Origin of the sequence: uncultured Sulfitobacter sp., assembly GCF_947502895.1 — a bacterium.
Lineage (GTDB): Bacteria > Pseudomonadota > Alphaproteobacteria > Rhodobacterales > Rhodobacteraceae > Sulfitobacter.
Genome location: NZ_CANNBM010000005.1, coordinates 115,344 through 173,014, shown reverse-complemented (window position 1 = coordinate 173,014; position 57,671 = coordinate 115,344). Strand labels below are relative to the sequence as shown.

36 protein-coding genes (2 of these 36 cut by a window edge) are annotated in these 57,671 nt (G+C 53.9%); 18 read left to right on the top strand and 18 right to left on the bottom strand.

The features are described 5' to 3' along the window. The 4 genes from Q0903_RS17320 to Q0903_RS17305 all read left to right on the top strand — a co-directional run. A protein-coding gene (locus tag Q0903_RS17320; protein WP_299417407.1) for a DUF4261 domain-containing protein crosses the window boundary here: on the top strand, positions 1 to 13 show its end. It extends 764 nt beyond the left edge of the window; only the last 13 of its 777 coding nucleotides appear in the window; its start codon lies beyond the left edge, outside the window; the stop codon is at positions 11 to 13. Between the two features lie 120 nt (positions 14 to 133). After that, positions 134 to 26,650 (top strand): tandem-95 repeat protein, encoded by a 26,517-nt coding sequence (locus Q0903_RS17315; protein ID WP_299417405.1) that lies wholly within the window; start codon positions 134 to 136, stop codon positions 26,648 to 26,650. A 28-nt stretch (positions 26,651 to 26,678) separates the two neighbouring features. Further along, entirely contained in the window at positions 26,679 to 28,406 is a 1,728-nt protein-coding gene (locus tag Q0903_RS17310; RefSeq protein ID WP_299417403.1) for a type I secretion system permease/ATPase, read from the top strand. Continuing rightward, complete coding sequence (locus Q0903_RS17305) at positions 28,403 to 29,704, top strand: HlyD family type I secretion periplasmic adaptor subunit (protein ID WP_299417401.1); 1,302 nt, start codon at positions 28,403 to 28,405, stop codon at positions 29,702 to 29,704. The genes Q0903_RS17310 and Q0903_RS17305 overlap by 4 nt, the downstream gene beginning before the upstream one ends. Positions 29,705 to 29,707: 3 nt before the next feature. Here Q0903_RS17305 and Q0903_RS17300 read toward each other — a convergent pair whose 3' ends face one another. Further along, positions 29,708 to 30,988 (bottom strand): flavin-dependent oxidoreductase, encoded by a 1,281-nt coding sequence (locus tag Q0903_RS17300; protein WP_299417399.1) that lies wholly within the window; start codon positions 30,986 to 30,988, stop codon positions 29,708 to 29,710. Between the two features lie 3 nt (positions 30,989 to 30,991). Continuing rightward, the gene (locus Q0903_RS17295; protein WP_299417397.1) at positions 30,992 to 31,765 is read right to left on the bottom strand and encodes an SDR family NAD(P)-dependent oxidoreductase; all 774 of its coding nucleotides are present in this window, start codon (positions 31,763 to 31,765) and stop codon (positions 30,992 to 30,994) included. Positions 31,766 to 32,145: 380 nt separating this feature from the next. On the opposite strand from Q0903_RS17295, the gene Q0903_RS17290 reads away from it, so the two are divergent. Together Q0903_RS17290 and Q0903_RS17285 are read left to right on the top strand one after the other, a co-directional pair. Beyond that, a complete protein-coding gene (locus Q0903_RS17290) occupies positions 32,146 to 32,403 on the top strand; it encodes a DUF6522 family protein (RefSeq protein WP_299417395.1) in 258 nt (85 codons plus the stop codon). Positions 32,404 to 32,608: 205 nt separating this feature from the next. Then, positions 32,609 to 33,022 carry a cytochrome c gene (locus Q0903_RS17285; RefSeq protein WP_366141514.1) on the top strand — a complete coding sequence of 138 codons (414 nt, stop codon included), beginning with the start codon at positions 32,609 to 32,611 and terminating at the stop codon, positions 33,020 to 33,022. A 65-nt stretch (positions 33,023 to 33,087) separates the two neighbouring features. On the opposite strand, the gene Q0903_RS19785 is transcribed toward Q0903_RS17285, so the two are convergent. Further along, on the bottom strand, positions 33,088 to 33,339 hold the full coding sequence (locus Q0903_RS19785; protein ID WP_366141513.1) for a DUF6691 family protein: 252 nt from the start codon (positions 33,337 to 33,339) through the stop codon (positions 33,088 to 33,090). A 182-nt stretch (positions 33,340 to 33,521) separates the two neighbouring features. Beyond that, a complete protein-coding gene (locus tag Q0903_RS17275) occupies positions 33,522 to 33,857 on the bottom strand; it encodes a hypothetical protein (protein WP_366141512.1) in 336 nt (111 codons plus the stop codon). 916 nt (positions 33,858 to 34,773) lie between these two features. Between Q0903_RS17275 and Q0903_RS17270 the strand changes: the two genes are divergently transcribed. From Q0903_RS17270 to Q0903_RS17215, 12 genes are all read left to right on the top strand, one after another. Further along, positions 34,774 to 35,043 carry a hypothetical protein gene (locus Q0903_RS17270; RefSeq protein ID WP_299417393.1) on the top strand — a complete coding sequence of 90 codons (270 nt, stop codon included), beginning with the start codon at positions 34,774 to 34,776 and terminating at the stop codon, positions 35,041 to 35,043. Then, positions 35,040 to 35,360: a type II toxin-antitoxin system RelE/ParE family toxin gene (locus tag Q0903_RS17265; protein WP_299417391.1), complete on the top strand. Its 321-nt coding sequence runs from the start codon at positions 35,040 to 35,042 to the stop codon at positions 35,358 to 35,360. Before Q0903_RS17270 ends, Q0903_RS17265 begins: the two co-directional genes overlap by 4 nt. Before the next feature lie 281 nt (positions 35,361 to 35,641). Next, a complete protein-coding gene (locus Q0903_RS17260) occupies positions 35,642 to 36,379 on the top strand; it encodes a BtpA/SgcQ family protein (protein WP_299417389.1) in 738 nt (245 codons plus the stop codon). A 13-nt stretch (positions 36,380 to 36,392) separates the two neighbouring features. Further along, on the top strand, positions 36,393 to 37,013 hold the full coding sequence (locus Q0903_RS17255; RefSeq protein WP_299030951.1) for a phosphoribosyltransferase family protein: 621 nt from the start codon (positions 36,393 to 36,395) through the stop codon (positions 37,011 to 37,013). 53 nt (positions 37,014 to 37,066) lie between these two features. Then, a complete protein-coding gene (locus tag Q0903_RS17250; RefSeq protein ID WP_299417387.1) occupies positions 37,067 to 37,999 on the top strand; it encodes a ribose-phosphate pyrophosphokinase in 933 nt (310 codons plus the stop codon). Between the two features lie 74 nt (positions 38,000 to 38,073). Then, entirely contained in the window at positions 38,074 to 38,940 is an 867-nt protein-coding gene (locus Q0903_RS17245) for a LysR family transcriptional regulator (protein ID WP_299031019.1), read from the top strand. 165 nt (positions 38,941 to 39,105) lie between these two features. Then, entirely contained in the window at positions 39,106 to 40,245 is a 1,140-nt protein-coding gene (locus tag Q0903_RS17240) for an extracellular solute-binding protein (protein WP_299417385.1), read from the top strand. A 72-nt stretch (positions 40,246 to 40,317) separates the two neighbouring features. Beyond that, positions 40,318 to 41,181 carry an ABC transporter permease gene (locus tag Q0903_RS17235; RefSeq protein WP_299030956.1) on the top strand — a complete coding sequence of 288 codons (864 nt, stop codon included), beginning with the start codon at positions 40,318 to 40,320 and terminating at the stop codon, positions 41,179 to 41,181. Further along, complete coding sequence (locus tag Q0903_RS17230) at positions 41,178 to 41,978, top strand: ABC transporter permease (RefSeq protein WP_299417383.1); 801 nt, start codon at positions 41,178 to 41,180, stop codon at positions 41,976 to 41,978. The genes Q0903_RS17235 and Q0903_RS17230 overlap by 4 nt, the downstream gene beginning before the upstream one ends. Further along, the gene (locus Q0903_RS17225) at positions 41,975 to 43,060 is read left to right on the top strand and encodes an ABC transporter ATP-binding protein (RefSeq protein WP_299417381.1); all 1,086 of its coding nucleotides are present in this window, start codon (positions 41,975 to 41,977) and stop codon (positions 43,058 to 43,060) included. The genes Q0903_RS17230 and Q0903_RS17225 overlap by 4 nt, the downstream gene beginning before the upstream one ends. Positions 43,061 to 43,063: 3 nt before the next feature. Continuing rightward, positions 43,064 to 43,951 carry a polysaccharide deacetylase gene (locus Q0903_RS17220; RefSeq protein WP_299417379.1) on the top strand — a complete coding sequence of 296 codons (888 nt, stop codon included), beginning with the start codon at positions 43,064 to 43,066 and terminating at the stop codon, positions 43,949 to 43,951. 5 nt (positions 43,952 to 43,956) lie between these two features. After that, positions 43,957 to 44,400, top strand: a complete 444-nt coding sequence (locus Q0903_RS17215) for a nucleoside deaminase (RefSeq protein ID WP_299030964.1) — start codon at positions 43,957 to 43,959, stop codon at positions 44,398 to 44,400. Positions 44,401 to 44,415: 15 nt separating this feature from the next. Here the strand turns inward: Q0903_RS17215 and Q0903_RS17210 are convergent, their stop codons facing one another. The 14 genes from Q0903_RS17210 to Q0903_RS17145 all read right to left on the bottom strand — a co-directional run. After that, positions 44,416 to 45,570 carry an SRPBCC family protein gene (locus tag Q0903_RS17210; protein WP_299417377.1) on the bottom strand — a complete coding sequence of 385 codons (1,155 nt, stop codon included), beginning with the start codon at positions 45,568 to 45,570 and terminating at the stop codon, positions 44,416 to 44,418. A gap of 4 nt (positions 45,571 to 45,574) precedes the next feature. Continuing rightward, a complete protein-coding gene (locus Q0903_RS17205) occupies positions 45,575 to 46,552 on the bottom strand; it encodes a nitronate monooxygenase (RefSeq protein ID WP_299417375.1) in 978 nt (325 codons plus the stop codon). A 22-nt stretch (positions 46,553 to 46,574) separates the two neighbouring features. Next, positions 46,575 to 48,077: an AMP-binding protein gene (locus Q0903_RS17200; RefSeq protein ID WP_299417373.1), complete on the bottom strand. Its 1,503-nt coding sequence runs from the start codon at positions 48,075 to 48,077 to the stop codon at positions 46,575 to 46,577. Between the two features lie 36 nt (positions 48,078 to 48,113). Then, a complete protein-coding gene (locus Q0903_RS17195; protein ID WP_299417371.1) occupies positions 48,114 to 48,767 on the bottom strand; it encodes a flavin reductase family protein in 654 nt (217 codons plus the stop codon). Positions 48,768 to 48,787: 20 nt separating this feature from the next. Continuing rightward, complete coding sequence (locus Q0903_RS17190) at positions 48,788 to 49,603, bottom strand: alpha/beta hydrolase (protein ID WP_299417369.1); 816 nt, start codon at positions 49,601 to 49,603, stop codon at positions 48,788 to 48,790. Between the two features lie 8 nt (positions 49,604 to 49,611). Continuing rightward, complete coding sequence (locus Q0903_RS17185; protein ID WP_299030977.1) at positions 49,612 to 50,913, bottom strand: TRAP transporter large permease; 1,302 nt, start codon at positions 50,911 to 50,913, stop codon at positions 49,612 to 49,614. A 3-nt stretch (positions 50,914 to 50,916) separates the two neighbouring features. Then, positions 50,917 to 51,435, bottom strand: a complete 519-nt coding sequence (locus Q0903_RS17180; RefSeq protein ID WP_299417367.1) for a TRAP transporter small permease — start codon at positions 51,433 to 51,435, stop codon at positions 50,917 to 50,919. Between the two features lie 19 nt (positions 51,436 to 51,454). Then, on the bottom strand, positions 51,455 to 52,084 hold the full coding sequence (locus tag Q0903_RS17175; protein ID WP_299417365.1) for a hypothetical protein: 630 nt from the start codon (positions 52,082 to 52,084) through the stop codon (positions 51,455 to 51,457). Positions 52,085 to 52,120: 36 nt separating this feature from the next. Continuing rightward, a complete protein-coding gene (locus tag Q0903_RS17170; protein ID WP_299417364.1) occupies positions 52,121 to 52,498 on the bottom strand; it encodes a hypothetical protein in 378 nt (125 codons plus the stop codon). Positions 52,499 to 52,530: 32 nt separating this feature from the next. Next, the gene (locus Q0903_RS17165) at positions 52,531 to 52,995 is read right to left on the bottom strand and encodes a cupin domain-containing protein (protein WP_299030982.1); all 465 of its coding nucleotides are present in this window, start codon (positions 52,993 to 52,995) and stop codon (positions 52,531 to 52,533) included. Then, entirely contained in the window at positions 52,992 to 54,704 is a 1,713-nt protein-coding gene (locus Q0903_RS17160; protein WP_299417361.1) for a sulfatase-like hydrolase/transferase, read from the bottom strand. Before Q0903_RS17160 ends, Q0903_RS17165 begins: the two co-directional genes overlap by 4 nt. Before the next feature lie 3 nt (positions 54,705 to 54,707). Continuing rightward, positions 54,708 to 56,315 carry an alkaline phosphatase family protein gene (locus Q0903_RS17155; RefSeq protein WP_299417359.1) on the bottom strand — a complete coding sequence of 536 codons (1,608 nt, stop codon included), beginning with the start codon at positions 56,313 to 56,315 and terminating at the stop codon, positions 54,708 to 54,710. 64 nt (positions 56,316 to 56,379) lie between these two features. Then, positions 56,380 to 57,309: a LysR family transcriptional regulator gene (locus Q0903_RS17150; RefSeq protein WP_299417357.1), complete on the bottom strand. Its 930-nt coding sequence runs from the start codon at positions 57,307 to 57,309 to the stop codon at positions 56,380 to 56,382. A 70-nt stretch (positions 57,310 to 57,379) separates the two neighbouring features. Continuing rightward, positions 57,380 to 57,671 carry the end of a LysR family transcriptional regulator gene (locus Q0903_RS17145; RefSeq protein ID WP_299417355.1) on the bottom strand. Its footprint extends 659 nt past the window's final position, so only the last 292 of its 951 coding nucleotides appear in the window; its start codon lies off the right edge, out of view; the stop codon is at positions 57,380 to 57,382.

Below are 57,671 nucleotides of genomic sequence, written 5' to 3'. Positions count from 1 at the left end.
GGAGGTGGTTTGATGCTGCTGCTGCGTGAGAACATCCGTTGTGCTGCTGGTCCGCAGACGGTGTTGAATACTGCCGGCCCGATAGCCGGATGTGATTTTGAGAAGACCGCCAGAACGGCGGGGGGGATCTGTGATGTCGTTTAATTTTGACCGGAATAGTGGCGCGTTGACGTCACAGTTGGGCGGACCACAAACCGGGTTTCAGGCACATCACAAAATCCCGGTGGAGGCTGTAGGCGTTGCAAGTATTCGTTCGGCGATAACCGAAGGATATGGCGCAAACGACAAGAGCTTTGATGTTGATGATTCAACAAATGGTATTTTCCTGTCCTCCGACCAATTGACCGCGGCCAATCTGGGCATGGCGATGCACCGTGGTTATGATGGCGTGCACGCCGAATATAACAGGTTCTTCGTCGATTTGATGACGCGGATCGGTGATGAATATGCAGCGTTTGATGCGCTCTGGCGTACCGGTGCAGGGAACGGCGGGCGCATTGCCCAAAGCGAAATGGAAAACATCAGTGCGCTGGAAGAAAAACTCCAGAAAAGTGCCGGCGATGCCCTGTACACATTGATCGAGTCGAAGGTCAAAAAGACAACTGAAGCATTTCTGACGACAGACCTGTCTCGTGACGGGCATCTGTTTCTGAACGCAAATGATATGGCGCTGCGTGAAGCGTTTGTTTACGACAACGTGCCGGTTGACAGTGAAGATTTTGACCGCGATGCGCTGCTTGACCCGCTACATAATGTAACAGATGCCGAGCGTGCTGCGATCCGTGCCTATTATGCGCAGTCAGTTGAGCCCAGTGAAGATGATATCGCCGGTAATGTGAACATGAAGGGCAACTACTTTACGCCTGAACATGTTGAAATGACCAATATTTCGGGCGGTACGGGTGACGGAAAGCTGGTGCTAGCCTCGTTCTCGCTGCGCCAGTTGCGCGAAGCGGCGAAAGATTTCTCCGAGCAGGTTCAGGGCCAGAATGGGCCAACATATCTTGCGGCTTCGGGGCTTGCGTTTGTGTCTGCGCTGCAGGTTGCAATGGATGTTGTGGGCTCTGAAGCAGGCTTGTCTGAAGGCGCTGTTCGCGCTTTGCTGGATGCTTCTATTCAGGATCAGGCTGGTAATCTCTCTCTCAGCGATTTGGAAGCGGCAGCGACGGACGCAATTACAGATGCGGGTGGCCTAGCAGATGTTCTGATCAAACTGGTTAACCCAAGCGAAACCTATGCTGCGACGATGTTCGAGATCGTCGGTAGTATCGATTTCGTACGCTCCGCCGTTGAGTTGGCTTGGTACGCCTATGACGGCTCCGCCAGTGGATCGCCGGTGGTTGCGGAAGTTGACGATCTGCTGGTCCGTGCTGGTAAATGGGCCAAGTGGTTTGGCGACGAAATGCTGGAGGTCGAGACCCAGTCAGAAGATGACACTGACAATGATACGCTATCGGTGCGCAACTTTTTCGACCTCGCAGAAGGTCTAGAGCCTGTCGTTGACAAAATCAAAGAACTGTCTGAATCCGTAGGCCAGACGCCAGAACAAATCCTGAAGTCTGACACCACTTTTGATGGTGTAATGTTTGTTCCAGCGGATTTGGATACCAGTGACGGTGTCAGCCTGCGGGTTCTGGAATACCTCAAAGGTGTTCAGGAAGTCCGCGAAGAGTTTACGGGCAACGAACAAGACGGCTTTGCTCCATTAGGTGGTGACTTTGCTGTGTTTGGCACGGCGAACGAAGATGTATTGCAGGGCGGTTACGATGATGACGCGCTGGTTGGTAACGCAGGCAATGACCTGATGTTTGTCAGCCCGGGTGCTGATTTTATGATCGGTGGCGCGCATGATAGCTCGGATGCGGGTGATGTTGTCTCTTATCTGCTTAGCGACATTCAATACATTGACGAAGACGGCAATGAGCAGGGCACAGAGCTTGAGCGGCTCACGCTGACGCTTGGTTCTGCCACTCAGCACATTCGGGCTGAAAAGGCGATAGGTGCCGGTAATGTTTCAACCGACCGGATGTCGGGGATTGAGACTATCATCCTTTCGGACAACGAAAACGAGATTAAGCTAAAGGATGAATCCAAGCAGTTTTTGACGACTCTTTGGGCGCTTGACGGGCGCGAAATGTCGGATGCGCCGCATTTGCCGGGTGACGCCGCCGCCACATCGGGTGGCAATCAGGACCGCAAACCTGTCGAGATCAAGGTGGAAGGCTCTGATGGTGTTCGCGCGATCAGCACTGATGGCACCAACGGATATCTGACGGAAACGCTTTTTGATGATGCGCCGAAACGGTCTGACTTCAACGGGATTTATGCGGCGGAAACCCTCGCACTGGCCTACCGCTTTGCCAGCGAATTGCCGAAACCAAGCGGCGCCGAGGAAGAGATTTCATCTGCCGAAGGCAAACCGTTTGTTCATCTCAAAAATATCGAAGCCAGCATCACAGGCTCGGATGCGGATGAGGTGTTTTGGTCAGTAGGTGAAAGCGCGCGTAAACTGCTGGGTAAAGACGGCGACGATGTTTTGATGTTGGGTGACACGCGGACCCAAGGTCAGATTTCCCAAGATGGAGGCGAAGGATCAACTGCGCAGGGCGGTGATGGCGACGATGTGATCGTTGTTTACGGTCACGAGGTCGAAGCCTTTGGCGGCGATGGCGATGATGTTGTTGTTGGCCTGTCCTTCGGGAACAGCGCAAAGGAGCGTGTCCTTAACGGTGGGGACGGTGATGATACCGTGCAGGCATGGTACGGTGAAGAAGCGATCACTGTGGGCGGCAAGGGCCGTGACTGGATCTACAACAACAGCATTGACGGCAAAATCTACGGTGACACCTATAACGGCAGCGGCAACAGTGCGGGCCTTGCGGGTCGCGAAAACGCAGATAACATCTGGTTCTCGCCTAATGTCACGGTGTTCGATCCGGGTGATAACGACATCCTCAATTACTGGGGTCTGCCGTTGGTCGGCGGCGCGCAGGACATGCCGTTTGGTCCTTTGCATTTCTTGTTGGATGCTGTTGTGCCGGTCTCTGGTTTGGCAACATTTACGTCACCTGTGTACCATGACTACTTCCTGCCGTTTATTGATTACCAACGGATGGGCGACGAATTCTATGTGACCAACCAGTTTGTCACTTTTTATGGCCGCGACAACGGTGCGTCATGGGGCGATCAGGCCCCTTCGACCATCGGCTCGATGCGGTTTCTCAACTTTGATTTTGACACCGTAAGGTGGAGTGCGGGTTTCCGTAAAGACGGTAAAACCGCGATTAAAAACGCGACCAATGCGATCAAGCTGGTGCTTGGCGTGCTGGAAGATTTCGTGCCCGATACCGATGGTGACATGGGGATGAAGTTCAAATCATCCAACCCGCTGTTGGATATCTACGCCTGGATTCCGGGATTTCCCGGAGGGCGGAACCGTATTCTGCCGCTCAAGGAAAAAATCAACACGCTGTTGGGTGCGACCGTTATCTATATCAAGCGTCTGGGCTGGGACGAAGGGCTTGACCCGCTTGTGCTGGACCTTGACGGTGATGGTCTTGAAACCCTGCTGATGGGTGAGGTGAACGTCTCGTTCGATTTTGACGGCGACTACTTCGCCGAGCGGACAGGTTGGCTGGGCGGTGATGATGGCTTCCTCGTGCATGACCGCGATGGGGACGGTAAAATCTTTGATGTCTCCGAAATGTTTGGTGGCGTGGGTGCCTCTGGCTTTGCGGAACTGGCCGAGTTTGATGAAAACGGTGACGGGGTTATCACCGCGGCTGATGCGATCTTTGCAGAGCTTCAGGTTTGGCGAGATATCAACAGTGATGGCATCACCGATGAGGGAGAGTTGTTCAGTCTCGATGAGTTGGGCATCACCTCTATTGATGTTTCGGGCGAGGACATGGGCGATTTCGTCATGCCTACGGGCACGCGGTTGCTGCGCGAAGGGTCTTTCGAATATGACGATGGGCGCATCGAGAAAGTCTATGATGCTATATTTGACGTAAGTCAGACATTCACATCGTTTCGTGGCGAAATCGGTGTGGTTGAAGCCCCACAGATCGAAAGCCGTGGATACGGTAATCTGGTGAACCTTCAGGTTGCGATGGCCAACGACCTTGAACTGGCCGACCTTGCCGAGGCAGCCTCGCAGGCGATGACCGTGCCGGACATGCGAAGCCTGCGCGCCCAAGCTGGCGAAACACTGGGCCAGTGGTCTTTTGTGCAAAGCGATACGTACGAGTTGACCCCGATCCGCCTGAGCGAAGCGACAGGTGAGGGCACAGTTCTGGACCGCGCAACATGGGTCGAAGACGCGCTTGGCGGCTATTGGACACTGAACAGCGGTGATCCTGTGCTGGACGGCAACGGCGTGGAAATCGAACGGCCGGTGATGGCCGACATTCTTGCGCAGGGGGATGACTGGCAACTGGCGCAGACATTCTCGCCCGCCAGCCGCGCAGCGCCGTTGGAGGCGCGCGCAGAGCTGCCTTATCTCGTACAAATCGCCGATGGCCGCGCCACGGTTCTGGACTATGCTGAACAGGCGCCCGATGGTTCATGGATATTGGCCAGTGGCAATCCCGTTTTGGACGCAGAAGGTGCGGCCATTGTACAGCCGACACTAGAGGATTTGTTTGCCAGCGATCTGCCTGCAGGTCAGGTATGGCGTCAGGAGTCATTGGGCCATAACCCGTTGTCCGATCTGCCTGTCGCCGAGATTGGCGTGAGAAGTGTTGACGGCGTTGTTGTCGATTACACCGTTGAAATGACGGATGAGGATGGCAGCTTTTACGTTTGGGCGCGCAACCTTGATCGCGCGCTTGAGTTACAGGCAAAATACGGCACTGCCCAAGAGTTTAACCTGCGAAACTACGAAGTCGATTTTGAGACCCTGGACGAGGTTAATTCGACCGATGACAGTGAGAACCGTGTCGAGATTTTGACACCAGGCCAGTTCAACTTTGCTATGTTGTTTTCTGGCTTTGAATTCCAGCCCATCATGCTCAGTGCAGGGATTGATAGCGCCACAGGTGTGATCACCTACGCCGTTAGCCCTGACGAGCTGCCCGATGCCGATCTGAGCGACGGCTATACTTCTGGTATTAACCGCGTGATTGATCTGCTGGACGAGATCGTACCGCAGTACATTATTTCGGCCAATGCGTTTGCCGTGCGTATGGCGTTTCAGGGTGGTCTGTCGGAATATGGTGCTTCGCTGGAATATGACACCGAAGGCGATATTTTCCGCCCTGCGACTGACCGTGAACTGACACCGTTTTTTGAGGCAGTCCTCAATACGATGCCAACCGAATACGATGCAGCCATAGACTATCTTTATAGCTGGAGCGAGATTCTGGCGCAGGTTGTACCGGACTATCAGCCTGACGGGAGTGGTAATGACGGTGGCGTGGGTATCCGCGTTGACAAAGCGTTCATGGTGCAAAACCTCATTCCCGCGATCGAAGCGAACCCCGGGCCGCTTGATCTTCGCAGCGCACTCTATGCTTTGCAGCTGGAAGAAGACCGCCTGCGCGATCATGACGAGACAGCCACCGAAGTCTATGGCAGTTCACAATCAGACTACATGTACATGACCGCAGGCGATCAGCTGTATGTGGGTGGTGATGGTACCGATCATTATTTTGCGGGCGGCCAGACGGGTATAGACTCGATCATCGACTATGATGATGGTGATAAGGATGATCTGCGCCTGACAGGTCTTACCCCCGATGATGTAACACTGTCACGTGACGGCGAAGATTTGGTGATCCATTTCAATGATCGCCCCGATGACGAATTGCGCGTTGTGGATCACTTCCTTGGTGAGTTGAATCCGCTGCTGAAAAGTGGCCGTCGCGATAGCGGCATACATATGATCGCTTTCGGGGATGGCACGGTGTTTGACCGTTTCAAGATTGCCATGGAAGTTAGTCAGGAACTGGACAGCAATGATGTTATCATTGGCTCAGGGTCGGGCGATGTGCTGCGCGGCGGCAAGGGCAATGATGTCATGCGCGGCGGGGCAGGCGGCGACTATTACTTCTTTGGCCTTGGTGATGGTCAGGATGTCATCGGGGAAGCAACCGATTTTGAGAACACAGCCGCACAGGCCGCGATTGGTCCCCTGACAGGCGGTCTTGATTTCTTGTTCTTCAAAAAGGGCATCGATGTTGGCAACATGCGCTTTGTGCGCGAAGGGGCATCCGACGACCTGCTGATTCAGATATTGGACGTCGATGACCAGCTGACGGGCGATAGCGTAGAGATCCAAGACCTCTTCTTTGGCATCCGGAATCCGATCCCCGGTTTCTTGGGGGAGTTTGACGCCTCACTGGAGTTCGAGTTTGTCTCGCCCTTCATGATCGAACGCTTTGTGTTCGAAAATGGCGCGTCATTGGACATTGAACAGGTAATGTCGCTGGTTCTACGGGACGCACGTACGGCCGATGATGATGTTATCTATGGCTTCATCAATGACAACCGCATCGATGGTGGTGCGGGTGATGATTACCTTTCAGGGCTTGAAGGGTCTGATACGTATGTATTCGGCCGAGGTTATGGTGAAGACCTGATCCGCGACGATGATACCAGCATTAAGCTGGAGTTGTTTGCCCCCGCGAGTACTGACCGTGTGCTGTTCCGCGATGATCTGCGCTGGAATGACTTTGACTACGTCCGTGATGGCTCAACAGACACAATCCGGATGAACATCAGTGGTACCGAAGACGGTATCGTGATGAGTGACTTTCTGCGCGCGATACCGCTGGTAGGATATGTTAACCGGATCGAAGAATTTGAATTTGCCGATGGGACGGTCTGGAGCTGGTACAAACTTCTCCAGCACTATGTCACCACGGCAAAAACAGATGGTGACGATGTTATCTACGGTTTCAACATTGCCGATAGTATTGATGGTGGTGCTGGTAATGACACGCTGGTGGGTCAGGGCGGTGGAGACCTTTATGTATTCGAACCGCTCAACGGGTCCGATACGATCTATGACACTGGCGGTTATGACCGTGTCGAGCTGCGCAATATCTCGGTCGAGGATGTCACTTTCGGGCGCACGGCACTTGATCTGATCATTACGCTGGACAGCACTGGCGAAACCCTTTTCCTGGAAAACCAGTATGTGCGCGAGGGTCGTCAGGCCTTTGCTGTTGAAGAGTTCGTCTTTGCTGATCGGGTAATGGTGTTTACCGATCTTAACCCTGAAGATATCGATCTTGTTGGCACATCGGCAAGCGAGCAGATTGATGGCTCCAACTTCTCGGAAAAACTGGATGGTCGCGCGGGTGATGATACGTTGGTTGGCCGCGATGGTGGCGACACTTATGTGTTTGATGCGGGCTATGGGAATGATGTGATCATCGACGTGCGCGAGGCCGCGCATTGGCAAGACAACCGTCATGTACCCCAAACAATTGAGGACACAGTCGAGTTTGGCGGCGACATCACCCGCGACAACATTGAATTTACCAAGTCGGGCGATGACTTGGTCATCACGATTGCAGGGCGCAGCGATACACTTCGGATCCGCGATCAATTCGCTAATACCAAATCAGGTGTCGAGCGGTTCAAGTTCTACGACCAGAGCACGCTAACCATCCGTGAAGTTGAACAAATTTTGCAGATTGAGGGTGGCAACCGCGGCGACAACATCATTCAGGGCATCTACGATCAGGAAAATGTGCTGGACGGTCGTCAGGGCGATGACGAGCTGATTGGCGGCATCAGGGCCGACAGTTACTCTTTTGGCGTGGAATACGATCTCGACCGTATTCAGGAACGTTTGGATGATCCTGCTGTGTTGGACCGTATCGTTTTCGGTGCAACAGTTGACCCGGAAGCGTTGATCCTGCGCCGCTCGGGTGATGATCTGATCATCGACCTTGGTGATGGCACTGACGTGCTGACCATCGTGAACGGGCTTGGGAATACGTCCGTCGAGTTGTTCCAGTTTGCCGGCAATATCGAGTGGACACTGGAAGAACTACGCGACCGTATGTTGATCGGCACAGAGGCTGACGACCAGCTGATCGGCTTCGAGAACCGTGCGGATGATCTGTCTGGTGGCGAAGGCTCTGACGCGATGGAAGGGCGGACAGGGGATGATACCTACCGCTTTGGCTATGGCGACGGTGCGGATAGCGCCCGTGATACTGGCGGGATAGACAAGATTGTCTTTGGCGCGGGCATTGGCCTGGGTGATGTGACGTTCAGCCGTCTGGTGGACGATCTGATTGTCACGCTGAATCTGACAGGGGAGACCTTGGTGGTACTGCAAGGTGCCTCGTCGGACGAGAATGATTGGATCGAGAGTTTCGAATTCGAAAACGGCGATGTTCTGAGCCTGTTTGAGGCGCGCAGCCTTGTGCTGCAAGCGCAGACAAACATCGGTATGGACGTGCTGGATGGAACCGACGTGGCTGCGGCCTACACCTTTTTGCCCGGCCCTGGCTTTGACGCTGTCATTATGGGCAAAGACACCCGCATGGTGTTCAACCAAGGGGACGGCATCGATCGTATCACTCCGCCTGATGAGGTAGGTGAGGCCGAGATCGTCTTTGGAGATTTGGCTTCGTCGGAAGCCGAAGTACGTGTGACCAGCGTTGATGGCACTGACCTGACAATCGGCTTCCCCGAAAGCGGTGATCAGATCATCATTACGGGTGGTCGCACTGCCGACATTCTGCCTGTTCTGCGCTTTAGCGACGAAGTCGTCTGGGAACGTGCTGATATTCTGGCGGCATTGATCGAAACCCAGCAGACCGATGGAGATGATGTCGTTTTTGGAACCGTTCTGGATGACGTGATAACAGGCGGGCGTGGCAACGACGATATCTTTGGTGGCGATGGTGATGACACATTCGTCTTCCAGCGCGGCGATGGCCGCGATGTAATTGCCGACACAGACGGCACTGATACGCTCAGGATCAAAGGTTATCTGCCGTCCGAAATGGTGGTGAGCCTGCCTGTGTCCAGTGGTAGCACCCGCACGTGGGATGCCGATGCGCGGACCGAGCTGGTCCTGACCTTTATCGGCACGGATGACGAGATTGTTCTACGCTATGACTCCCAACTGCACGGGGTGGATTCCGTTGTATTTGGCGATGGCACAGTACTCAACCGTGACACGATGTTGGCGCAAGCCTTGGGGCAGGGCACACCCTTTGACGACGAAATCCTTGGCACGGATGCGGATGAGACGATCTACGGTGGTCAGGGCGACGACACCCTGCAAGGAGACGGCGGCACAGATATCTACATCATCCGCCGCGGAGAAGGCCGTGATGTTATCGACGAAAGCGGCTTTACGTATGACAATAACCGCTTGGTTCTGCCCGATCACGTGCCGGACGAAGTGCGCGTTATCAAACCTGCCTTCCTTGCGAGCAATGATGTTATTCTTGATCTGGGCGGCGGCCAGCAAGTTGTGTTGGAAGACGGATTGCATGACGGGTTCTACTCAACAGCGAGAGTGAACTTCATCCAGTTTGCCGATGGCACAGTCTGGGAACGCCGTCACCTCGAGAGCCGCTTGAACGAAGGCTACACAGTTGCGGACCCTGTATTGGTAACAGGCACTTCCAGCAGTGAGGAAATTGCAACTACCTCGGCGTCGGAATTCCTAGAAGGCGGTGATGGCTCTGACGTTTATGTCATTGCAATTGGTGGTGGTCAGGATCGTATCGAGGACCGCAAAAACTATGAGACAAATGCGATCCGTTTTGAAGGGCGCGACCTTGCTGATGCGCAGTTCAATATTTCAGATCTGGAGGCCGAAGACCTTCTGATTACGTTCCCTGGCACCGATGACCGTGTCTGGATCGAAAACGCGTTCTACACCTCCAGCTTCAACCCCGGGCGCTACGGCCAGCCTGTTCAGCGGTTCGAATTCGAAGATACAACCATCAGCATCACTGAGGTTGTCGCACAAATGTTGGGCGCACAGCAGACTGCGGGTGACGATTTGATCCGCGCTTCTGGGGCCACCGAGACGATTAATGCCGGTCTGGGTGACGATACCATTGGTGGCGATCTGGATGACGATACAATCATATTTGCCCGCGGTGACGGGCAAGATGTGATTTTGCAAAATGAAAGCTACAGCTCCGCGACGCTTGAGCTAAGCGGCTATACGCCGGACGAAGTGACTGTGACCCGCGATGTTTATTCGCAGCAGGGTTTCATTCTTACGTTTGACGGTACTGACGACCGGATCGAAATGCGCGGTGATGGCCGGACAGGTCGGGCTGATGTATTCGAAGTCGTGTTTGACGACGGCGCAGGTACAGTGTGGACCCGTTCTGATCTGGACGCGCGCGCTGTCTCTACCCAGACAACTGCGGCGGGCAATGCGCCAACTGCCGGCAACGACACGCTGCTGGGGCAGGGGTGGGCCGATACGTTCGAGGGCGGTGAGGGCGATGATGTTATCGTGCCCGACCAGAACTATGGTGATGGTGACAGCGAGACAGTGATCTTCCGCCGTGGCGACGGGCAGGATCTTATCTCGATGGGTGATCTGTTCTATCCTGACAGCACGCTTGAGATACAGCTGCCTGATCTGGCGGCCGAAGATATTCGCATCGTTCAAAGCCCCGTATCGCGTTATACAGGCGATATTGCGATTGAGGTGATTGGCACCGACGATCGCATTTGGATCAAACAAGGCGAAAACCGGATCTACTCCATTCAGTTTGAGGATGGATCGTATTGGTACGATTCCGATGTGCGTGACGCGACCATTCCGTTTGAATGGTCCACCACAGAACCTTCATTTCTCGAAATTGCGGATGATGCCGAAACTGTCGTGCTACCCGATGGCGACCAGTGGGTTGTCTTTAGCGGCTCCAACACGCCTGGGACGCAGGCGATACGTCTTGAAGTGCCTGCAACAAATGCAGGCCATGACGTTATCGATATGTATGATGAGCCAGGTTATAGCCATCAGGGCACCATGGATATCGTCCTGACTGGTGTGGATCTGGCGGATGTTACACCATGGTTGTTGACCGATGTGTCTTCCTTTGGTGATGACGAAAAGATGCTGGTGCTGGAATGGGGTGATCCCGATGCAAGCCTTGCCATTCTCTACGCTGCCAGTGATCCAAGCCAGACCCAGATTGACGGGTTTGAATTTGATGGCGGCGCCACGCTGTCCCTGAATGATATGGTCGCGCAGGCTGTTGCATCCGAAACTGCCGATCAACGCAGCTTCATTGCGAGTTTTGATTTTGAACGTGGTGTGGAATCGGGCCGCTATGTGGTGGATTCTGATCCTGATTATGTTGTCGACGGCGGCGACCCTGGTGGACCCGACGGTCCGGGTGGTCCGATTCTGGATGGTCCTGACGGTCCATTCCTTGACGGACCAGGTGATGATCGCCCGATTGGAGATGATCCATTTGGTGACGATGATAGCCCCATAGGGTCGCAGGTGCTAAGTGCGCAGCTGACCCTGACAGGTGTTGTGCAGTCTGAACTAAGTGCATTCATGCGCAACGAGCATGTTGTTTTGGAGATCGCCGCGCGGGAGCCTGATGGCTCTGATGCAGCGCAGATATGGCTTGGATCTATTGACGAGGTTGGCGGTGCCGAACTCACGCTCGCTGATAGTGGCACCGTCCTGACAGGTGGTATGCTGCTCAGTCTGCTGCCATTTACAGCGGCGACCGCAGGCGATGATGTCGTTGAGCGCGGCTTTGGCTTTGACGAACCGATTACGATGGAAGGGTTGGAAGGGAACGATACCCTGCTGTCCCAAAGTGCAGATACGACGTTCATCTACACGCGTGGCGATGGTGACGATTTGATCACCGCACCGCTTTCCAATGATGACATTGCGCTTGCCACTATCGCGCTGGAGGGTGTTACCCCTGACGCAGTTACTGTTTCGGTACAAGACAGTGATATTCTGATCCGCATTGCACCGAGTATGGTTGATGCGGGCGACGGCGGCACGATCCGCTTCCTTGACGGGATGGGGGCCACTGATTTTGGCGGCACCACAGGGCCGCGACTTGCGTCGATCACTTTTGACGATTCAACCGTCTGGGGCAGTGCGGAGCTTGCCCCGTTCTTCGGAATTGCAGGGGCAACATCGGGCAATGATGTCATTGAAGACCCAAGTACCGCTGGTGTTTACGAGATGCTGGAAGGTGATGACGTCATCATCACTTCGGGCCATGAAGACACCTATATCTATAACAATGGTGACGGCCATGATGTGATCGTAGAAAGCGGTCAGGATGGTGCGGGCGATGTGTTGGAGTTCGCCGATCTGAATGTGGATGACGTGCGTCTTGTGGTTGAAGGAAATGATGTCTTCCTGATGATCGACGAAAACCCTGTAAGTGGTGCGATTGAAGGCAGTATTCGCATCGTGAACGGGCTGACGACTTCTTATTATGGCAACAACACGATCGAGCGTTTTGTATTTGCTGACGATAGCGAACGCAGCTTGGAGCAGATGCTTGCTGCGGCTGTAGATGCGACGCAGACAGCGGGCGATGACCGTGTAATTGGCACACCGCTTAGCGATACACTGGAAGGCGGTGCCGGTAACGATACGGTAATCGGCAGCAATAGTGTTGATCTATACGTTTGGCAGCACGGGGATGGCGACGACTTCATCATGGATAACGGTGCAAGCGCGCCAATCCTTGATGGCGGAGGCGGGGGCGGCGATTTCCCTGGCAATGTGGACAACGTCGATCTGCTGAATTCAGGCACTCCCTATACGGGTCAGGCACCTGCGGGTGACAGGCTGCATCTGGTTGGCGTGACAAATGAACAAGTTACATTCGGTCTGAGCGTCGAAGGCTTGGTTATTACGATAGCCGAAAGCGTTGAAGGCGCCGGAGATGGAGGCCGCATTGTTGTTGCGGGCATGTTTACAGGGCGTGATGGTAGTTACGCCGCCAGCACCCCTGCAGGCGTAGACGAGGTTCTGATAGGCGACAGCGTTGTGCTGGATGAAGTAGCAATCAAAGCGCGCATTCTTGCGGCACAGATCACCAGCGGAGATGATCTGCTGAATGGCAGTGATGGCGCCGATACTATGATTGGCGGCGGCGGCGACGATGTGTTGTCGGGTGGCGAAGGATCTGACCTTTATCTTTGGGCGCGTGGTGACGGGAACGACATCATTCAAGACGATTCTGGCGGCTCTTCCGAAATGAACGTGCTACGTTTGCAAGGAGTTGATCCAGCAGATGTTACCCTCAAGCCCGGCTTCGAGTTCAGCCTCGAAATTGTCATTGCCGACAGCGCAGATGGCGCAGGTGACGGTGGACGGATTTCGGCGCTACGCACGCTGAACCCCAGCAGCTATAGCTATGACGGTTTGCAGCGGATCGAATTTGACAATGGCGCGACTTGGGAACGGTCGGAGTTTGTGAACATCGCTGCTACTGCGGGTACGCAGGCGAGCTATGGCGACGATCGCCTGACCGGAACGCTCAACGCGGATACCATTGAAGGTCTGGAAGGCGATGACCGTCTGCTGGGCAATGATGGGTCGGATCTATACGTTTACACCCGTGGTGACGGCTCTGACATCATTGTCGATGATGAGGACGTGGCCAACACGATTGAAATCTCAGGTTACACCATCGCTGATCTGCGCTTTGATCGTCGTGGCGTAGAAGGGCCGGATCTGATTATCAGGCTGGCTGATGTGGGCGACCAGATCATTGTGACCGATGCACTGGGCGAGGGTGTTACCGCGCTCTCGACAGTGACGCTGACCGATGATGGTACTGTTTTCGACATTGCGCAAATTCGCGCGGCACTTGTGGCTGGTCAGGCGACTGATGGCGCTGATGTAATCATTGGTACAACCGCTGCTGATACAATTCAGGGCGGAGCAGGCACTGATCTGCTGTCTGGTCTTGAGGGCAACGATCTTTATGTCTTTACCCAAGGTGACGGCGATGACCGGATTGTCGACACCGGAGGTGACGACGACGATATACTGCAACTGGTTGGCCTGAATGTAGCTGATCTGGCCTTTGCCTTGCGTGCAGGTGCCGACAGCAACGATTTGGCGTTGGTATTTACCGAAGGTCGTGATCGTATCATTCTCGAAGGGGCGCTCGCTCCAGAGCCGGAATATGCCTACTTGGGTGGACCTGATGGCGTCGACCGCATCGTCTTTGACGACGGGACCGAGTGGGACCGCACGGAAATGCGCGTTCAAGTGCTTGAGAATGCGCAGACGGTGAATGGCGAAGCGCTATTGGGTTTTGATACCGAAGATATCTTTACCGGTAGCGAAGGCGCGGATACTCTAGAAGGCCTGCTGGGTTCGGACACCTATATCGTGTCTCGGGGACATGGTGCGGATCGTATAATCGAAGCGCCGGATGCGAATATCCACACCGACCGCATCGAGTTCCCTGATTTTGTTTCCAGTGAAGTTTCGGTGGAGCGTGTATTCAAGGGCAGCGACAGCTTGCGCCTGACGTTTGCATCGTCACCTGATGACAGCGTGATAATTCTTAATGCGCTGGCTGGTGGCGGCGCAGGTGTCGAAGAGTTGGTGTTCTCGGACAATGTCGTCTGGACAGTTCAAACCATGATTGATCTGTTGGACAACAATGTGCCTGTTGCGCAATCAGATGGCTATTTCACTGTGACCGAAGGTGAGCCTTTGGTGCTGAATGCAGCTACTCTTCTCAACAACGACTTTGACGCAGACAATGACACGCTTTCGATTATCGCAGTCGACGGCGGGCCGAATGGTTTTGCCGAAATTGATGCGCAAGGCAATGTCGTATTTACCCCTACGGCGGGCTATTATGGCCCTGCCCAGATGCAATATACGCTGTCGGATGGTCGGAACGGACAGGCTACGGCCGCAGTTGATCTGCGGATCAGACCGCAGGCCGAGGCATTGGACGATACAGGTCTTGAGTTGGACGAGGATACGTTCCTGACGATCCCCGTAGCGCGTTTGCTGTCTAATGACGTCGACGGTGATCGCATGATCGTGGCGCAGGTGCATAGCCCTGAGAACGGCACCGTGAACCTAAGCAGTGCTGGGGAAGTGACCTTTACGCCACTGGACAATTATACAGGGCCTGCGCGATTTATCTATGTTGCCAATACCCCCGAAGGCGGGATTGCCGAAGCACAGGTTTCGCTGACAGTCCGGCCCGTGAACGATGCACCAACCGCACGTACGGATTCTGGTTATGGCACGCTTGAAAACCAGCCCTTCCTGATCACGACAGCGTCGTTGTTGCGCAACGATTTTGATATTGATGGCGATCAGATTGAGCTGATCTCGGTAGAAGGTTCCGCCGATCTTGCGGTATCTCTCACCGATGACGGGTATGTGCAGGTTACGCCAACGACCTATTTCTATGGCAGTGCTTCGTTTAGCTATACCATTGCAGACCCTGATGGTGCGACCAGCACGTCAACTGCATTCGTCTATGTCGAGCCTGTAAATAACGCACCTGTGCTGGAGAACGATGCGGTCACCCAGACCGAGGACATGCCACTTATCATTAACGTGGATACGCTTCTGGAGAATGACTTTGATCCGGATGGCGATCCGCTTACGGTCGTCGATATACGCCCATTGGGTAATAGTTATTACGCACGCTTTGAATTGCTGGATAATGACACGATCCTCTACACCCCGCGTGAGAATTTCGATGGCACTACGGGCTTCAGCTATATTGTCGAAGACGGACAAGGCAGCCGGACATCTGCAAACGTCACAGTGCAGATGGAAGCGGTCAATGACGCCCCTGTCGCAAACAATGATAATTACCTGACCAATCTGGCCCTCTTGGGGACAGAAGATACGGTCATGTTGATCTCTCCGATTACGCTGCTGCAAAACGACTATGACGTCGAAGGTCTGGCAATCAAGTTTGAAAATGTCTCGGAATCTGACGATGGCACCGTCGAACTTCTGGAAAATGGCAGCATCCGCTACACCCCAAAACAGGATTTCTGGGGTCTGACCTCCTTTAACTACCTTATCTCTGATCCCGAAGGGGCTGTTGCCGATGCGCGCGCATGGCTCTATTTCGAGAACGTGGATGATGCCCCTCCAGTGGGCAACAATGATGTTATCGACGTCTATGAAGATACAGTCATCATTATCCCGCAAGAAGTTCTGCTGGGCAATGACACCGATATCGACCGTGATGAGCTAAGCATCATCAGCGCTCGGTTCCCCAACACGCTTGAGCAATTCGTTCTTGGTGAGTTTACCGGCACACTAGAGCGTGACGATGTCACGGGTGATTTCCATTACACGCCTGCACTGAATGAGACTGAAGAGTCCGGCTTTTACTACACAGTAACAGACGGTATTCTGGGCAGCGACGAAGCCTTTGTTGATATCAACATCATTCCTGTGAATGACCAACCCACTGCAGTGGACGACTCTGGTTTCTCCAGCCCGCTGGATGTGCCATTGGTTGTGCGCATCTCTGATTTGCTGATCAACGATTTTGATGTGGACGAAGAGCCTGTTCTGTTTGCTGGCTTGGGCGAAACAAGCGTGGGCACCGCCAGCATACGGGGCGAGTTTATCGTTGTAGAGGTGCCTGACGGATACACTGGCCCCATCACAATCGAATACCGCGTCCGCGACGCCGATGGCTTGGAAGATCCCGCAGAAGTGTCGGGCTTTATCAATAGTGCCTATGGTCTGATCCTGAACGGTACATCGCTGCCTGATCTGTTGATCGGCAACGATCTGGGCGAAACCTTTACCTCATTCGAGGGCAAGGACACCATCGAAGCGCGTGGTGGCGATGATCTGATTTACGGCAGCAGCGGTGCAGACGCTATTGATGGCGGTGCCGGCAACGACACAGTCAGTTTTGAGCAAAGCAACACAGGGGTCCGCGTTGATTTAATCAGTCGTTTGACACAGGGCGGTGACGCAGAAGGTGATGTTATCGACAACGTCGAAGCGATTATCGGCTCTGACTGGGGCGATACACTGTTTGGGTCTGATGCCGCAGACCTGCTGCAAGGTGGTGCTGGCCGTGATGGCATCGACGGGCGCGGCGGCGCTGACACGCTGGAGGGGGATGCGGGCGATGACATCCTGACCGGCGGTGCAGGCGGCGATCTGATTGATGGCGGGACGGGCAGCGATACGGCGGACTACTTCTTGTCAGACGAAGGTGTCACAATCTCGTTGACAGACGCTACAGCCAGCGGTGGTGACGCGGCTGGTGACACGTTGGTTGCGGTTGAAAACCTGTCAGGCTCTGATCATGCAGATGATTTGACTGGCGATAACACGGGCAATTTGCTGTCGGGTCGCCGCGGTGATGATCTGTTGGACGGTTTGGCGGGTAACGACACGCTGATTGGCGGCCGTGGTGCAGACACAATGCGTGGTGGAGACGGCATTGATATTGCTTCCTATACGCTGTCCAGCGAAGGTGTGGTCATCGATATGGCCGATACGTCCGCAAGCGGTGGCGAGGCGACGGGCGATGTCTTCGAGAGCATCGAAATCATTCAAGGCTCGTTCCACGCAGATACCATCCTTGGTGATGATCAAGACAACATCCTGCGCGGTGGTCTGGGCGGTGATGTTCTGGATGGGCGTGGGGGCTATGATATCGCCGACTATAGCGATGCCGAAGAAGGGATCGCGCTGAACCTGACAACCGGCTTTGGTGGTGCGGGGGATGCATTGGGCGATCAGTTGTCCAACATCGAAGAAGTGCGCGGCTCTCTCTACAATGACACTATCATCGGTACTGACGGCGCAGAGACCTTTGATGGTAACTGGGGTGACGACAGCATGACGGGTGGTGGTGGCTCTGACGCATACCGCTTTGGATATGACAGTGGCACCGATGTTGTAATCGAGAGCGGTGACGGCACCGAGACCGACCGCGTGCTGCTGGATGCAGATATCTTCCCCAAAGACCTTTCTGTGATCCGCGAGGGCGACGATTTGTTGCTGGAGCTTGAGCGTGACGAGGGCTTCCTGATCGATACGCTGCGGATCGTTGACCATTTCTTGGATGCTGCTTCGGGGATCGAAGAAGTCGTCTTTGCTGACGGTACAGTCTGGGATCGCGATCAGATTGATGCCCTACAACGTCTGGGCCGATTTAACGCAGCTGATGATATCTACCGACTTGCAATCGAAGACATCGAGGCACTTATCAACCCTGCCGATCTGATTGAAAATGACGTCGAACTCTCGGCGGATGGCATTGAATTGATCGATGTGGATAATGCGATCGACGGAACTGTCGAGATCAATGAGGACGGTCTGATCAGCTTTATCGGTGACGCCAATTTCAACGGCGATGCCTTCTTTGACTATACTGTCCGCGATGCCTTTGGCCGCGAATCCAGCGCACGGGTTGAGGTAAACGTCCTTCCTGTAAACGATGCCCCCGAGGGTGTAGATGATGGCCCGTTCACAGCCATCGAAGACACACCTTGGCGCATTGGCCTGAGCGATCTGTTGGCGAATGACATCGATGTTGATGGCGATAATCTGTCGATTGTCGATGTGCTGCCGCTGTTCGATACGGAAGGGGAACCGATTGATCTCTATGAGGGGAGCCTTTTCTCGCTCCCATATGAGCTTGATGCCTCTAACGCGCGGGCTTGGCTCAGTGATGGTATCTCGGTCTTCTCCGAACCGGGTGGTTTCTTTATTCAGCTTGATCTTCGTCCTGATCACAACGGGCCTGCTGGCTTTACCTATGTCTTGGCAGACCCAGACGGATTGACCTCTACCGGACAGGTCTTGCTTGATGTGACAGCTGTGAATGATGCTCCGCGCAGTGGGACCGACGAAGAAACAATCCGTCTTGGTCTGACTGAGTCTTTGAACATCGCCGATCTGATGAGCAATGACTACGATATTGAGGGCGACGACTTCTCCTTCAACGGTCTGGGAGAAGCGCTGAATGGTACAATGGAGTTTGACGCCGATACGGGCATCATCCAGTTCACGCCAGATGCGCTTGGTGCTGCGGGTTTCACCTATGGTTTGCGCGATGAATTCGGTGCGGAATCCACCATTACAGTCGAACTGTCTGTGATCCCGATCAACGACGCGCCTGTTGCGCGCAACGATGGTCCGTTCGAGACAAACGAAAACGAAGTGCTGATCCTTGATCCGGCAACGCTGCTGGCCAATGATACAGACAATACCGACCCGCTTGATGATATCATCAGCATCTCCGGTTTGGATTTGTTTGCCGAAAATGGCCGCGTGCGTTTTGACGAAGACGGCATGATCGCCTTCACCCCACGCACCGACTACAACGGTGATGCAGGGTTCCAGTATCAGATCACGGATGGCAACGGTGGGTACGATACGGCGTATGTTTCTGTTTCGATCCTGCCCTCAAACAAAGCGCCGATTATTCGTGACGATCTGGCCTTCGGTAATGAGGATGAGGTCATCACGGTCATTCCGGGTGAGATTTTCGGCAACGATCTTGACCCCGAAGGCGACGTTCTGTTCCTTGACAGTGTCGAAGTACTCGGCGTGGTCACAAACCAACTGACAAACCGTGCTCCGTTCGAAGCCGATTATGGTGTGAAGGCAAATGCCTTTGGTGCGGATGTGACTGTTACAGCGGCTCTTTCATCGGGTGATCCCTTGCCTGATGGTCTGGTCTTTGATGTCAGCACGCTCAGCCTGCAGGGGACACGTACAGATGGTGATACTTCTGATATCGCGTTGTCTGTTACGTTTGCCTCGGACACCGCAAGCTACGTACATGACGTTACGATTGACGGTTCTGCCGATCTAACAGCGGGTATCTCGGTCGCGCCGGAAATGGCTGTCTTTGACATCACCAACGGTGCCTTCACCATGGCGTCAGGTAACGGGCGACGTTTGCCACTGTGGCTCGAATTTGACCCTGAAACACTCACCCTTACGCAGTCAGAGCCTGCGCCGATCATTGATATTGATCCAATCAAGCTTGAGTTGCGCTTTGATCCTATCGAGAGCCTTTTGGGCGAAGACCAACGCCACTTTGGGCGCGATGGCTTCACAATCGAAGTCTGGATTGATCCACAAGCACCCGATCTGGCAGCGGTAAATGATTTGTTCGCTAATGACGCGTTCTTTGCTGAACAGGGGCTATACGCCTTGCCCATCGCAGCCGATACGACACTGGCAGCCAGCAAGGAAAGTGGTGCTGATCTGCCAGAGTGGCTCAGCTTCGATGCCGAAACGATGACCTTTGCCGGTACGCCCCCCGAGGTGTTTGTTGGCACGCCGCCAGTGCGGATCGAAGCCACAGGCGGCGCGGTTGAGTTCGATCTGATCACCGAATTGCAGATCGACGAAATTGTGACATTCGAAGACGCCGGTGATTTCTCTGTCAGCAATGGTGATGACAGGTTTGAACTGCGCACGCCCGAAGATTTCTTCGGTCATGTCCTCGTCCGCTACACCGCAGAAGATGAAAAAGGGAAAGTTTCAGAGCAAGATGCACTGGTTGTTGTCGAAGTGCGCGACATGCCTGAAGCACCCGAAGCTGTGGATGATACTTACAACATGATCGAAGATGGTCAGCTGATCATCCCGATCGCTGATTTGCTGGCAAATGATTTTGATACAGATGGCGATGCAATCCGCCTTATCGGGATGCGCACAGGTCTGGTGATTGAAATGGGCCGTGGCGCAATCCGTCTGATTGATGCGGTAGACAGCGATACGGATACTGACGCCGGCGTTGACACTGTGGCCGATATGGGCGGGACCGATACAGGGGCTCCGACTGGGGCGCAAAGCGGTTGGGCTTACGTGCCTTTGGGTGGAGATGGTGAAGACGGTTATGGCTTTAGCCTCAGCCAAGGGTTTACAACTCATGACACCAACGTCTGCTGTCCTTGCACCGATTGCGCGCGACAGGTTGAAGAGCTGCAAAACGCGCTTGAATCAGGCGAACTTCAAGGTGCGGGCACGTTTGAGGATCTTGATGGCTTGGCCGTGTTCATCGACACAGAATACTGGCGCAGCAACGATCGTTTCTACAACGTCACCGAAGGCGGATATGAGCCGAAGGAAGGCGTTATCACGTATAATGTCAGCGGTTTTGAGGGAGACGAAGACGGCCTGACAGCAGAGCGCGCCGAACTGGTCCGCGAAGCCTTCAAGCTCTACGAAGCAACACTGGGCATTGTATTCGAAGAAACCACCAACCCCGATACGGCTGTTGCCGATATTGTATTCGGAGACAATGAAAGCGGCGCTTACGCGAGTTCGGTTGTGGGCTTTGGTGGTGAAATCCGCCATTCATTCATTAATGTTGCCGAGGATTGGCAGGGCGGGGCGTCTGGCTATCAGACCTACACCCTCCAGACCATTTTGCACGAGATTGGACACACGCTTGGCCTTGGTCACCAAGGCCCTTACAATGGCACAGCCACATTCGGAAGCAGCGAAGCCTTCCAGAACGACAGTTGGCAGACGACAATGATGTCGTATTTCAGCCAAGCAGAGAACTTCCAAGTCGCGGCAGACTTTGCGCTGCTCCAGACACCGATGGTTGTCGACTGGATGGCGCTGGATGCGATCTATGGCTCTCAAGGCTTTGGCGTCTCAGGGGCCTTCACCGAAGACACAACTTGGGGCTTTAACACCACAGTTACCTCCGACGTGAGCGACATTTGGGCGAACTGGTCTGACTATGCCGATCAAACTGCCTCAACTCTGGTGGATGGTGGCGGCATCGATACGCTTGATCTTTCAGGATATGACAACAGCGGGCGCATTGATTTGCGGGCTTCCGATCCATCAGCCCTGGCGCCATCTTTCTCCAATATCGGGGGGCGCTATGGCAACCTGACGATGGCGGTGGGCACTGTAATCGAAAACGCCACGGGCGGCGGCGGTCACGAAGTGTTCTTTGGCAATGCCGCTGATAACATTCTGATCGGCAATGCGGGTCAGGACACATTCTATGACAGCGAAGGTGCCGATACCTACATTGGTGGCATCGACACCGATCTGGTGCTGTTCGATGGCGCTATGGCCGACTATACATTCGAGCTGTTTGAAGGTGGCCTGCAGGTCATTGGTGATGCTGTTGACTGGGTGTCCGATACCGTTGACTTCTTGGGCTTCCTTGACCGCACGTTGAGCTGGCGCAGCTTGGTAGACGAAGTCTTGCCTGGTGTTCTGGCACCAGACACAACTCCGGCTACTCCCGCACCAGATGCGCCATCGGGCGTCTACGCGGATGAATTGCCGCAATTGGCTGACGCAATCTATACTGCGCAGTTGTCAGATGGCACCGATCTGCCATTCTGGCTGCGGATAGACCGTGACACAGGCGAATTCATTGGCGAAGTGCCTTTCAACGTGAAAACGCAATTGTCGATCGATGTCACCGTTGCGAACGCTACAGAAACCCATAGCCAGACCATCGCGATTGAGGCAGACGGGAACGAAGGCGCAAATATCATCATCACACCGTCCGAAGGGCGTAACGGCACGATGACGTTCGACTATATCATCACCGATGATGCTCAAGGTCTTGGTACCGCGCAACTGATCGTTGAGATCGAAGCTGTTAACGACCCGCCGAAAGCGGTCACGGACAACGTCGATGCCTATGAGGATTCAACGCTGATTTTGACGCCAGCAGACCTGCTGGCAAATGATACGGACGTAGATGACGACCCGCTCACGCTTGTCTCTGTTGGCGATGCGGAAAATGGCACCGTCGAATTGGTTGATGGCGAAATCCGGTTCACCCCAACGCCGAATTTCTCTGGCTCGGCCTCGTTCACCTACGTCGTCAGTGATGGAACAGACGGTGTAGACGTAGGTCGCGTGAACGTAAGCGTTATTTCTACCAACCTTGCACCGCTGGCGGTGACGGATGTGTTCCAGACAGATGAGGATCAGCCAGTCACCTTCAACATCGACACGTTGATTGCCAATGACAGTGATCCTGATGGTGATCCATTCACCTTCGTGCGTCTGGATACGGCTGTAACGGGCGGCCGCCTGTTCACGTTGCCCGACAACATGTACCAATTCGTCCCTGACGAAAACTTCTATGGCGATGCCACAGCGACGTACCGCATCACCGACGGGCGGCTTAGCACAACCGGTACGATTACGTTTGAAGTGGCGCCGATTAACGACGGTCCATTGCTCAACGCGGATGCCACAATTGTTTCGGTCGAGGATGACGAGATCGTTATCGATATGGCGGAGTTCCTGCTCAACGATGTAGATGTCGAAGGCGATGCCTTTAGTCTGACTTCGCTGGGTGATGAAGTGAACGGTACAGTTACACTGGACGGCACAGTCGCCACGTTTACTCCACGTGCCGATTACTTCGGGAATGCTGGCTTTTACTATACCGTCACCGACGAACGCGGCGCCTCTTCCGAAGGCTTTGTTGCGATAACGCTTAACCCTGAAAACGATCTGCCTTTTGCTGTCGACGACCTGGGCTTCACCATGGATGAAGACACGACGCTTGAGATCGATCCAGCGGTGCTGTTGGCCAATGATGTCGATAATGACGGCGATGCTTTGACTGTTTTGGGTGTCTTTGACGGACGCGGGGACGTATTGGAGCAAGCCGAGAACGGCAACTATCTGTTTACCCCGCGCGCAGATGCGTTCGGTATTGCTTGGCTTGATTATCAAATCTCGGACGGGGTTGGCGTGCCTGTAACAGGCAGCCTGCGCATCGAGGTTTTGAACACACCAGATGATCCACGTCCGAACGATGATAGCATTGATGGTGTCGAAGATGAGCCGCTCTCAATCTTGATTTCCGACTTGCTACGCAATGGCTACGATCCGGATTACAGCGGAATGGCTTTTGTAAGCATCTCGGGCGAGACAGGTTTGACTGTTGGGAACGATGGTGCTGGTACGCTGACCATCACTCCGAATGAAAACTTCAACGGGATTGGCTCTTTCGAATATACTGTCGAAAACGGGGGTGGTGCCTTTGGGACCGCCCGTGTGGAAATTGATTTCGAGCCGATCAATGATACGCCATTCATCCCCGAAATCTTCTTGCAGGGTCTCGAGGATGGCGTGTTCAATGCAACACTTGATATAGATGACTTCCCGGATCCTGATGGCGATATCGTTACGATCGATGTGCGCGCAGTTGACGGTGGTGCACTGCCTGACTGGCTAACATTCAATCCGCTCACACTGACTTTTGCAGGTCAGCCACCCGCAGAGTTTAATGGTGATGTTGTTCTGGAAATAGTTGTTCGCGATACCAACTCCGAAACGGTCAGCCCCATTACACTCAGCTTTGCTGCAGTGAATGATGCGCCTGTGATCGCGCCAATTGCAGCCATTCAAGGGACCGAAGACACCGCCCTGTCAGCCCAGCTTGATGCAACCGCCTTCACTGATGTGGATGATGATACGCTGACAATCTCGGTGCGCTTGGCCAGTGGCGATCCACTGCCTGAATGGCTGATGTTTGATCCGCAAACGCTTGAGCTGTCAGGCACGCCACCGCTGAACTACAGTGGCGATATGACTCTGGAGGTTGTGGCATCGGACGGCATTGAGCAGACAGCGCGTCAGGTGACACTATCACTGGATGCGGTAAATGACGCGCCTGTAGCAGGTGATGATGTGTTCGATGCAGGCGATGCACTCAGCTTTACTGTACCGCTCGCACTTCTGCTCGAAAATGACACAGATGTTGAGAACGATCCAATCAGTGTCATTGACGTGACCAGCGCAGAAGGCGTTACAGCGTCGGTGGATGAAAGCGGCAATATCGTGATTACGCGGGATGCTGATCTCGAGGGCCGCATTACGCTTACCCTTACAGTGAGCGACGGATCTGAGACGGCAACAGCCGAATTGCATCTGGATATGGTGGCCCCGAATGATGCCCCACAGATTGACGAAATCGATCCACTTGTTGGCACCGAGGATACCGCCTTCAACCTCAGCATTGATCCTACTCTTGTCAGCGATCCTGATGACGATCCATTGACACTTACGGTCACGCGTACAGGTGGAATTGCCTTGCCTGACTGGTTGTCTTTTGACGCCGAAACTTTGGCACTCACAGGCCTGCCACCTCAGGACTTCAACGGGCGGATCGAACTGGAGATCACTGCATCGGACGGTGTACATGAGACTGTCCGCAGCTTTGATCTGGTCATTGATCCGGTCAATGATATCCCTGTGTTGCAGGCACCGCTGTCCGATCGCAGCGCAGTCGAGGATGAGGCGTTTAGCATCATGCTACAGCAAGGCATCTATGAAGATGTCGATGGCGACACTCTTGGCTTTGCCCTGACCCAAGCGGACGGAAGTGCTTTGCCCGACTGGATTGGCTTTGATCCTGCAACGCTCACTATTTTTGGTACGCCGCCTGCTAACTACTTTGGTAGCACCCAATTGCGGTTGGTCGTATCAGATGGTGCATCCGAGATTTCTGACGACTTCGCGCTTGTGGTCCAAGGTACGCCTGATGCTCCCGTTGTGGCCAACCCTGTTGACCAGATCACGATTGATGATTTGGGCGCACCATTGGTCAGCAATGCAGTCTTCTCCGCGTCGCTGCCTGAAGGGGTATTCGATGATCCTGACGGTGATGCCCTCAGCGTAAGCGCGACGCTTGCGGATGGGAGCGCGTTGCCAAGCTGGCTGGCCTTTAGCGGCAGCAGCTTCACAGGCAAAGCGCCGCTTGAAACATTTGGCACTTTCAATATCGAACTTACAGCGACAGATGGCACTTCATCCGTAACCGAAACATTCGCACTCGTGTTCGAACGTGGGGATCAAGCAGCCGTAGTCGCAGGTGACGATAGCTTTGAAATCAAAGTGACCGAAACTCTGGAAATCAATCAGGCTGCCCTGACCACCAACGATACCTCTGATGAGGGCACGACATTGGAAATCACCGGTGTAGGTGACGCTGCAAATGGTACCGCAACGCTAGAGAACGGTGTAGTGACCTACATTGCAGATTTCGATCACAGCGGTTTGGACCAGTTCACCTACACCGTGACTGATGGCAACACGACAGCCGAAGCAACGGTATCTGTCACTGTAAAGAACCGCTACGACGTTGAAGAAGGCAGCGATAGTTCCGATGCCCTCTTTGGCGGCACCGGTCGTGACCTTCTGGCCGGTGGCAGCGGACAGGATAATCTGTTTGGCGGGCGCGGTATGGATGCGCTTTACGGTGGTGAAGGGCGTGACAACCTGTTCGGCGGACGCGGCAGTGATCTGTTGTCGGGTGGTGCAGGTAATGACCAACTGTTCGGCGGTCTGGCAAACGATACCCTGCTGGGTGGCGACGGCAACGACTGGCTGCATGCAGGCAGCGGCAAAGACGTACTGAACGGCGGGGCTGGTAACGACCGGCTCTTTGGTGGCAACGGTCAGGATACGTTCCGCTTTGGCGACGGTGACGGATCGGATGTGATCTATAACTTTGCACCAAACCGGACCACACGCCGAGGCGAGATTGCCGGCGATAGAATGGAGATTGGTGTAGACGGGATCGACGATTACAGCGCGTTGATGGATGCTGCGTCCCAGACCACGGGTGGTGTGCTCTTTGACTTTGGCGGTGGGAACGAAATGTTCCTTTCGGGTACACGTCTTGCATCGCTGGACGAGGATCAGTTTACCTTCTATTGATCCGTAACCTCGCACAGGAACCGCCCGCATGAGCAACGGTACGCCTCTCCGTAAAACGGTATACTCAGACGCATTAAAGCGCCTGCGCGGATCGTTCATGGCGGTGGGCCTGTTTAGTGCTGCTGTGAACATTCTAATGCTCACAGGCCCAATGTTCATGCTGCAAGTCTATGACCGTGTCCTCTCTAGCGGGTCGGTGCCGACTTTGCAGGCGCTCTATATCATTGTTGTTTTTCTGTTTGTATTTATGGGCGTTTACGATTTTTTGCGTGCTCGGGTCATGTCGCGGGCGGCGTACCGGCTGGATCAGGCTGTCGGGGATGAGGCCTACAGCATCTGGATGCGCTCGGCTTTGACGGATCAGCCAACGCTTGGCAGACCTTTAGGGGATTTATCGATTGTGCGCGGGTTTCTGTCTAGCCCCGCTATGTTGGGGCTTTTTGATCTGCCGTGGATACCGCTCTATCTTGCCGTGACATTTATTGTACATCCGTTGCTGGGGTGGACGACAGTTGCAGGTCTGTGCGTTGTCTTGGTGCTGGCCCTGCTCAACCAGTTCTCCAGCCGCGCCTACCACGCCAAGGCGATGCAAATGGATTCTTCTGAATCCTTCTTTATCGAACAAAGCCGTCGCACAGCAGAGGCCGTGCTGCCTATGGGGATGCGCCCTGGGGTGGCTGCGCGTTGGTCTGCCATGCACCGTGACGGGTTGGCCGTTGGCCAGATAGGCGCAGACCGCAGCCAGAGCTTTACTGCCACGTCCAAGGCATTTCGTTTGTTGCTACAATCTACTCTGTTGGGGTTGGGTGGATATTTGGCCCTACAACAGCAGATCACAGCAGGTATGATCGTTGCGGCTTCAATTATTGCGGGCCGTGCGCTTGCGCCTGTAGATCAGGTTATCGGGCAATGGGCATCACTCGTGCGCGCACGTGAAGCAAACCGCAGGCTAAAAGCCACGTTTGCCGCACAGCCTTTGAAACGCCCGGTTGTCGATCTGCCCCCAGCCAAAGGTTATTTGACCGTTGAAGGTGTAACAAAGTTTGTACCGGGAGATCGAAGCCATGAGCGTCCACCGATCCTTGATGCTGTTAGTTTCCAGCTAGAGCCAGGTGATGCGTTGGGTGTGATTGGACCAAGTGCTTCGGGCAAAAGCACGCTTGCGCGGGTGTTGGTCAATGCGACCCTTGCCGATGAAGGCGGTGTGCGATTGGATGGTGCTACGCTGGATCAATGGAGCGAAACCGCATTGGGCAGCCAGATCGGATATCTGCCGCAAAAACTGGAACTACTTACTGGTACAGTGCGTGACAACATCGCCCGTTTTGATCCTGACGCCTCGGACGAAGAAGTTATCAAAGCCGCCAAGATCGCCGGTGTTCACGAAATGATTTTGATGCTGCCCGACGGCTATGCCACCGAGCTGGTACATGACAGCGCTCCGCTGTCGGGGGGGCAATTGCAGCGGATAGGCCTTGCGCGGGCGGTCTATGGCACGCCACGTTACGTCGTATTGGACGAACCGAACTCGAACCTTGATGCCGCAGGTGACGACGCATTGTCCCAAGCGATTATGGTCTTGCGCGAAGCGGGCAGCACTGTTGTCGTCATGGCACACAGACCCAGTGCGATTGCTTCTGTCAACAAGGTGATGGTGCTTCATAGCGGCCGCGTTGCCGAATTCGGGGACCGCGATACGGTTCTGAAGAAAACGGTGCGCCCGCGTCCCGCACCTCAGCCAGAGCCTACCGCATGAAGCAGAACCCCGAACTAAAAACATCAATTCGCTGGTCAGGCATGACAGGAGCCTTGGCTGCGGTATTGCTGCTGGGCGGCGGAACATGGTGGGCGGCACAGACCGAGATATCAGGCGCTGTTATCGCTGTCGGTGCAATTGAAGTCATGGGTCGGCCCAAATCTGTTCAACACCTTGATGGCGGTATCATATCCGCCCTGTATGTGGCCGAAGGTGATGCGGTGAACGAAGGCGACACGCTTGTGCAGCTAGATGACACCACCCTGAAAGCAAACGTGCGTATCTACAAATCACGCCTGTCCGAAGCGATGGCGATGCGTGACCGCCTCATCGCGGAACAAACGGACGCAGCAGCTATTACCTTTGCCCCACTCGATCCGCTGGTCGATCCAGACTTTGCCAGTTTGCACCGTGCAGGCCAGACTGAAATTTTTGAAGCTCGCAAAGCCTTGGAGGCCGGCCGAAAAGAAAGGTTGGCCGAAAAAGCAGACCAATATCAAAATCAGATTGCAGGTGTGGATGCGCTGATCGAAGCGAAAAAACAACAAATGGTATATATTGGCGAGGAAATTGCGGCCGTTCAGGACCTTACCGATAAGGGGCTGGCACGTGCGAGCCAGTTACGCGGGCTTCAGCGATCCGAGGCGGAGTTGCTGGGCCAGATCGCAGAACACCAATCAGAACTTGCCCGCATCCAGAATTCTATCCGCGATACTGAAATCGAATTACTGCAAGGCAGGCGGGAAATTACCGAAGAAGTTGTGACACAATTGCGCGAAACGGTTACCCAGATCGAAGAACTCCGCCAGCAAATACTGTCCACATCCGCACAACTGGAACGGGTAGGTATCCGTGCGCCCAGCACGGGGCGCATACACGAAATGCAGTTCACAACTTTGGGCGGTGTTGTGCCTCCGGGTGGTACTATTTTGCAGATCGTTCCGCGAGACGAGGGATTCTCGTTCCAGACACAGGTTGACCCAGCGGCGATTGACCAAGTCTATGTTGGTCAGCCTGCAAAGGTTCGGTTTTCAGCGTTCAACCAGCGCACCACACCAGAACTCACTGGTCGCGTCAAAGATGTCTCGGCAACTACATCTGTGGACGACGTTTCGGGTCTCAGCTTTTACCGCGTCGAAATAACATTGCCCGATGAAGAACTTGCCCGCCTTGGCGATCTGGAGTTGCTGCCGGGCATGCCTGTTGAGGCCTATCTGACCACAACGCAGCGGACTATCCTCAGCTATTTGACGAAACCGCTGTCTGACCAGCTGGTTCAAGCACTGCGCGAAGAGTAGTCGCTAAAGCGGCACTTTGGCCTCCGCTGCAATTGTTGGCCCACGCGCATTCAGCGCCTCCATGTCAAAACCCGCAGCTGATTTGTATTTCCGCATAAACTCGTCACGCTCATCTTGCGAAACCACTGCATTGATATCTTCGAAATCGCCACCACACCGGTCATTCACCAAATTTAACAAGCCAAAAGGCCCGGCACCGCGGTTGCGCAAAACCAGTGCAGAAACGGCGTCACAGAACTTTTCATCAAAAGCCATCAGGGCTTGCGACGTCACGCCATGCTCTAGCATCGAATGGCCAATATGACGGGCATCCATGATCGCCTGACTGGCCCCGTTTGATCCGGTCGGGTACATTGCATGAGCCGCGTCACCCATCAGCAAGACAGCGCCATCGACCCAGGTGTCTACCGGATCGCGATCAATCATCAGGTTTTCATAGGCTACATCAGCGCCTGCCAGCAGGGCAGGGACATCAAGCCAATCATAGCGCCAATCCGCAAAGTGATGGGCAAAATCGCTCACCGAGACTTTGCCAAACCATGCGATATCTTTACGTGCCTCGGGATCGTCAACGGTGGTCTCGGCGATCCAGTTTACCTCGCACAGCCCGTCAGCGCCAACATCCGAGATCGGATAGATCACCATACGTTGGCGATGTGTCCCCAAGCCGATGAACGACGAATGCGTGCGCGCCGGCTTGGCGCGTGTTGTGCCACGCCACATCACCGCCCCGCCCCAATGGATCGCGGGTTGAGTCGGATGCATCTGGGCACGGATATTTGAGTGGATGCCGTCTGCCCCGATCAATACGGTGCCTGCAACTTCTCGCGTGGCGCCACTGTGCGAAGTTAGTGTTGCAACAACTCCCTCGTCTGTTTGGCGGTAGCTCGTCACACGCGCGTCCAGCTGAATGGCGTCCTTACCCGCACGCTCTTGGAGAATTTCAGCCAGAAGCATCTGAAATTTACCGCGGTGCATCGCGTATTGTGGCCAATGATAACCCGCAAAAGTACCACGCGGTTCAGCATAGATCTGTTGGCCCTTCTGGCCAACCAATGCCCATTCCTGAACTGGCACGCCAACGCTGTCCAACTGTTCAGCCGTGATCCCAAGATCCATCAGCTCGCGCACCGCATTGGGCTGAATGTTGATCCCAACGCCCAACGGTTTCAGCTCTCCCACTGCTTCAAGAACTGTGAAGGGAACACCTATCTGGTGTAGTGTCAGGCCCAAAGATAGGCCAGCAACACCACCACCTGCGATCAGAACATGTGTTTCGGGCATCGCTTACCTCGGCGCCATGCGGATAGCGCCATCAAGTCGGATCACTTCACCATTAAGCATGGGATTATCGATGATGCTGCATACCATCTTGGCAAATTCGGCAGGGTTCCCCAAACGCGAAGGGAAGGGGACCTGCGCCCCCAAAGATGACTGCACGTCTTCGGGCAGGCTCTCTAGTAGCGGGGTCAAAAACAGGCCTGGCGCAATCGAGCAAACGCGCACACCTTTGTCCGCCAAATCCCGCGCCATTGGCAGGGTCATTCCCACAATCCCACCTTTGGAAGCTGCATAAGCAACTTGGCCGACCTGACCCTCATAGGCGGCAACTGAAGCTGTATTGATAATCACACCGCGCGCACCATCTGGCTCCATCGGATCGCTTGCAACCATAAGCGCCGCTGCTTGGGATGCGCAGCTGAAAGAACCTAACAAATTGATACGGATCGTTTTCTCAAAAACCTCGAAAGGATGCGCAGCCCCTCGGCTGACTGTTTTTGCTGCTGGACCTACCCCTGCGCAGTTCACCAGAACCCGCGGAGCACCAAGCATGCTGACGACGCTTTCCATTCCCGCGCTAACGCTTGTCGGATCGGCAACATCGACTTTGCAAAACTGGCCACCCAGTTGTCCTGCAAGGGCGTTGCCTTGATCTTCGTTCAGGTCAAATATTGCAACTTTCATGCCAGCAGCGGCCAATGCTTTTGCGGTTGCGGCCCCCAAGCCTGATGCACCGCCCGTTACAATTGCCGTTTGGCCGGCCCAATCATTCAAATTCATCGTTATGCTCCCTATGACGCTGCTTTCAAATCGTCCTGAAGGCAGGATTGCCTGCAACCGATAGTATCCTGTCTTTTGGGGAAGATGGGAGTGTAATTTTACCTATTGGGTCCAATGATGAGGCGTTGAAGTAAAAAAGAGTGTTGAAGATCAAGCACAGAGGCAGCTTAGGGAACTATGTGACCAAGACTGTCCTGCGTCGCGCAATAATTGCAGACCTAAGAATTTTGATTTTGTCAGTATATTTTGAAATACAGGTAACTTATTCAAGCTGTTCTCTGAGCTGTATCCCTATGCTACAAAACCATTGAGGCCCGCGCACCAGCACCATATGCTCTAATCTTGATGTGAGTTTCGCCTTCTAAAAATTGGATACTGTTTTGAAGATTGATCTGACACAATCCAACCCAATGATCGACGCCAGTGATCTGGCAAAACTGTTGGATGTGCGGGCTTCGGATGTGATCGGATTGATGCGTGACGGCGCAATTACCAGCCGCTTTGAAAGCGGGATCGACGAGGACGCTGGCACGCACCGTCTGACCTTCTGGCACAATGATAAACGGGTCCGCTTTACCTGCGATGATGAAGGCAATGTGCTAAAAACCTCAAGAACAGCTGCCAAACGGGGTGCTTGAGGCGCCATAGCCGTATACCCAGCCGACCAATGCCATGGCGACGGAAAATCCCTTGACGATCTAAGGTCATGAACAAACTCAATTTGCCTCGGTTGATACATATCAACCTACTGGAGATCATTCTGTGCGAGACTAAGGCAGGAACAGCGCAGCCGTTAGGGTCAGAACAGAGTTCCAGAAGACATCAACAGTGATCGGACATACTATGAACCTAGGGACTTTTTCCGCACTTGGCCTTGGCATGACGATCCTGTCTGCCTGCACGCAAGTACCCTTTGGCACTACAAGTGCGGTCGCACGCGGGCAAACGATATATGCGAAGGAATGTTCACAATGCCACGGCACCCGCGGAGACGGAGTGGGAGCAACCGAACAAAGTCTAGGTATTGCTCCCCCCAATATAACAGAGCTTGCACAGCGCAATGATGGCGTTTTCCCCCGTGAATTTGTGCGAAGGTTTGTCTTGGGCCAATTGGAAAAAAATGATCCGAATGCTGCGATGCCAGAGTTTTCAACCGTTGGTTTGGGGCATGTTTATCCCGATGGCGGGGTTGGTGCGGAAGTGCTGGAGGCTGATTTCGAAGACCTGTTGGATTATCTTGAAACCATTCAAAGATAGCAGCAGGGAAATCATCGTTGTCATGGTGCGCTCGACTCATCACGGGTGGTACCCGTTGTGCAAGGTCAATCTGTGGAACGGGCCGCCATAAAGCCGCTGAGCTGCCGCGCTATGAACATCCCCCCAACCAATGCTGCAACAAATTGAATAACATCAGTGTTCAAAGCGCCCAAGGCAGGCAGCGCACCGGCTAGGCAAAAGCCAGCAATATCCCACCCTACACCAAAGATGGCGGCCCCGCCCAAGAGCTTGCCATCAAGCTGGTTATTCAGTGAGACCTGAAAAGACGGCTCTAATAGTGCTGCGCTTCTGCGCACCACTATTCGGTAACCAATGAAGGCAACGATCAACGCCCCCCCATCACAAACGCAAGGCTAGGATCCTAGCTGCCAGCAGTGTCGAAGAAGTTCATCACTGTCGTTGGATTGGCCATGCCCGACAGGGAAATCCCGGTTTTGAACAGTGTTCCAACAAGACAGGTCAAAAGGTGACACATCAGTTATGCCTCCCAAACGTGGCGCATGACATAGATTGTCAACGCAGTGGTAATCATAGTGACAAGCGTGGCCACGAGCGAACGTCGCGATATGCGGGCCATGCCACAAACCCCATGGCCCGAAGTACATCCGCTGCCAAAGGTCACGCCAATCCCAAGACGAAGCGCACCAAAGATCAACAATGGCCTCGATGAAGGCACGCTGATTGTCGGCAGTTGCCCCGTATTGCCAAAATAGACCCAAGGATCGAAAGCCATACTCGCCACGTCATATCCATGCGACTGACCGGCCAGAGCGTCCGCGCCAAAATACCGCTCGCGCCCATGATACGCCCACATACCAACATCAGCGCAACTGCCCTTAGTCCGATCATCACACCCCCCCACAAGCGAAGCAATTGGGGTAAACGCTGTCTTCATTAGTGTCTCAACGCATAAGACTGGCAAATCGGGCTCTGCACAATGCGGTGTCGGGCGAATGCGGTTAGCAACGAAGCCTAGCCAACAGCAGTTCTGCCAAGTGCGCTTTGAGCGGCACAAAAGCGCGACAGGTCTAGCATTGAGCAAACGCAAGGTTGGGAAAGCACATCGAGATGTAATCAATGTTTCTAGCTACAGACGCCGTCAAATTATTCTTTTGAATGTGGTTTAGTGTTTCGGCATATTTTGGAAGCAATCATCGGACCAGAACCTGACAGGAAGGTCTTCAACAAGCAGGGCAAGGCCGAAGGCATCGGTTCACCGGAGGCGCGGGTCAGGTCCAACTGATGCCAGATCAAGAGGATGCGCTACTCCCCATTTTGTTGGACAGGATCTTGCGCAATTCAAGCTATTCTTTGCACTTATTGATCGGGGTTGGTTGGGTCAATTCTACTGCCAGTAGACCACAGCGAGTGGTTTGCCGCAAAGGGCAGAATGCGGACGCTTGTGGTTGTGGAACTTAATCCAATTTCTGACGCCTTTCTTGCATCGAATTTGAGGACATGTTGCTTCCGTTTTGACATTCTTGATCTCATTCGTGTGGAAGACCAGAAAAGGACAAATCGCAGCTTACGTCAGTGGTAGAACTTCGGGGGTAGCTCATCTAACCAATTTGGCACTCCGTCCAGTAAGCGCCGCGGTTCTTGAGAGACTCATTGCCCGAAGGCTTCAGCACTAAACGGTCATAAATATAGGCATAGACTGCGTATTTCCGAGGCGTTGACGGATTTTTCAAGCTTTGGTATGACTTATTCATACCTTTGGGAGTCACATAATGACTGTAAAAACCACGCTCAGCTTCACAGATCGCCACCATGATTTTCTTAAGTCCAAGGTTGAGCAGGGGGTTTTCGCTACACCAAGCGCGGCTGTGGCTATGGCAATCGAACAGCTCATCGAAGACGAAGTGCATAGAATAAATGCTCTTGAGGCTATCTCTTCTGTGATTGCCAAAAGAATGGAAACGCCGAAGTCTGAATTTGTTTCAGGCGATGGAATGTTCAGTAGCGCATTACAGCGGTTGGGTTCGGATCAGACTGAGTGAAGTATAAGATAAGGTTTCACCCTGAAGTTGCTGACGACCTCCAAATCATAGCCGAAATTGTCGCCGATTATTCAGGTCTTTCCGTCGCAAAAAATAAGCTAACCGAAATCCAAAGTGCTGTGTTCAGTCTCGCTGATACCCCAAAGAAAGGTACTATCAGAAGTGAGCTGGGCGTCGCAGTGAGGGCAATTCCAGCCGGGCGTAAAGGCATTGTGGTCTTCGAGGTTGACGAAAATACAACAACAGTCTTTGTACTTGCCATCACTTTTGGCGGTGCAGACTGGATTTCCAAGTATGAAGACCGTCAAGAGAATTGATGCGAAACTGAGATCTGCCAGTCTGGTTGGGACAGGGCATTGATACAATCAGATAGAGCTAATCATCAATTTCTTGTATTTATGATCGGCGAAAAAATATCTGTAATCAATCTTATGTTAAATAAATGGACGTGTACGGTTAGGCTATGACTGTATGCCTGCGTATCGGCCCAGACGTTAGAGGGCATGAGTAACGGTTATATACGGATTAGTACTATAAATTTTTGAAATTCAGATTTCGATGCTAGCCTTAATGGAAACCTGGAACCTTGAGGCGAAACATGGACCGAAACGATTTTCAACAGAGCTTCGGCGCAACTGGGCCTGTCGTCCTCCCCGTCATTCATGTTCTTGACGCTGAGCAGGCCCTGAGGAACATCCAGACTGCTATCGACGGAGGATGCAAAGGCGTCTTTCTAATCAATCACGACTTTGAGAAGGAAAAGCTGGTCCCTATCATCAAGGAAATGCGGCGTGCGTTTCCAGACTGTTGGCTCGGCGTGAATTTTCTGGCTGTGACAGGCAAATATGCGTTTCCTATTCTGGGTGATTTGCAGGCCGAAGGCACACAGGTTGACGGGTATTGGGCCGATGATGCCCGCATGGATGAGCGCAGATCAGAAGATGATCAGCCAGAGGCAGATGAGATTGCCGAAATTCGCAAACAAAGCGGCTGGGACGGCATCTATATCGGCGGAACAGCGTTCAAAAAGCAACGCCAGGTCAATGCCCAAGACTATGCAAAAAGCGCACGCATCGCGACAAGATATATGGATGTTGTTGTGACATCTGGCGTGGCAACTGGCCATGCTGCGGACGTTGGGAAAATTGACACCTTCAGAGAGCATTGCGGAGACACAGCACTGGGGCTGGCGTCTGGCATAACGCCCGAAAACGCCGCGCAATATACAGATGCGGTGGACCTTTTCATGGTCGCAACAGGCATCAACTTCGAGGGGGATTTTTATAACATCGACCCCAGTCGCCTGAAGCATCTCATGGACCTCACACAAAAATAAGGGAGAATATCAAATGACACACGACAAAGGGCCGAGAGACGACCGTTGGTACTTTTCACTCATGGCGCCTAACACAAAGGGCGACAAATTTGCATGGCTGGACCCGACGTCCATCTACATCAATGGCAAAGCCTATCACGACCTTCTTGATGATCTTTGCGCAGATTTGGATGCTGACGAAATTGATGTTGTGGCGGGACTGGACGCAATGGGCTTTGTCTTGGCTGCTGGTATCGCAGCAAGGATCGGGCGTGGATTTCTACCGATCCGTAAACCTGGCAAGCTGTGTGTTGACACGGATAGCGCCTCGATGACCAACTATTCGGGGCAGACGCAGTCAATGGAAATGCGGTTGCCAGCGTTCGCGCCCAAGACACGGGTTCTGTTGGTGGACCAATGGGTTGAAACAGGCGGCACGATGCATGGTGCCGTTCAGCTGGTTGAACAGCAGCAAGGACAGGTTGCTGGCATGGTGGCCATCGTCATGGAAGACAATGAGAATACCGCTGAGTATCGCAAGAAATACAAATGCGTGACAGCGATCCAGCCGGGCACGGAATGGCAACGTCAGGCTAACGCGCAGTATCTTGAAAGCTTTAAAACCTACAAGCCCGAGATGGCGTTTCCGGTTTAAGAACAACGCGCGGCGCACATTTAGAAACACTCACTCAAAAAGGGGTTCGACAGATGAAATTGATCTGTGGAAACAGTAATCGGCCGCTTGCCGAAGCGATTGCGGCATATATGAAAGTGCCGCTTGCAGAGTGCAATGTGCGCCGGTTCGCAGATGAAGAGGTCTTTGTCGAGATTCACGAGAACGTGCGGGGGGATGACGTCTATGTCATCCAATCGACATCATATCCGGCCAACGACAATCTCATGGAGCTGCTGGTGCTGATTGATGCGCTGCGACGCGCATCTGCTGGGCGGATCACAGCTGTAATCCCGTATTTCGGTTACGCGCGGCAGGATCGCAAATCGGCACCGCGCACACCCATTTCAGCAAAACTGGTAGCGAACCTGATTACCAATGCGGGTGCTGACAGGGTCCTGACTATGGATTTACATGCGGCTCAAATTCAGGGGTTCTTCGATATTCCTACTGATAACCTGTACGCAGTGCCCGAGATCGTCCGAGACATTGAACAGAAAATCAGTCGGGAAAATGTCATGGTCGTCTCCCCTGATGTGGGTGGCGTTGTGCGGGCGCGGGCGCTGGCCAAGAGAATTTCCAGCGGTCTCGCGATTGTCGATAAACGGCGTGACAAACCAGGCTCTTCGGAAGTTATGAACATCATCGGCGACGTGACGGGCAAGTCATGTGTGCTTGTGGATGACATCATCGATTCCGGCGGCACACTATGCAACGCTGCGACAGCTCTGCTTGAAAGCGGCGCGGCAGAAGTCTCGGCTTATATCACGCATGGTGTATTGTCAGGAAAAGCTGTTGAGCGGATCAACGGCTCAGACCTGTCTTCATTGGTGATCACCGATACCATAGGTGCCACTGAGGCTGTCACCGCTTCGTCACGGATCCGCGCCATATCAATTGCCCCGATGTTTGCAAAAGCCATCACGCGTATCGCGAACGGAGAGTCTGTCAGCGTTCTGTTTGAATAAAGCCTTTCAACGAAACTTCCATTCGTGCGCTTTATGGTTGCTTGTCCTGCATTTCCTTCGCTAATGTTCATGGCATGCCAATCGTAAATCTCTCAACAGAGCTTCTGCGCACTTTCGTGACTGTAATCGAGGTGGCAAGTTTCACCCGCGCTGCGGAGATTTTGGGCCGGACGCAGCCAGCAATCAGCTTGCAAATAAAACGGCTGGAGGAGACCGTCGGGTATGACCTCCTCGAGCGCCAAGGAAAAGTAATCTCCTTGACCGAACGGGGCGAGGACTTGGCCGTGCATGCGCGTCAAATTCTGCGGCTGAATGATCTTGCAATGGCCAGATTTGAAAAACAGGAGCGATCGCCCAAGCTGCGGGTCGGACTGCCGGTGGACTATGCGGTCAATACACTTCAGTCGTGCCTGACGGAGGTCGTGCGGAAATACTCTGAAATCCAGATCGAGATACGATGTGATCTATCAAAGCACCTCCTCTCAGCTTTGCGGAGCGACGAAATCGACATCGCGGTCGCCCTGTTCGACGGGGATGATCAACAGTTTCTGTTCCGCAACTGGAAAGAGCAGCCCATTTGGGTAGGTGCCGAAGATTTTGATATAAAAGCGCATCGTGAAATCCCACTTGTCGTTCATCCCTATGGCTGTGTGTATCGCGATCGCATGGCAACCGCCTTGAAATTGGCAGGGCAGAATTGGCGGATTGCCTACTCCAGTCCTGGCATTGGTGGCGTCCAGCGTGCTGTACATGATGGTCTGGGTCTGTCCTGCCTGACGACCTCAACTGTGTTGAAGGGCATGCGCAGGTTTTCGGAAAAGGACGGCCTACCTGCACTGACACCTTTACATATTGGACTGTTCGCGCGCCAAACCCAGCTGGGTGCTGGTGGTTATGCGGCGATAGATGCCATCGTACAGGTCCTTGAACAGCACTCCTGATGTGTTGTGCCTAATAAGCACTCATTATGCTGTCATATAAACGATAAATTTCCCTAAAATATCTTCATGGTCTAGCATCAAAGAAAAATAGAACTGAATATGTTGCTCTAGAATAGTAACGACCTGCTCTTTTTCCGCTTAAGGGCACTCAACTGGGAGATGAAGATGACCGAGAAAGTACTCAATTCAATCATGAGCGCCCCTAGCCGCCGCCAACTGCTCAAGGCAGGCGGTGCTGCCGTACTGACAACGCCTTTTGTCAGCCGTGCATGGGCCGCCACCACAGAAATCAACATGCTGGCGTGGTATGGCCACGGAGAGCCGGACATGGTTGCCGACTATGAAGCGGCCAATAACGTGAAATTTGTGCCCAAGTACTATGCGGGCGGTGACAACATGCTCGCCCTGATCGCGCAATCCCCCCCCGGCACATATGACCTGATCCTGTCGGACGGTGAATTTGTTCAGCAGCTGAACCTTGCAGGCTACATCGACGAGATGAACCCTGCTGATTATCCACTGGATGATATGCTGCACGAAGACTTCAAACAGTTCCCAGGCCACTGGGCCGATGGCAAGATGTACTCCATGATGCTGCGCGGTGGCCACTTGGGTGTATCCTACAACAAAAACGCCGTAACTGCTGCCGAGGCGGAAAGCTATTCTTGCTTCTGGAAGCCGGAACTGGAAGGCAAAGTTGGCCACTTTGACTGGCATTTGCCAACGCTTGGTATGATGAGCCTTTATAAGGGCAACGGCGCAGACCTATGGAACCTTGACGACGCCAAGTGGGATGCTGTTCAAGAAACCACCCTCAGCCTTCGCAAACAGGTTGGCGGTTTCTTTGACTATGGCGGCACGTTTAATGGCCTGAAAAACGGTGACATGCAGGCGATGGTAGGCATCGGTGACTGGATTACTGGCGTTCTTGAAAAAGACGGCGCGCCCGTTGGATCCGTTATCCCCAAGGAAGGTGGTATTCAGTTCACTGAGAGCTATTCCATTGGCAAAGGCAGCGAAAAAGCCGACGAAGTGAAGAAATTTATCCAGCACATGATGTCTCCTGCGGGGCAGGTGAAATCCGCACAGATGGCGGCCTATCCCGGATTCTGTGTGACTAAATCAGGCCGTGCTGCACTGATCGAAGCGGATCTGGCCGAGGCGACACGCTCCCACCAAATCGACGGTGACCCACAAGATCCGATCACGTTGATCAATGAGGGGCGGATCCACTATCGCGATATTCCACAGCAGCAGTCGCTCGAAGATTGGAACGACTTCTGGTCAGAATATAAAAACGCCTGATCCATTTAGCTGAACATCTGAAACGGGCGGCTTGTAGGGCCGCCCCTTTTTCCCAAGGATCAAGCACACAAAATGTCCACCAAGCCCCATCTAAAGATCAACCTCTATGCGCTGACATGGCGATTGCCGATCATCATCTGGCAGTTCGTCTTCTTTGTCGGGCCAGTGTTGTTTATGGTCGCGATGTCGTTTTTCCTTGTGAAAAACTATCGCATGACCGAGGCATTCGAATTTGTGAACTGGTCCAAGATGCTGTCGCGAGGGTATTTTTGGGACAGCTATTGGTACACTGTTTTCATAGCTGCGGTGGCTACCATATGTGCGATGACCATCGCTTTTCCTGCCGCTTATGCACTGGCATTCAGAGCTTCAGAGGCAACACGACGCTGGGCGATATTTCTTCTGATCATTCCATTCTTCACCAGCTATCTGGTGCGTACATTTTCATGGTTCGTCATCCTTTCTGAAAACGGCGTGGTTAACGGCATATTAGGGTCGATCGGCCTTGGGCCTTATACCATGCTTAACACCAATTTCGGTACATTGGTCGGGTATATGACACTTACGCTACCGCTCGTCGTGATCCTGCAAACCGTGACGATGGCCAACATTGACAAAAACCTGATTGAGGCGGCGCGCAATCTGGGCTGTTCAGCCCTGCGCACAATTTGGCAGGTGATCATTCCGTTATCCAAAACGGGTTTGATAATCGCAGCGATCTTTTGTTTCATCCTGTCCTTTGGGGATTTTGTGGCCCCCTTCTATCTGGGCGGCTCTCAGGAAACGACACTGCCAATCCTGATCCTTGATACCACCAAGTCAGGCCAGCAATGGCCGCGTGCAGCCGTGGTCGCCATAATGATGATGGGTACTTTGTTCGCCATTGCCTTTACGGGAATTGCATTGGCCTACCGCAAGCGGAAGGGCCAGAAATGAACGCCAATCGCACTCTCAATGTCATCCTCGGCATCTATGTAGTACTAATTTTTGCCTTCGTCTTTGCGCCGATCATTTTCAGCATGATCTTTTCGTTCAATTCGCAACGGTTCCCGACGATCCCTCTGGGCGAATTTACGACTGAATGGTACGCGAAAATCCTCGCTGATCCAGACGTCTGGGAAGCAGCACGCAATAGCCTGATCGTATCTACCAGCTCCGCACTCATTGCGACGTTCCTTGGGTTTTGCACGGCCTACTCGGATTTTCGGTATGATTTCCGCTTCAAGGCACCTTACCTCGCCTTGATCTTGTTGCCGCCCACAATTCCGTTGATCATCATGGCACTGGCAATGCTCGCGTGGTTCTCCAAGATCGGAATGTCTGGTCAGCTTTACTCTATCATCATTGCACATTCGGTGTTGACCGCGCCCTTTGCGATGGCCGTGATCCGGTTGCGCCTCAACCAGATGGACCCCGACCTCGAGGCGGCAGCGTGGAATCTTGGTGGTTCTGAATGGCAGACGATGCGCAATGTGATTATTCCCTTTTGCAAACCCGCCATTGCCTCAGCGCTTTTCCTGACGGCTGCTGTATCGTTCGACGAATTCGCCGTGTCTTGGTTTGTCTCAGGGCTGAACAAGACGCTGCCGGTTGTTGTCCTTGAAATCGTACAAGGCAACATCGACCCACAGGTCAACGCCATCGGCACTTTTGTCTTCCTTATTTCCATGACCCTCGTCGTGCTGGCCCAAGTTTTCTTTGCCAGCCGCCAATTAAAGAGCATCCGACCATGACAAAACCACTCGTGACTTTCGACAAGGTCGAGAAACACTTCGGCTCTTTCGTTGCTGTGAAACAGCTGGATTTTGAAATTCGTGAAGGCGAGTTTCTGGCGATCATGGGGCCATCGGGCTGCGGTAAGACGACGACATTGCGTATGTTGGCAGGCCTTGAGGCGCCCAGCGTAGGTGAAATTCGCCTGAACGGCCGCGTGATGAACGATGTTGCCCCGCACGAGCGGGATACGCCACTTGTCTGGCAATCGTTGGCATTGTTCCCGTTTTTGACGGCACGGGAGAACGTCGAATTTGGCCTTAAGATGCGTGGCGTAGAAAAGGCAGAACGCAAAGAACGTGCGCTCAAGTGGCTTGATAAAATGGGCATTCTGGAATTTGCAGATCGCGATATCACCACTTTGTCCGGCGGGCAAAAGCAACGGGTGGCACTTGCAAGATCGCTGGTGATGGAGCCGCAAATTCTATTGCTGGATGAGCCTTTGTCCGCGCTTGATGCTCACCTGGTGATCCGCATGCAGGCCGTGCTGACTGATTTGCAGCGCGAGTTGGGTATCACATTTGTCTATGTCACCCATTCACAATCCGAAGCATTTGCAATGGCTGACCGCGTCATCATTATGGGCAAAGGAGAGATTGCACAGATCGGCTCTCCGAAGGATATCTACCGTGCGCCCGCCAATCAATTTGTTGCGGAGTTTGTGGGCCGTAACAATATTCTGAGTGGGAAAGTCACCACCCTTGGAGCAGACAGCGCACGCATCACAACCCCGTCTGGCGTATTTACGGTTCCGACAAACGACGTGCATCTGACCGAGGGCCATAACGCCAGTTTTGTCATCTCTGCGGATCTTGTCCATATATCACTGGCCAAACCTGACAGTGACAATGCAGCTCAGTGTAAACTGATCTCCGAGGAATTTGTTGGCTCCATTGTTACCTTGTTTCTCGAAGACGCGCACGGTGTTGAGTTCAAAGTGCAGATGCAGGAGCGCGAGCTTTCAAAATTTGACCTTCATGGCGGTGACGAGATTTGGCTTTCTTGGGATGCATCCAGTGCGCATATTTTAAATGAATTTTGAGAAATGATCCGCAACCCTATCCCTTGGCCTAATGGCGCGAAATGTGCGGTTGCCATCACCTTTGACATGGATGCCGACAGTCTGATCCATATCGCCAAGCCCGAAGACAGCCATGACCGTCTCTATCCAATTTCAATGGGTCGTTATGGCCCGATGGTCGCCCTGCCCCGTATTTTGGATACCTACCGGCGACTGGAATTAAAGCAGTCATTTTTCATTCCGGGCTGGTGTTTGGAAACTTATCCAGACGTTGCCGAAGCAATTTTGAAAGACGGTCATGAGATCGGGCATCATGGCTACCTGCACGAAGATCCTATCAAGACACGCGGCGATCAGCGCGAGTGGTTCGAACGCACGCTTGCTGCGCATCAACGGATTTGCGGCCGGCAACCACGCGGCTATCGCGCACCCGTCTACAATATTACTCAGGAAGTGGTCGATCTGATGGTCGAACATGGCATGCGGTATGACAGTTCGATGATGGGGGATGATATCCCCTACCAGTTGAAAACGACCCAAGGGTCGCTCTATGAGATGCCTGTCCATTGGGGGACCGATGACTGGCCCCCTTTCGCGCATTATGACGAGATTGGCTATATGATGCCGGTCGCTGGGCCGTCCCATGGATTAAGCGGTTTTTGGGAGGAGTTTGAAGCACAGTACGATGCGGGCGGGTTCTTTATGCTGATTATTCATCCGTTCCTTACTGGCCGGTTAGCGCGGTGGAAACAGGTCGAGGCATGGATTGCCAAAACGCGTGAGACGAAAGATGTGTGGTTTGCTACGCTGGACGAAATCGCCGATCATATGGACGCTTTGCAAAAGGCGGGAACATGGGCGCCTAGCGTGGATCACCTGCCCTACTACGACGGCCCCATCTTGAAGGATTAAAAAATATGAACGCTGAGGATACACGTTTGCTGCGCATCGCATATGACGAAGCGAAAGCCGGTTTTGACGAAGGCGGCTGCCCCATCGGCTCCGTCCTTGCGCGGGGTGGTGAAGTCGTGGCCCAAGGCCGCAATCAACGTGTGCAAAAGGGCGACCCGATCGCACATGGCGAGATGGACGCCCTTCGAAAAGCAGGGCGACAAAAGACCTACCGCGATACCACTCTTTATACTTCTTTAAGCCCGTGCATGATGTGTACAGGCACAATCATACAGTTCGGGATCCCGCGAGTAGTGATCGGTGAGAACAAGAACTTTGGTGGCAACGAAGAGTTCCTCCGCTCCAATGGAGTTGAGGTAATCGTCGCCGATGATGCAGATTGTATTGCGCTGATGCAGCGTTTCATCACCGAAAAGCCTGATCTGTGGGCCGAAGATATCGCCGAGTAGGCACAAGCGGCCGGGTTAAGCCCTTAGCCGCCCTTCCAATGCATCGTGAATTGCTTTGGTCCCCAATTGCAGACCGATTTCATAGCGGCCAAAAAGGAATTCGGTGTTCGCCCCCGTATTCAGTCCTTTCTGGATATTCTCACCGATCTCGAAGTCTTCACCGAAAACGGTGCGGATCACCTCATAGTTCTTTTCCCAATACCGCTCTGCTTTCTCGGTTGCAGGGGCTTCGGCAATCAGCATCATGCACTTGAAGATACAGGTATCTACGCCTGTTGGAATGATCGTGTGGATATAAACGTGATCCGTCATTACCTGCACATAGTTGCACGGAAAGATGTAGTTCTGCGTCATAAAGTACGGACGGTGTTGCCAGTCTTCGGTCGCTTTGCCTTTCAGCTCCACAATTGTAGGCAATGGTACAGAGTGGCGAACATGCGGGTACTTGTCCAACCAGGAGCTTTGATTGTCGAGATACCCCGAACATGCTGTGTGCTCATGCGCGCCGCAGAAGTGATAAGACTCCTGAAAGCCCTCAAGGGCCAGATGCCAGTTCATATGGCGATCAAGCGACCATGACTTGAAAACCGTGTGGGTATCCAGATTGAGGCCGTTCAACTGTTCTGCCATAGGGGCCAGCCATGCATCAATGTCCAGATCATCGTCCCCCGCCGAAGGCCGTACCCAGATCAGACCAAAGCGTTCGAAGGCGGGCAATTCGATTAGCCCAAGTGCTTTTTTGTCGATGTCACCAAAACCCGCGGCGTGGGGCAGGCCGCGCAGATTGCCATTCAGATCATAAGTCCACTTATGATAAGGGCACGAAAACGTCTTGGCCTTACCGCAATCGCCATCCGTCAGGCGCGCACCACGGTGGCGGCATACGTTCATGAACGCTTTGACTACCCCGTCATTGTTTCGCGTAATAAGCAGTGGCACGCCAAGTTCGTCATTCGTGAAATATGACGCGGGTTCGGGAAGCTGCTCGGAATGACCCATAATGATTGGAAATTTGCGGAAGAGTGTCTCGACTTCGCGTGCCAGCACATCCGGATCGGTGTAGGTCGATACAGGATTGCGCATCAGCTCGGGCTGCATATCGGTCGTGCCGTCTTCGGTATGCTGCAAGATATCTTTGATGATCCGGATCTCTTCGGTGCTTGGGTCCATGATCTTACTCTCCATCGTTGGATTTTGATGCCGCGCCATAGCGGCTGCCTTGGCTTTGCGCTGCAACGGCTTGATTGTATTCCTCAACAAGGACGGCGACAACATCTGCGGTGCTTTCAGGTTCGGTAATGCCGCCGACACCCTGCCCCGCGCTCCAGACGTGTTTCCATGCTTTTGATCCCGCGTGCATATCCCCTGAAAAATCAAGAGTGGCCGCTTGTTTCATATCATCAACCGAGATGCCTGCCGCCTCGACACTGGCCCGCATCCAGTTGCCCAAAGCACCTGTGATGGCACGAGAGGCGATCAGATCTTCCATCGTGCTCTGCCATACCATCTCGCGGTAGGCATCGGGGATCATTGTTTCGGCGGCGGCCAGAAAGCGGGTGCCAAGATAAGCGAAATCAACACCCAGATTTTCAACCGCGCGAATGGCGCGACCTGTTCCAATGCCGCCACCAACAATCAGTGGACCGTCAAAGAAGCTGCGCACCTCTTCGATAAAGGGAAGCATTGCATATTCACCCGTGTGGCCGCCTGCGCCAGCACAGACCAACACAAGACCGTCCGCGCCTTTATCCAATGCCTTGCGGGCAAATTTGGGCGACGTCACATCAGCAAACACAAGACCGCCGTAGCCATGCACTTGGCTGGTAACACGGTGAGGACCACCCAGCGCCGTGATGACCAGATCAGGTTTGAATTCCTCGATCAGAGCCAACTCTTCGTCAAACCGGCCATAGCTGGAGTGTGTGATCATATTCATCGCCCAAGGTGCGTCATCAGGCCCGAGGCCGGTCGTGATCTGCAACAACCAATCGCGCAGGTCGTCCGCGGTGCGGGCATTCGGGCCAGGAAAGGAGCCCATGACACCTGACTTGCATGCAGCAATCACCGTTGCTGGGTTTGAGACGAGGAACATCGGTGCCGCGATCGCGGGCAGTATCATTCTGGACTTTAGGGTGTCTATGCGGGTGCTCATGTGTAGGCTTTCGTTATTGTCGTCATGCGTCAGCGCGCAGGGAGTTTTGCAGCGTGGTACGATCAACCTTGCCTGCAGGTGTCAAAGGCATATCGGAGACAACAATCACCTCAGTGGGTATTTTATAAGCAATCAGAGTATCGCGGCAAAAGGCCAAGATGTCATCTTTGGTCGCCTTTGAACGCAGCGTTACGAACGCCACAGGCGTCTCACCTGACCGCTCGTGCGTGCGGGCGACCACACAAGAACCCGATATGGCCGGATGGGTCAGCAGCAATTCTTCAACCTCACGGGGGAAGACGTTAAAGCCACTGACAAAGATAACGTTTTTCTTCCGGTCTGTGATGGTCAGGAACCCTTCGGCATCTAACGTGCCAATGTCACCCGTGTAGACAAAGCCGTGCCGCAGCGCGATTTGCGTCTCTTCAGTGTTGCCGGTGTAACCCGTCATCATATGCGGACCCTTAACACGGATTTCACCTGCCTCACCAGTCGCCAGCACTTTTTCGCCGGTTTCAAGATCGACAATTTCGATAATTGTGTCTGGCACGGCTTTTCCTGCGGAACCGGGCAAGACGCCGTGTTCCTCGGTATTGATCGAGATAGGCGCAATTTCCGTCATGCCATATCCTTCGTAGATCTTCAGGCCCGTCGCCGCCTCCCACCGTCTATGCACGTCCATCGGGAAAGGAGCGCCGCCACCGGGGCAGATGCGCAATTTGGGAAAGCTTGCTTTGGCGAATTTTGGCGAAGACATCACCGCTTGGTAGATGGCAGGCGGGCCACCGCCAAAAATCGTAACACCCTCATCCATCAGCATGTCTACAATCAGATCCGGCTGGAACCGTTCGGGGATCACAATCGCACCTGCGTGGATAATCGGGTTGGTAAGGCCCATGAGGAAGCCATAGATATGCGTGAACGGTGCGACAGGAAGCCAGATTTCGCCTGTTCCGGTGCGCCATCCCCAATCGCCGCGCTCCATCGTCGCCACGATGGCAGCGTTTGTGTGGGGAACCTGTTTTGGCAGGCCTGTCGTACCGCCCGAATACATGATTGCTGCAATATCATTCGGCGTACCAGGATCGGTCAGCGTCTGGATATCGACAGGCGCAATCAGGTCGCCCAGCAGATCGTCATTCAGGATACGTGTCTTGGATGCGTCATGGCCCCGATCAGACAAAATGACTGCTGCATCCAGATCAGCGAGCAGTTTGGTAATCGTGGCATCAGGATGCCCGTGGTTGATCAACGCGGGTTTGCCGCCTGCAAAGAGGGTAGCGAAGTATGCGATCAAAAACGCGGATGAGTTTGGCAGGATCAAGGCGACAGCCCTGCCCCGCACTTGCTCACCCAGCTCATTTGCCAGAGTTTGCACGGCGCCGGCAGCTTGCCCGTAGGTCAGCGCGCCATGCGCCGTTTTACAATAGATCGCATCGGGCGCGTTGGTGGCTGAGGCCAAAAATGCGCCTGCAATCGTTTTTACGTCCATCTTCCAACCGGTTGAGGTATCTTTGATATTCAAAGCATCGTCTTTCTAAAGTGTCTGTTTATGCTGGGCCTATTGCTTTCCTTCAAGCCCCACATTCGTCATGTTGTTGGTACCAGGGATCTTCATCTCAAACGTCTCGGTGATTGACGTGTAGTCATAATAACCAAGCCGAGCCAGAGGGCGGATGCGTGGGATGTCCAGTTTGCCATCCGGTGTTATCACTTCATCTTTCACATGGATGCGCACAACTTCACCGTACACAACGTCTACCCAACCGTGGTTTGAACTGCCCCGCAAACGATGTGTGCTGAGATACTTGCATTCGAACTGGGCGGGGCTTTCGGCAACGCGGGGGCCAGGCGCATCTATGCAAGGCGCGGCTGTTACACCTGCATGGATGAATTCGTCTACGTCCGCCTCGACTTCCATCGCAGATAGGTTGACGGCTTCGCGCAAATCATAGGTCGCCATGTTCCAGACAAACCAGCCGGTTTCCTCGGCGTTGAGGACCGTATGTTTGCGGCTTCCATCCGACAGCTGATTGGCCGCAAACATTACCATTGGCGGGTCAAACGTCAGGTTTTGCCATTGCGAGTAAGGGGCGAGGTTAGCAACACCGTCGCGGCTGACCGTGCTGAGCCATCCGATCGGACGCGGGACAGTACAGGATTTGAATGGCGCATAGGGCAGCGGGCAAACATCTGATCTGGGGTCATAATGCATGAAACTTTTCCTCTATTCAGTTATTCTAATAGGTTTTTCGTTATTGCGCTGTCGCTTTCGCAAAGTCCTTCAAGCACGGTAAAGTGATTGTGCTGATCATCTATCACGCAACGACTTGGCGTGTCCAAGCCTTGCCACATGTGTACCATGAGTTCGGACTGTCGGATGAACTCGGGGCGCTCTCCTCCGCCGACCCAACACGTGTAGGGTATCGCACGGGCTGGTCTGTGCAAAACAGCACTTTCGAGCTTTGCCTCTTCTTCGTCGAGATGAAGGACCTCGTTCATTTTGGTTTGCATAAGAGGCCGCAAGTCGTGCAACCCGCTGATGGATTGGATAGCTTTGATCCGTGCAAGGGTGTTCGCAGTCAAAGCGGTGTCTTCGCAGATCATGCGCGTCGCGAGGTGACCGCCCGCAGAATGGCCCGCAATTCTGATCGGGCCTTCTACGCGCAAAGCGGCCGCTTCGATTGCGGCTGCAATCTGTGTGGTTATGTGACCGATGCGCGCCTCTGGCGCTAAAGTGTAGCTGGGGATGCAAACTGCCCAGCCTTGTGCCCGGGCTCCCTCTGCAAAATTAGTCCAAAAGGATTTGTCCAACCGCATCCAGAAACCACCGTGGATGAAGACAACTAGCCCTTTGGGCGTATCGTCAGGCCAGACTAAATCAAATTTCTCACGGAGGCGACTGCCATAAGGAATGTCTTGCTCTAACCTGACATCGCTTGCGCGGAATGCGGCGGCACGCTCTGTCCATAGCTGTGGCAATTTCTCGGAACCTGCGACATGCGCCATATTCGCGAATGCGTCATCCCAGTCTCTGATTGGCTTTAACATGGTGTATCCTAACGCAGCAGTTCAACCAGCCCGATCGCAATCACGGGGAACAGCAGGATTAAAATGAGTGCGATGACATCAGCAAAGACAAAGGGGATCACGCCCCTGAAAATATGGCCCAGCTTGATGTCGGGCATGACAGCACGGACGGTAAAGACATTCATCCCGATCGGCGGCGTGATAAGGCCCATCTCAACGACAACGACCATGATAATCCCGAACCAGATCATATCGACACCCATCAGTTGGAGCGTCGGCAGGAACACGGGCACGATTAACAGCAGCAAGCCGACAGCTTCGAAGATCATGCCAAGAATAATGCAGATCACGCAGACAAATACGATTACACCAAACGGCCCCATGTTCATCGCATCCATCAAGTCCAGCAAGTCATAAGGAAGGCCGGACAGGTTGATGAAATTGGAAAAGACCAATGCGCCGAAGATCACAGAGAAAAGGATTGCCGATGTCTTGGTGCTGTCGATCAGAATATCGAGCAAAGCAGTCCAGCTGCGGACATGACCTTTGAAAAAGGCAAAGGCTGCGGCGCCAAAGGCTCCGATGCCCGATGCTTCTGTCGGGGTGAAGGCCCCCACATAGATGCCGCCAAGCACCAGTAAAAACAGGAAGATGACAGGCCAGACCCTAGCATAGGCGGCGAAGCGTTCTGCGCGGGGCATTTTCTCGCCCGCGCGCCCCAAAGATGGATTGCGCCAAACCGAGAAGCGCACCGCACCCAAAAAGAGAAATACCAAAAGAATCCCGGGAATGGTGCCCGCGATGAATAGCTTGCCGATGTCTTCCTCGGCGACAAGACCGTAGATGATCAGCGGCACGGAAGGCGGGATCATAATGCCAAGCGTACCACCAGCGGCGACTACGCCAGAGGACAGGCTATCTGCGTAACCGTATTTGCGCATGTGAGGCATCGCCACTTTGGTCATGGTGGCCGCAGTTGCAAGGGATGATCCTGAAACGGCAGAGAACCCAGCACTGGCCAGAACTGTGGCTTGGGCCAAGCCGCCTTTTCGGTAGCCGATAAAGGCGTAGGCCGCGCGGAACAAGTCTTCGGATATATTGGAGCGGTGGATGAAACTGCCCATCAGAATGAACAGCGGAATGACCGAGAGGCCATAGTTCGCCCCTGTTTCCATCACCTGCTGGCCGACCATGGTCATGGCCCCTTCCCAGTTCCATTCGCGGGTATAGGCAAAGCCTATGAACCCGACAAACAAGGTGGTGAAGCCGAGCGGGAAGCCACAAAAGCTAAGGAATAACAGGATCGCAAAACCGTAAAGGGCAAGTTCCATGGATTAAAGCTCCGGTCCGTGGGTGTCACCGGACGCGGCATGATCAATCTTTTCCAACCGCCCTTTGGTGGCAAGGATTGCGGCTGCAAAGAGCAGCACACCAATCAGTGAAAAGAAGACAGCCGCACCCGGCATGACCCACTGCGGAAAATCCAACACGGCCGTGCGCTTGCCGCTCAGAAGGCTGTCCAGCATATGGCGGCCCAGCTCGTAGGTGAGGCCGGCATAGATAACTAAAGAAAAAATATGGACGATCCAGCGTTGCAAGTTTGGCGCATGACGCTCGATGATCGGTGCAAAGATATCAACTTTGATATGCTTGTCGCTGGCAGTGACAAATGCGACGCCCGCAAAAATCACCACAACCATCAATACTTCGATCATCTCGGAACTGCCGAAAATCGATTTGTTGAAGCCGTAGCGCCCAATGACATCGACGAAGGTCAAAACCATCATGATGAACAGCGCAATGCCAGCAAGGACTGCCAACACCCGCTCGATGATTTTGAAAATTCGTTCCATCAGGCGCTACCTTTTTTGTTTAGTTAGACGCAGCTGCTTCGCGCTCGGCGATGCGTGCAAGGTAGGAGTCGATAACAGCCTGACCGTCGATGCCAGCCTCGGCCATCTGTGCGACCCATTTGTCGGTAACCGGCTGACCCAATTTGCGCAGGTCTGTCTCCAGCTCTTCCGAACCCTCAACAATTTCAATACCTGCGTCGATCATTGCGGCACGCGCTTTGTCGTTCGCTCCATCCTGAACTTTGCCAGCAAATGCAGCAAAATCAGCGCCCATCACGTCCATGATGGCCGTCTGGTCTTCAGCCGAGAACTTGTCCCATTTGGCGCGAGAAATCAGGAAAGAGAACGTCGGCTGAAACAGCTTGTTCTCAAGTTCGGTCGCCGATTTGGTATAGTCACCGATTTTGAATGCAGCAACGGAGCCCCAAGGCACACCTGCATATCCGTCAACGACACCTTTAGAGATGATTTCGAGCATCTGGACCGCCGGACCCGCAACCACAGAGCTGCCGGTGCCTTTGAGCGTGTTTGCCACAACGCCGGGCAGGCCCCACATTTTACGGCTACCAATATCCTCAAGCGTCTGGATCGGCGTGTCGTTCATGGAATAGAACTCGTTGCCGCTGGAAGCATAGACCGAAATCAGCACCGCGTCGCCGTACTCGTTTTTGTCGGCAAAATGCTCTTAGTATGTATCCCAAAGTGCTGGGCCCGCCACTTCGGCACGGGTGCCATTTACGAAAGGCATCATGGAAAACTGAATGCCTGGTACTTTGTTTGCGATAAAGGCATTGAACTGTAATGCCCCGTCCATAACACCGCCTACAACACCGTCATACTGGTCGGGCGGAGCTGATAATGATTTTGGCGGCACATTTACCTTTACCCGACCTTCGGTCGCAGTCTCGATGCGGTTCTTCAGCTCTGGCAGCATGACCGTGCAAACATAATGTTTGGCAGGAAAGAAGCAGTTAAAGATCACGCGTTCAGCGGCATATGCCGGTGCCGCGAAAGCGGTTGATAATGCAAGTGCGGCAGCACCTGCGGTCAGTTTCAGTTTCATTTTGGTTCCTCCCGAGAACTCTGGTTGTGGCCCTATTTCAGGCCCATGATATCAGCCGCACGCTGGGGCGGCAGAAAGTTGACCTCGTATGCGGGCGATACTGCCACAACTTCAGAGGGCAGTGACATGTTATGCAGTTTGCGAAAAAGCTCGACCAGCCTACCGGTAGGTGTAACTGAAAACATGCACGTTACGTCGTGGCCGGTGTTGTTAAAAATCCCGTGCGGGATACCACGCGGCATACAGACCAGATCGCCGGTGTTAGCATGTACGGCCTTGCCGCCCAGAACGAGGTCAAGCTCGCCTGACAGAACATGGATATATTCATCCTGTGTCGGGTGAATATGCGGCGGCACAAAAGTTTCGGGCGGCAAGAGAGCATGCCAGCTGAAACACTCTTCAGTAACTGATTTGGGCGTATAGACTTGCCCCATGATGTTCCAATGCACGCCGTCGATGCCTTCCCCGCGGCGCTGGATACCTGCTTGTAAGCTCATGCCTCTTCCTCCGGTTGCTTGCGGCGCAACAGTTTGTTCAATGTGGGCGCCAGCAGCGGGTTGGCATTGGCCAGCCGCTTGCCCCATTTGTTTTTAATGGCGTCTTCCAGCTCTTCCTCGTCCCAGTAGCCGATCAAAATGCCGTTTTCGCCGATGCGGTCCTGAATTTCGGTGCCCTCAATTGCGCCATCCGGCACGGTACTGCGCTGACGCGGCTTGCGCGCCCATTCAAACAACGCCTCGTGAAGCTCTGCACGTATGTCAGCATGGACAGGATCAGCGCCCAGATCGGTGAGCTCGTTAGGATCAGTTTGCAAATCAAACAGCATAGGGCGGAAGCGTTCGCCATGGATATATTTGAACCGCCCGTCAAAGATCAGGCGTAGCCAACATTCGCGTGAGGGCATATCCAGCGCGGCACGCACTTCGAGGAAGGAATAGTCATATTCCGCAATCACATATTGGCGCGGATCTTCCTTACGGGTGCCGTCCAGCGTCCCCTTCAGCGAGTGCCCGTCCATGATATGGGGTACAGCGGCACCACCGTACATTTCGAGGAAGGTTGGCGCGAGATCAATCGCCTCCACCAAATCGGTGTTGAGCGTGCCACGCGTTGCGTCTGCCTCTGGTGAGGGATCGTGAATGATCAGCGGAACACGCAACGCTTCCTCGTGGAAAAGGTCTTTCTCACCAAGCCAGTGATCGCCCAGATAATCGCCGTGATCAGAGGTGAAGACGATCATCGTCTCGTCTGCAATCCCACGATCCTCAAGGTGCTTGAACAAGCGACCCATCTGGTCGTCAATCTGTTTGATCAGGCCCATATAGGCAGGGATGACTTTGGCACGCACTTCGTCGCGGCAGAAATTCTGGCTCACACGGCGGTTCATGAACTCTTCAAAAATGGGATGTGCATTCTCGCGCTCTGCGTCACTGCGGTTGGCAGGTGGGACATCGTCAGGACCATACATGCTCGCGTAGGGTTCTGGCACGATGTAGGGCCAGTGCGGCTTGATATAGCTAACGTGTGCGACCCACGGCTGGTGGGGGTTGTTCTCAAGCGCGTCGTCGATGAAATCCATCGCGCGAATTGTGATATAAGGCGTCTCCGACAGCGGGTCAGGCACACGCGCAGGGCGGTCGGCGTATTTCAAAAACCAGCCTGACAGCAGATCGCCCTCCTCACTCTCTGCCGCGTTGGCGTATTCTTCCCACGGGTTCTCAGCATCCAAACCGTTCTCGCGCGCATGGTCATTGTAGCGCGGATTTGGCTCATGCCCCGAATAGGGATGGATTCCGTCGTCCCTTTCGAAAGGATCAAACCCGCATTCCGAAATGCGCACGCCAATCTGGCTTTTGGGGTCAATGCCCAGTCGCGACATGCCCATTGCATCGGCGCGCATGTGGGTCTTGCCAATCAGGACGGAGCGTACACCCATGGGGCGCAGGTAGTCGCCAATTGTCATTTCGCCCGCTTTTATCGGGACAAAATTCCAGCTGGCACCGTGCGCATGCACATAACGCCCTGTGTAGGTCGACATGCGCGAGGCACCGCATACCGGTGACTGCACATAGGCACGGTCATAGCGCACGCCGCGTGCCGCCAGCGCATCGATATTGGGCGTGTGTAGACGTTTGTGGCCATAGCAGCTCAGGTAATCCCAGCGCAGCTGGTCGCACATGATGAAGAGGATATTCTTGGCGGGCATATCTTACGGTCTCTCCTCAAAGGGCTTGCCGAATTGGCCTTCAAACTGGTCTTCATCCCAAATGCCGATGAGAATGCCTGGGGGTTCGCGGCCTGTCATCTGCTCGATCCGCTCGGGGGTCAGGGTGATGCGGCTGTGGTGTTTGCGCGACCATTCGAATATCGCGTCATGCATGCGTTGGCGCACGGCTGCATGGTCAGGGGATGCGCCCAGATCGACCAATTCTTGCGGGTCGGTTTCCAGATCAAACAGCATCGGGCGGAAGCCTTCGCAATGCACGTATTTCCACCGCGCATCGCAAATCATGATCAGGCGGGCGTCCTCTTGCGGGTTGCCGATGATCATGCGGGCCTCACGGGTGGCATAGTCATATTCGCTGATTGCGTACTCACGCCATTTGACAGGCGTGCCATGCAACAGCGGCGTCAGATCGCGCCCCTCAAGGATATGCGGCAGCTTTGGCCCGCCAAAGAAATCAAGGAAAGTCGGCGCCATGTCGATCCCTTCGACCAGCGCATCTGATACAGTCCCACGGGTAGCATCGGCTTCAGCGCGGGGATCGTAGACGATCAGCGGCACGCGCACGGATTGGTCGTGGAACAAATCCTTTTCGCCCATCCAGTGATCGCCCAGATAGTCGCCGTGATCGGAGGTGAACACGATCATCGTGTTGTCCATCAGCCCCTTTTCTTCCATCCACACAAAGAGGCGGCCCATGTGATCGTCAATCTGTTTGATTAGGCCCATGTAGGCTGGGATGATCGCGTTGCGCACCTTTTCCTGACTGACGGTTTTGCAAATTTTGCTGTCCATGTAGGCTTTGAACACGGGATGCGCGTTCTCACGTTCCGCCTCGGTGCGGATCGCCTCTGGCACATCATCAGGGCCATACATGCTGGCATAGGGTTCGGGCACGATATAGGGCCAATGGGGCTTGATAAAGCTCAGGTGGCACAGCCACGGCTGATCACCCGCATGTTCCATAAACTCCATCGCGCGGTTGGTCATGTAGGGCGTTTCGGAATGTTCCTCGGGGATGCGCGCGGCCTTGTCGGAGTGCTGCAACAACCAACCATTCAGCAGAGTGCCTGCATCATCTTCACCTGAATTGGCCCAATCTTCCCACGGGTTTTCACCCTCGAACCCCTGATCGCGCAGATAGCCGTTGTAGTCAGGATTGGTATTGTAGGGTCCGTAGGGGTGCAAGCCGTCGTCCCGCTCCCAAGGCTCGAACCCGCACTCCGCAAGGGTCGCCCCAATGGGGCCTTGCGGGTCGATGCCCAGCCATTCCATGCCCGCTTTGTCAGGGACCATATGGGTCTTGCCGACCAAGGCAGGGCGCACGCCGATCTTCCGCAGGTGATCCCCCAAAGTAGGCTCACCCACGCGCAAAGGAAAACCATTCCACGTCGATCCATGCGAGCGGCAATAGCGTCCTGTATAACTCGACATGCGCGACGGGCCGCAGAAGGGCGATTGTACATAAGCGCGGTCAAACCGCACTCCGCGGGCGGCGAGCGCATCGATATGGGGGGTTTCCAATGTCTTATGACCCGCGCATGACAAATAGTCCCATCGCAACTGGTCACACATGATCCACAATACGTTCATACAGTCCCCCCGATGCGATCAAACAGGGAGAGGTGATTACAATTCAAGTCAATTTAACGCATAGCTATTCAATATGGCTATCACTGGAGTAGCCTGATTTCACCAACATCGTAGCGCGCCTGCGGATATGTTGGGCAAGCTCTGCCGCGGCGGGCGTCAAGGGTCGGGTTTTTTGCGTGACGAGGCACAACGGAAACTTCGGCAGCGCGTCTTGAACGGGCACAATCACGATCTCATGGCTTGGCGCGATTGTGTTAAATAGCTGTTGCGACAAGACACAAAATGCGGATGTTTCTTGCATAAGGGCGATAACCGTTGTCAGCGAATGACAGTTTGTAAATGCCGAAGGCATCGGCCATTCCTGGCCTGTAAACGCTCCCGAGAATAGCCCACTTGGCCCGTCTTTTGATCCATGAACGATCCATTGTGCATCGGACAGATCAGTTAGCCGTGAGGCATGGCATTTGGGATTTGAGGCATGGCTTGTGATGACCATATCAATATCGAACAGCCGCTCTACCTGCACATTTCCGTAGGCATCCAGTGCAGGCACGGGCCCCAAAACCATATCAATCGCGGCTTCGCGCAGCTTGCTCACAGAATCAGGGTAGAGAACATTGATCAAATCAATCTCTACCCTCGACCATTTTTTGCGAAACTGGCTGAGCGCGCGCGGCATGATCACTGCGCCTGCGACGGGTGAGACGCCAATGCGCACGCGTCCGCCGTCCAATCCCGCCATTTGCTGTACTTCATCTTCCATGGCGCGCACATCCGCCATGATTGTGCAGGCCCGTTTATAAAGACGTTCGCCTCCTTCAGTCAGCTTCACCCCGCGCGGCGTGCGGTCAAAAATCACAAGGTTCACAGATTCCTCCAGCGCCTTGATACTTTTAGTCAGCGTTGGCTGGGTGCGTCCCAAAATTTCAGCGGCTTTGCGAAAGCTGCCCGCCTCGGTGATGGCCACGACGGCTTCAATCTGATGGAGTTGCATTGGGTATGCCTAAAATGAATTACTCTGCTCAATTTCTATGCAGCGGTTATCAGTCTGGCAAGGCGTGCAATCAACCGCGCCAGACGGCAGTACGCCCTTTCTGCTCGATATGATTGGCCAGCCCGAAAAACTCGCCCTCGAGGTATTTGCGAAAGCGTTGAACAGCGGGGCGCACAGGGCGATCCTCACGCCACAAAAAAACCAACTCGCGGTCGGGATGGGTGAGTTTGACAGGCAGTGCTGTCACCAGCTTTGAATGGCTTTGCATGAACACAACGGAATAGGGCAACACGGTGAGCGACTCTGACCCTGCCATCACGCTCATGATCGAGGCGAGTGAGCCGCCCGTGAAGCTGACCCTG

Bases quoted from the DNA above. Each gene is read 5' to 3' on its own strand.
- Q0903_RS17275 (WP_366141512.1), bottom strand. From the start codon at position 33,857: ATGTGGGCGTATCATGGGCGCGAGCGGTATTTTGGCGCGGACGCTCTG.
- Q0903_RS17170 (WP_299417364.1), bottom strand. From the start codon at position 52,498: ATGAAACTGAAACTGACCGCAGGTGCTGCCGCACTTGCATTATCAACC.
- Q0903_RS17255 (WP_299030951.1), top strand. From the start codon at position 36,393: ATGACACACGACAAAGGGCCGAGAGACGACCGTTGGTACTTTTCACTC.
- Q0903_RS17285 (WP_366141514.1), top strand. From the start codon at position 32,609: ATGAACCTAGGGACTTTTTCCGCACTTGGCCTTGGCATGACGATCCTG.
- Q0903_RS17250 (WP_299417387.1), top strand. From the start codon at position 37,067: ATGAAATTGATCTGTGGAAACAGTAATCGGCCGCTTGCCGAAGCGATT.
- Q0903_RS17180 (WP_299417367.1), bottom strand. From the start codon at position 51,435: ATGGAACGAATTTTCAAAATCATCGAGCGGGTGTTGGCAGTCCTTGCT.
- Q0903_RS17245 (WP_299031019.1), top strand. From the start codon at position 38,074: ATGCCAATCGTAAATCTCTCAACAGAGCTTCTGCGCACTTTCGTGACT.
- Q0903_RS17215 (WP_299030964.1), top strand. From the start codon at position 43,957: ATGAACGCTGAGGATACACGTTTGCTGCGCATCGCATATGACGAAGCG.
- Q0903_RS17205 (WP_299417375.1), bottom strand. From the start codon at position 46,552: ATGAGCACCCGCATAGACACCCTAAAGTCCAGAATGATACTGCCCGCG.
- Q0903_RS17315 (WP_299417405.1), top strand. From the start codon at position 134: ATGTCGTTTAATTTTGACCGGAATAGTGGCGCGTTGACGTCACAGTTG.
- Q0903_RS17300 (WP_299417399.1), bottom strand. From the start codon at position 30,988: ATGCCCGAAACACATGTTCTGATCGCAGGTGGTGGTGTTGCTGGCCTA.
- Q0903_RS17190 (WP_299417369.1), bottom strand. From the start codon at position 49,603: ATGTTAAAGCCAATCAGAGACTGGGATGACGCATTCGCGAATATGGCG.
- Q0903_RS17185 (WP_299030977.1), bottom strand. From the start codon at position 50,913: ATGGAACTTGCCCTTTACGGTTTTGCGATCCTGTTATTCCTTAGCTTT.
- Q0903_RS17220 (WP_299417379.1), top strand. From the start codon at position 43,064: ATGATCCGCAACCCTATCCCTTGGCCTAATGGCGCGAAATGTGCGGTT.
- Q0903_RS17260 (WP_299417389.1), top strand. From the start codon at position 35,642: ATGGACCGAAACGATTTTCAACAGAGCTTCGGCGCAACTGGGCCTGTC.
- Q0903_RS17195 (WP_299417371.1), bottom strand. From the start codon at position 48,767: ATGCATTATGACCCCAGATCAGATGTTTGCCCGCTGCCCTATGCGCCA.
- Q0903_RS17310 (WP_299417403.1), top strand. From the start codon at position 26,679: ATGAGCAACGGTACGCCTCTCCGTAAAACGGTATACTCAGACGCATTA.
- Q0903_RS17150 (WP_299417357.1), bottom strand. From the start codon at position 57,309: ATGCAACTCCATCAGATTGAAGCCGTCGTGGCCATCACCGAGGCGGGC.
- Q0903_RS17270 (WP_299417393.1), top strand. From the start codon at position 34,774: ATGACTGTAAAAACCACGCTCAGCTTCACAGATCGCCACCATGATTTT.
- Q0903_RS17230 (WP_299417383.1), top strand. From the start codon at position 41,178: ATGAACGCCAATCGCACTCTCAATGTCATCCTCGGCATCTATGTAGTA.
- Q0903_RS17155 (WP_299417359.1), bottom strand. From the start codon at position 56,315: ATGAACGTATTGTGGATCATGTGTGACCAGTTGCGATGGGACTATTTG.
- Q0903_RS17165 (WP_299030982.1), bottom strand. From the start codon at position 52,995: ATGAGCTTACAAGCAGGTATCCAGCGCCGCGGGGAAGGCATCGACGGC.
- Q0903_RS17160 (WP_299417361.1), bottom strand. From the start codon at position 54,704: ATGCCCGCCAAGAATATCCTCTTCATCATGTGCGACCAGCTGCGCTGG.
- Q0903_RS17240 (WP_299417385.1), top strand. From the start codon at position 39,106: ATGACCGAGAAAGTACTCAATTCAATCATGAGCGCCCCTAGCCGCCGC.
- Q0903_RS17235 (WP_299030956.1), top strand. From the start codon at position 40,318: ATGTCCACCAAGCCCCATCTAAAGATCAACCTCTATGCGCTGACATGG.
- Q0903_RS17305 (WP_299417401.1), top strand. From the start codon at position 28,403: ATGAAGCAGAACCCCGAACTAAAAACATCAATTCGCTGGTCAGGCATG.
- Q0903_RS17225 (WP_299417381.1), top strand. From the start codon at position 41,975: ATGACAAAACCACTCGTGACTTTCGACAAGGTCGAGAAACACTTCGGC.
- Q0903_RS17210 (WP_299417377.1), bottom strand. From the start codon at position 45,570: ATGGACCCAAGCACCGAAGAGATCCGGATCATCAAAGATATCTTGCAG.
- Q0903_RS17295 (WP_299417397.1), bottom strand. From the start codon at position 31,765: ATGAATTTGAATGATTGGGCCGGCCAAACGGCAATTGTAACGGGCGGT.